General features: G+C 41.4%; 54 protein-coding genes and 6 pseudogenes (1 of these 60 cut by a window edge). 43 read left to right on the forward strand and 17 right to left on the reverse strand.

Annotated features, from left to right (window positions below; all coding sequences use genetic code 11):
* The first annotated feature begins 217 nt into the window (after nt 1-217).
* The gene (locus FD724_RS38210) at nt 218-649 is read left to right on the forward strand and encodes a hypothetical protein (RefSeq protein ID WP_179076787.1); all 432 of its coding nucleotides are present in this window, start codon (nt 218-220) and stop codon (nt 647-649) included.
* Here FD724_RS38210 and FD724_RS38215 read toward each other — a convergent pair whose 3' ends face one another.
* Both FD724_RS38215 and FD724_RS38220 read right to left on the reverse strand, forming a co-directional pair.
* Nucleotides 650-808: a hypothetical protein gene (locus tag FD724_RS38215; RefSeq protein ID WP_179076788.1), complete on the reverse strand. Its 159-nt coding sequence runs from the start codon at nt 806-808 to the stop codon at nt 650-652.
* Nucleotides 809-1904: 1096 nt separating this feature from the next.
* Nucleotides 1905-2066 carry a hypothetical protein gene (locus FD724_RS38220; RefSeq protein ID WP_179076789.1) on the reverse strand — a complete coding sequence of 54 codons (162 nt, stop codon included), beginning with the start codon at nt 2064-2066 and terminating at the stop codon, nt 1905-1907.
* A 2163-nt stretch (nt 2067-4229) separates the two neighbouring features.
* On the opposite strand from FD724_RS38220, the gene FD724_RS38225 reads away from it, so the two are divergent.
* From FD724_RS38225 to FD724_RS38325, 21 genes and pseudogenes are all read left to right on the forward strand, one after another.
* On the forward strand, nt 4230-4616 hold the full coding sequence (locus tag FD724_RS38225) for a hypothetical protein (RefSeq protein ID WP_179076790.1): 387 nt from the start codon (nt 4230-4232) through the stop codon (nt 4614-4616).
* A 2993-nt stretch (nt 4617-7609) separates the two neighbouring features.
* The gene (locus FD724_RS38230; protein WP_179076791.1) at nt 7610-8044 is read left to right on the forward strand and encodes a hypothetical protein; all 435 of its coding nucleotides are present in this window, start codon (nt 7610-7612) and stop codon (nt 8042-8044) included.
* 648 nt (nt 8045-8692) lie between these two features.
* Nucleotides 8693-8881: a hypothetical protein gene (locus FD724_RS38235; RefSeq protein WP_179076792.1), complete on the forward strand. Its 189-nt coding sequence runs from the start codon at nt 8693-8695 to the stop codon at nt 8879-8881.
* Between the two features lie 2253 nt (nt 8882-11134).
* On the forward strand, nt 11135-11410 hold the full coding sequence (locus tag FD724_RS38245) for a hypothetical protein (protein WP_179076794.1): 276 nt from the start codon (nt 11135-11137) through the stop codon (nt 11408-11410).
* 39 nt (nt 11411-11449) lie between these two features.
* Nucleotides 11450-12598, forward strand: coding sequence for a DEAD/DEAH box helicase (locus tag FD724_RS42275; protein WP_372726556.1), 1149 nt, complete (start codon nt 11450-11452; stop codon nt 12596-12598).
* A complete protein-coding gene (locus FD724_RS38250; protein WP_372726557.1) occupies nt 12543-13769 on the forward strand; it encodes a helicase-related protein in 1227 nt (408 codons plus the stop codon). Before FD724_RS42275 ends, FD724_RS38250 begins: the two co-directional genes overlap by 56 nt.
* 3 nt (nt 13770-13772) lie before the next feature.
* Nucleotides 13773-14243: a hypothetical protein gene (locus FD724_RS38255; RefSeq protein WP_179076796.1), complete on the forward strand. Its 471-nt coding sequence runs from the start codon at nt 13773-13775 to the stop codon at nt 14241-14243.
* Between the two features lie 124 nt (nt 14244-14367).
* A complete protein-coding gene (locus FD724_RS38260) occupies nt 14368-14511 on the forward strand; it encodes a hypothetical protein (protein ID WP_179076797.1) in 144 nt (47 codons plus the stop codon).
* 371 nt (nt 14512-14882) lie between these two features.
* Entirely contained in the window at nt 14883-15290 is a 408-nt protein-coding gene (locus FD724_RS38265; protein WP_179076798.1) for a hypothetical protein, read from the forward strand.
* A gap of 798 nt (nt 15291-16088) precedes the next feature.
* Complete coding sequence (locus FD724_RS38270; RefSeq protein WP_256874785.1) at nt 16089-16391, forward strand: DUF4365 domain-containing protein; 303 nt, start codon at nt 16089-16091, stop codon at nt 16389-16391.
* Nucleotides 16392-16628: 237 nt separating this feature from the next.
* Entirely contained in the window at nt 16629-16988 is a 360-nt protein-coding gene (locus tag FD724_RS38275; RefSeq protein ID WP_179076776.1) for a hypothetical protein, read from the forward strand.
* A 62-nt stretch (nt 16989-17050) separates the two neighbouring features.
* Nucleotides 17051-17350 (forward strand): hypothetical protein, encoded by a 300-nt coding sequence (locus FD724_RS38280; RefSeq protein ID WP_179076799.1) that lies wholly within the window; start codon nt 17051-17053, stop codon nt 17348-17350.
* Nucleotides 17351-17398: 48 nt separating this feature from the next.
* Nucleotides 17399-17656: a hypothetical protein gene (locus tag FD724_RS38285; RefSeq protein ID WP_179076800.1), complete on the forward strand. Its 258-nt coding sequence runs from the start codon at nt 17399-17401 to the stop codon at nt 17654-17656.
* Entirely contained in the window at nt 17653-17796 is a 144-nt protein-coding gene (locus FD724_RS38290) for a hypothetical protein (RefSeq protein WP_179076801.1), read from the forward strand. The genes FD724_RS38285 and FD724_RS38290 overlap by 4 nt, the downstream gene beginning before the upstream one ends.
* Nucleotides 17797-18151: 355 nt before the next feature.
* A complete protein-coding gene (locus tag FD724_RS38295; RefSeq protein WP_104900801.1) occupies nt 18152-18421 on the forward strand; it encodes a hypothetical protein in 270 nt (89 codons plus the stop codon).
* Nucleotides 18391-18837, forward strand: a pseudogene (locus FD724_RS38300) (HNH endonuclease). Before FD724_RS38295 ends, FD724_RS38300 begins: the two are co-directional and overlap by 31 nt.
* A 6-nt stretch (nt 18838-18843) precedes the next feature.
* Nucleotides 18844-19359 (forward strand): phospholipase D-like domain-containing protein DpdK, encoded by a 516-nt coding sequence (dpdK, locus tag FD724_RS38305; RefSeq protein ID WP_104900803.1) that lies wholly within the window; start codon nt 18844-18846, stop codon nt 19357-19359.
* Nucleotides 19360-19702: 343 nt separating this feature from the next.
* The gene (locus FD724_RS38310; protein WP_179076802.1) at nt 19703-20089 is read left to right on the forward strand and encodes a hypothetical protein; all 387 of its coding nucleotides are present in this window, start codon (nt 19703-19705) and stop codon (nt 20087-20089) included.
* Nucleotides 20090-20292: 203 nt separating this feature from the next.
* A complete protein-coding gene (locus tag FD724_RS38315) occupies nt 20293-20931 on the forward strand; it encodes a hypothetical protein (RefSeq protein ID WP_179076803.1) in 639 nt (212 codons plus the stop codon).
* Nucleotides 20932-20989: 58 nt separating this feature from the next.
* Entirely contained in the window at nt 20990-21391 is a 402-nt protein-coding gene (locus tag FD724_RS38320; protein WP_179076804.1) for a hypothetical protein, read from the forward strand.
* A gap of 107 nt (nt 21392-21498) precedes the next feature.
* Nucleotides 21499-21723 carry a hypothetical protein gene (locus FD724_RS38325; protein ID WP_179076805.1) on the forward strand — a complete coding sequence of 75 codons (225 nt, stop codon included), beginning with the start codon at nt 21499-21501 and terminating at the stop codon, nt 21721-21723.
* A 568-nt stretch (nt 21724-22291) separates the two neighbouring features.
* Here the strand turns inward: FD724_RS38325 and FD724_RS41795 are convergent.
* Nucleotides 22292-22573 carry a hypothetical protein gene (locus tag FD724_RS41795; RefSeq protein WP_179076806.1) on the reverse strand — a complete coding sequence of 94 codons (282 nt, stop codon included), beginning with the start codon at nt 22571-22573 and terminating at the stop codon, nt 22292-22294.
* 49 nt (nt 22574-22622) lie between these two features.
* Between FD724_RS41795 and FD724_RS38335 the strand changes: the two genes are divergently transcribed.
* The 5 genes from FD724_RS38335 (at nt 22623) to FD724_RS41520 (ending at nt 26086) form a co-directional block, all read left to right on the forward strand.
* Nucleotides 22623-22784 (forward strand): hypothetical protein, encoded by a 162-nt coding sequence (locus tag FD724_RS38335; RefSeq protein ID WP_179076807.1) that lies wholly within the window; start codon nt 22623-22625, stop codon nt 22782-22784.
* A gap of 1800 nt (nt 22785-24584) precedes the next feature.
* Complete coding sequence (locus FD724_RS41515) at nt 24585-24710, forward strand: hypothetical protein (RefSeq protein WP_256874774.1); 126 nt, start codon at nt 24585-24587, stop codon at nt 24708-24710.
* Between the two features lie 123 nt (nt 24711-24833).
* Nucleotides 24834-25046 carry a hypothetical protein gene (locus tag FD724_RS38340; RefSeq protein ID WP_179076808.1) on the forward strand — a complete coding sequence of 71 codons (213 nt, stop codon included), beginning with the start codon at nt 24834-24836 and terminating at the stop codon, nt 25044-25046.
* A gap of 601 nt (nt 25047-25647) precedes the next feature.
* Nucleotides 25648-25896, forward strand: coding sequence for a hypothetical protein (locus FD724_RS42280; RefSeq protein ID WP_179076809.1), 249 nt, complete (start codon nt 25648-25650; stop codon nt 25894-25896).
* Nucleotides 25823-26086 (forward strand): hypothetical protein, encoded by a 264-nt coding sequence (locus FD724_RS41520; RefSeq protein ID WP_256874775.1) that lies wholly within the window; start codon nt 25823-25825, stop codon nt 26084-26086. The genes FD724_RS42280 and FD724_RS41520 overlap by 74 nt, the downstream gene beginning before the upstream one ends.
* Nucleotides 26087-26088: 2 nt before the next feature.
* Here the strand turns inward: FD724_RS41520 and FD724_RS42285 are convergent.
* Nucleotides 26089-26139, reverse strand: a pseudogene (locus FD724_RS42285) (hypothetical protein); the annotation flags it as partial.
* An 868-nt stretch (nt 26140-27007) separates the two neighbouring features.
* Between FD724_RS42285 and FD724_RS41800 the strand changes: the two are divergent.
* The 4 genes and pseudogenes from FD724_RS41800 (at nt 27008) to FD724_RS42290 (ending at nt 30185) form a co-directional block, all read left to right on the forward strand.
* Entirely contained in the window at nt 27008-27460 is a 453-nt protein-coding gene (locus FD724_RS41800) for a transposase family protein (RefSeq protein ID WP_306297123.1), read from the forward strand.
* Nucleotides 27426-28685 (forward strand): ISL3 family transposase, encoded by a 1260-nt coding sequence (locus tag FD724_RS38355; protein WP_306297124.1) that lies wholly within the window; start codon nt 27426-27428, stop codon nt 28683-28685. Before FD724_RS41800 ends, FD724_RS38355 begins: the two co-directional genes overlap by 35 nt.
* A gap of 279 nt (nt 28686-28964) precedes the next feature.
* Nucleotides 28965-29309 (forward strand): annotated as a pseudogene (locus tag FD724_RS38360) (EAL domain-containing protein); the annotation flags it as partial.
* 693 nt (nt 29310-30002) lie between these two features.
* The gene (locus tag FD724_RS42290) at nt 30003-30185 is read left to right on the forward strand and encodes a hypothetical protein (protein ID WP_179076810.1); all 183 of its coding nucleotides are present in this window, start codon (nt 30003-30005) and stop codon (nt 30183-30185) included.
* A gap of 89 nt (nt 30186-30274) precedes the next feature.
* On the opposite strand, the gene FD724_RS38370 is transcribed toward FD724_RS42290, so the two are convergent.
* The 3 genes from FD724_RS38370 to FD724_RS38380 form a co-directional block, all read right to left on the reverse strand.
* Nucleotides 30275-30880, reverse strand: coding sequence for a calcium-binding protein (locus FD724_RS38370; protein WP_179076811.1), 606 nt, complete (start codon nt 30878-30880; stop codon nt 30275-30277).
* Between the two features lie 206 nt (nt 30881-31086).
* The gene (locus tag FD724_RS38375; RefSeq protein WP_179076812.1) at nt 31087-31512 is read right to left on the reverse strand and encodes a hypothetical protein; all 426 of its coding nucleotides are present in this window, start codon (nt 31510-31512) and stop codon (nt 31087-31089) included.
* A 24-nt stretch (nt 31513-31536) separates the two neighbouring features.
* Complete coding sequence (locus tag FD724_RS38380) at nt 31537-32388, reverse strand: ParA family protein (protein ID WP_179076813.1); 852 nt, start codon at nt 32386-32388, stop codon at nt 31537-31539.
* A 211-nt stretch (nt 32389-32599) separates the two neighbouring features.
* Between FD724_RS38380 and FD724_RS38385 the strand changes: the two genes are divergently transcribed.
* Complete coding sequence (locus FD724_RS38385; protein WP_179076868.1) at nt 32600-32917, forward strand: hypothetical protein; 318 nt, start codon at nt 32600-32602, stop codon at nt 32915-32917.
* Complete coding sequence (locus tag FD724_RS38390) at nt 32914-33282, forward strand: aspartyl protease (protein WP_179076814.1); 369 nt, start codon at nt 32914-32916, stop codon at nt 33280-33282. Before FD724_RS38385 ends, FD724_RS38390 begins: the two co-directional genes overlap by 4 nt.
* A gap of 18 nt (nt 33283-33300) precedes the next feature.
* Here FD724_RS38390 and FD724_RS38395 read toward each other — a convergent pair whose 3' ends face one another.
* A complete protein-coding gene (locus FD724_RS38395; protein WP_179076869.1) occupies nt 33301-33516 on the reverse strand; it encodes a pentapeptide repeat-containing protein in 216 nt (71 codons plus the stop codon).
* Between the two features lie 193 nt (nt 33517-33709).
* On the opposite strand from FD724_RS38395, the gene FD724_RS38400 reads away from it, so the two are divergent.
* Nucleotides 33710-34363, forward strand: a complete 654-nt coding sequence (locus FD724_RS38400) for a hypothetical protein (RefSeq protein WP_179076815.1) — start codon at nt 33710-33712, stop codon at nt 34361-34363.
* On the opposite strand, the gene FD724_RS41530 is transcribed toward FD724_RS38400, so the two are convergent.
* Nucleotides 34339-34611: a tyrosine-type recombinase/integrase gene (locus FD724_RS41530; RefSeq protein WP_256874776.1), complete on the reverse strand. Its 273-nt coding sequence runs from the start codon at nt 34609-34611 to the stop codon at nt 34339-34341. The genes FD724_RS38400 and FD724_RS41530 overlap by 25 nt on opposite strands.
* 822 nt (nt 34612-35433) lie before the next feature.
* Here FD724_RS41530 and FD724_RS38410 point away from each other — a divergent pair.
* On the forward strand, nt 35434-36282 hold the full coding sequence (locus FD724_RS38410; protein ID WP_179076816.1) for a hypothetical protein: 849 nt from the start codon (nt 35434-35436) through the stop codon (nt 36280-36282).
* A 315-nt stretch (nt 36283-36597) separates the two neighbouring features.
* A pseudogene (locus tag FD724_RS38415) lies at nt 36598-37905 on the forward strand (NF041680 family putative transposase).
* Nucleotides 37906-38308: 403 nt separating this feature from the next.
* Here the strand turns inward: FD724_RS38415 and FD724_RS38420 are convergent.
* The 5 genes from FD724_RS38420 to FD724_RS38440 form a co-directional block, all read right to left on the reverse strand.
* Nucleotides 38309-39067, reverse strand: a complete 759-nt coding sequence (locus FD724_RS38420) for a hypothetical protein (protein WP_179076817.1) — start codon at nt 39065-39067, stop codon at nt 38309-38311.
* Nucleotides 39068-40509: 1442 nt separating this feature from the next.
* The gene (locus tag FD724_RS38425) at nt 40510-40743 is read right to left on the reverse strand and encodes a hypothetical protein (RefSeq protein ID WP_179076741.1); all 234 of its coding nucleotides are present in this window, start codon (nt 40741-40743) and stop codon (nt 40510-40512) included.
* A 2-nt stretch (nt 40744-40745) separates the two neighbouring features.
* The gene (locus FD724_RS38430; protein ID WP_179076818.1) at nt 40746-41387 is read right to left on the reverse strand and encodes a ParA family protein; all 642 of its coding nucleotides are present in this window, start codon (nt 41385-41387) and stop codon (nt 40746-40748) included.
* Nucleotides 41388-41916: 529 nt separating this feature from the next.
* Complete coding sequence (locus FD724_RS38435; RefSeq protein WP_179076819.1) at nt 41917-42840, reverse strand: hypothetical protein; 924 nt, start codon at nt 42838-42840, stop codon at nt 41917-41919.
* 160 nt (nt 42841-43000) lie between these two features.
* Entirely contained in the window at nt 43001-45706 is a 2706-nt protein-coding gene (locus FD724_RS38440) for an AAA family ATPase (RefSeq protein WP_179076820.1), read from the reverse strand.
* A gap of 249 nt (nt 45707-45955) precedes the next feature.
* Here FD724_RS38440 and FD724_RS41535 point away from each other — a divergent pair, with 249 nt between their 5' ends.
* Complete coding sequence (locus tag FD724_RS41535; protein ID WP_256874777.1) at nt 45956-46084, forward strand: hypothetical protein; 129 nt, start codon at nt 45956-45958, stop codon at nt 46082-46084.
* Between the two features lie 29 nt (nt 46085-46113).
* On the opposite strand, the gene FD724_RS38445 is transcribed toward FD724_RS41535, so the two are convergent.
* Together FD724_RS38445 and FD724_RS38450 are read right to left on the reverse strand one after the other, a co-directional pair.
* Nucleotides 46114-47826 (reverse strand): site-specific integrase, encoded by a 1713-nt coding sequence (locus FD724_RS38445; RefSeq protein WP_179076821.1) that lies wholly within the window; start codon nt 47824-47826, stop codon nt 46114-46116.
* Nucleotides 47827-48496: 670 nt separating this feature from the next.
* Nucleotides 48497-48802, reverse strand: a complete 306-nt coding sequence (locus FD724_RS38450; protein WP_306297125.1) for a helix-turn-helix domain-containing protein — start codon at nt 48800-48802, stop codon at nt 48497-48499.
* A 185-nt stretch (nt 48803-48987) separates the two neighbouring features.
* Between FD724_RS38450 and FD724_RS41540 the strand changes: the two genes are divergently transcribed.
* The 5 genes and pseudogenes from FD724_RS41540 to ltrA all read left to right on the forward strand — a co-directional run bounded on the left by FD724_RS41540 (nt 48988) and on the right by ltrA (nt 56032).
* Nucleotides 48988-49950 (forward strand): endonuclease domain-containing protein, encoded by a 963-nt coding sequence (locus tag FD724_RS41540; RefSeq protein ID WP_256874778.1) that lies wholly within the window; start codon nt 48988-48990, stop codon nt 49948-49950.
* 938 nt (nt 49951-50888) lie between these two features.
* Nucleotides 50889-52172 carry a lamin tail domain-containing protein gene (locus FD724_RS38460; protein WP_179076822.1) on the forward strand — a complete coding sequence of 428 codons (1284 nt, stop codon included), beginning with the start codon at nt 50889-50891 and terminating at the stop codon, nt 52170-52172.
* Between the two features lie 206 nt (nt 52173-52378).
* A pseudogene (locus FD724_RS42295) lies at nt 52379-52972 on the forward strand (ISL3 family transposase); the annotation flags it as partial.
* A 355-nt stretch (nt 52973-53327) separates the two neighbouring features.
* A pseudogene (locus FD724_RS41545) lies at nt 53328-53513 on the forward strand (four helix bundle protein); the annotation flags it as partial.
* A gap of 746 nt (nt 53514-54259) precedes the next feature.
* Complete coding sequence (ltrA, locus tag FD724_RS38475; protein WP_256874788.1) at nt 54260-56032, forward strand: group II intron reverse transcriptase/maturase; 1773 nt, start codon at nt 54260-54262, stop codon at nt 56030-56032.
* A gap of 312 nt (nt 56033-56344) precedes the next feature.
* Here ltrA and FD724_RS38480 read toward each other — a convergent pair whose 3' ends face one another.
* The gene (locus tag FD724_RS38480; RefSeq protein ID WP_179076825.1) at nt 56345-57220 is read right to left on the reverse strand and encodes an aspartoacylase; all 876 of its coding nucleotides are present in this window, start codon (nt 57218-57220) and stop codon (nt 56345-56347) included.
* Nucleotides 57221-57337: 117 nt separating this feature from the next.
* Between FD724_RS38480 and FD724_RS38485 the strand changes: the two genes are divergently transcribed.
* Nucleotides 57338-57671: the beginning of a LysR family transcriptional regulator gene (locus FD724_RS38485; protein ID WP_179076826.1), read on the forward strand. It continues 455 nt past the right edge of the window; 334 of the gene's 789 nt are visible here — the first part of the coding sequence; its start codon is at nt 57338-57340; its stop codon lies off the right edge, out of view.

Below are 57671 nucleotides of genomic sequence, written 5' to 3' on the forward strand. Positions count from 1 at the left end.
TGCGCGTAGCTTGCTTCCACGAAGTGGTACGGCATCGCTTTCTCTAAGAAATTTTGCTGGCTGTCAAAGAATAGTCACAACCTGTTATCGCTTTCAAAACTTGTTATTACAAATGTCTAACCAATAGATGCGGTATGGAGGCGTAGCTTGCCTCTACTAGCGCGGCTACAGAAGTTATGCCCTAAAATTTTAAATAGGCATAACCACTATAACTGCCATGACAGACCGCATCGACCAAATCATAGAGAAGCTTCAACAATTAAAGGAAATCAGGCAGCATCTGGTCAATGAACCAATGTCTGAATCTGGGGTCTGGATTCATCAGTATGAGGTACGCAAAAAATATAAAAAAGATGGTGAAATCTACTGGTATGTATACGCAAAATGGCAAGCTAATGAGCCAATTTTCAAGAGAAACCCAAAAGCTAGGCTAAAAGGGATTGTCAAGCGCGGCAAGAACCCAGACTATACCTGTCACCAACACATAGGCAGGGTCAGCAGTAGCACAGGGCTAGGAACTGATTCAGAGGTCGCGATCGCATATCAAGAGTGGGAAAATCGCAAGCGGTTAGACGCGCTTGATAAAGCACTTGATGAGATAGAAAACGCGCTTATAGAAGTTATGCCAGACCAAAATAACAAAGCATAACTATTGTGGGGCATAGCAGGAGACGCGGCAAAGCCGCCGTCGCCAGTCATAACCACCCATCACGCCGCCTGAACGCCGAATACCTGATAACCGCGCTGGCAATTGGGAGAGCGATCGCAGAAGGGAGACGCGGCAACACAGTTGCCAGTCAAAAACCACCAACGTCACCACCGCGAACGCGGCAAAATCAATAACTTGTTATTATATAAAACTGTTATAATCTGTCACCCAAACCTTGTAACCTGTTAAATAACTTAAATTAATCTATAACATATTAGCTAAAGTAGTAACAGGATAATGCATATATACTGTTATAAACTCATCTACCAATCTAACCATTACCTGAAACCCTTGTCATACAATGATTGTGGATATATGCGTTATTAATAGGTTATGCAAATATGAACAGGTTATGACTAACTAGTTAACGCATACATAAACCTGTTATATAAAAGCTCATTGCAGACATGAGCATAATCTAACCTGTTACGTCTGTTAATTTAAATTAACAGACGTAACCAGACAGATAGGCCATGCTCATGTCTTTAGCTATTTAGAGATTTATGTATGCGTTAACTAGACCAGTCATAACATTTATCACGCCAACCTCACACATATCCCAATCGTAACTCAGGATTTCAGGTAACGGTAGATGAGATTTACAACGCTATATATGCATTATCCTATTACTACAGTAACAATGACCCGCTGAAATTGCCCTAGGGACCCATTTAGCACGAATTTACAGAACTAAGAGTGACAGGCCACGAACAGTTACTATAATAACAAGTTGACCGGTCGTTGGTGATTTTGACTGGCAACTGTGTTGCGCGACGTCTCGCTCTCCCGTACGTGGTGGCAACGGCGGTTTTGCAGGTCTATATACCGGCAATAATTTGCTTGTACGGTCTGTACGGCTTACTATCGCCATGTTTCTCATCAGACTGTATCACGTTGGCTTTCTGGCGCAATTTCCATGCAGACTGCCGTTTTGGCTCTCTCATTTACAGTTTTGTAGCACGTCTATGTCACTGCATCGTAGTATAATCTACTACTACTATATCCTATTATAGCTTTGGACTCTCTTGAAAATATAACCTGAGTTTATTTGCATTAGCTACTGATAGAATTTCACCATCTTTATTTTTTGCGTACCTCATGACTAGTCAGAACGACCAGTTGGGCTGCTGCCTCGCAGTGTTGGCTTCTCTATGATTTGTGCGGTCTGTCATGGCGAAGGATATAGTGGTTATGCCTATTTAAAGCGCCACCACCACCAACTGGTGAACCACCATACCCAATGCCCAAGACTTACAACTACGTTGTCGCATCTTTCACTATTTGCCACCATCTGTACTGCTTTGCTAATGCTGGGTTTTATACAGTTACAACCTAACAGCATTTTATGTAAATTCATTTCACGCCTGTATTAACTACATCATGACACAGAGTAACTAGACCATATTAAGCAATCTCAATTTAGCGTGACTACGGAAAAGCAACTTGCAAGGCGACCATCCCTGACTGCTATTTCTGCCTGCAGTGACACAGCGCATCGCGCTCACCCCTTCAACATAACCACCGCTCTTTCCCAGCTAGAAATGCCTTGGGCAGTGTCGCGACCTACGGTTCTTACAGCCGGGCCACTTAACTCCCCGTATCTTAATTCAGCCCGTCATATCCCAGTGTACTCTGGCAACTTACTGATGCTTTGCTACAATACTTGGTAGTCACCGCGAAGAAGAGCGGCGCCCAGCGAGACTGTTCTGCATTTCTAGATATTAATCATCATGACACCAGAGATTCATCATGGCTCTAGGCCATGACACCCAGGCCCCAGGCTTTGTCTCAATTCTTGGCTTGGCCCGAGCAACACTTCATTTCTGTACTAACGGCAATGCTGGTTTCATACGACAATGCGGAACAACCGACACCTCGAAATTCTGTTCTACAATCTCTATTGCATGGCGTAACACTTATTACAAGAAAGATCGCTGCTAAAGAAATCGCGTAATCCCAATCAACAAACTATTATCTGGTTAGTGCGACAGATATTATTCCTGGCAACATGGTAAATCTTGCGGCTGTACATTGCCGAATATTTGGTTTCTCAATTCTGAAATTGATGGCGACATCAAATTTATGCTACAGAAATGCAGTGTAACAATACAAAAACACTCAAGCAGCGATTTCATGTGCGGCACCGGCAGATGTCGGCCACCTGGGCACAGGTGTGGTATGTTGACTGCTGCAAGCGGTGAGAATAGTGTTAAAGCGCGTGGCATAGTGATCAAGCATAGTCTATTGAGCAGCTTGAAAACTGATTAAGCGCTAAGTGCAATAGGGATGTAAAGACAATAAACCAATCTGAAAATAGCCAGTTTATTATACAATTGTTATTAAAATCCACTAATTACATAAACTTGAGTATTGTTCTATTAACTGTGAGAAGACTGCTTTGGCAGGCAAAGAACTGAGCGGCCAGGTTCTACTTCATGTTGCAGTGCAGTATTTGACTACGCAAAAATTGGGTGATCAGCAGAGAATTTGCTCTGTGAGCACTTTGTTGGCGCCTTTGGCTGGATTACTGAGGTCTTTCTGTTGTCCATGCCAGCTGCTGTATATTTAATCATCATCCTGTGGCCTCAATCAATAGCATGCCAGCAACCCGTTGCCGGATTGTGATCGCCCTCCCGTCGCCTGTCGTTGGAGCACTGACTTTCCCAAGATTCTTCCCCATAATATTATTGGCAATGCAAAATTTGACTCTTATTTTGTTGGTAATTTATTCGCCCAAGCCCACTATCTGTTTTAGCCAGAGCTGTAACAATATGACAACGAGACTCACTGTGCATCAGTTTCCAAGAAAGTTGTAATCTAACTGCCCAGCGATCAATACTCTACTGTTTCTGTGTTTTAACAATAAATCATTGTTTATTACAGAAGCATAACTGGAAATATATACTTATCTCTGGGTGTACTACTGTAGGAGGCCTAGTGATGCAAACAACTTGTGCACCAGCTACGAAATGCCCATTTGAAGGCTTACGTGCTGACGAAACCCAGTTTGTGACACCTTGCCGCGATGACGCACAAGTATAACGTTGCCAAGTTGGAGCCATGTAGGCTCCCGCGTTGGCGGCTGTCTCTCTGACCAAGCAGCGGAAAAATAACACGCGACCTAGCCCGCTATGTGCGTACAGAAGAACAGCGTACTGGTGAAGACTCCAGATATGCTGCGGTCGTGTAGGAGATTCCCGAACAACAGCAGGCGCCAAAGGTCGTGTGCCAATGCAATGTTATTTTTTGTTCGGGAACGGCGATCTTCGGCACGTTGCTAAATACTCTGGTCGAACTTGAACTGACTCATGCTATAATCCAGTACCAGAGCTCGGGATAAATATAGTTGGTTGCTCATCTGGGATAATACAGCTCAGTGACACCAGATGCGATCACTTACTGAAACACGTTCGTTATATTACTTTAGCGAAGGCTAACTCCACATTGAACGCGCTTTGTTAAATAGCCCGCTTGCCTTGTCGGCTCATTCTGCCAGTATTAAGCGAGACTGTCCGTCATTATGCCTGTAACATTATTTATTAGCGATGAGACAGGGAAGAAAAATCGAGAAACGGTGGCAATATCGGTATGTACAGATGTGCTTCTGAACGTACTGACAGGCCGTTCTGGCATTACTCAACAGTGGCGGCGAAGTAGAAAACAGTTTTACACTCACTTTCCCAAACGACAGCAGTACTCTGTTGAGGACAATCAGCACCCAGCAGGCTTGCTAATTTTGGGTGAGCACACCACATCGGCAATGGCCAACACCAACAGCAGTGCGCCAGCTGTTTCAAATATTGCTCGCCGATCGCCTTATAGCTGCACTGTCGACACTGACAGATTTTCAACTATTCATCTGCGTCCTGCAGCGGCGATGACAACGGGTTTTCGTGAAAACAATTAAACGCCGAGATGATCACTAAAGGTACGAAACCGCGACTGAAAACTAATCTCCGTATGCAGACAATATTTACTGGGGTGGCGAACATCTAGAAAGAGCGGATTTACAAGCTAACGTGCAGATTGTCCGGGGCAATTCGCTATTCATATTAGCGATACCTGCTTCACCGCCGAATCTCGTCGCTTTCCGGCGTGCTGGTACGACGCAACCGCGAAGGCCAGTACGACAAATGACGTCATGACAATCTGGCGGAAGTGGCGGCATAATCTTCCTGATGACGCAGACAATATGCCGCATTTTTGTTTCAGTAGTCTGTTGCGCTAACAATTGGCCTGCAGGTAATTCAAGCACGTTTAAGTATTGACGTATCCCCTGCCAGCGTTTATTCGCTGATATGTTCATCTGACTGAAACAAATTTGCGAAAAATATTTTGCAAAGCCTACATATAGAACAACCGTCGAGGATGGCGATCTTAATCAGATGGTCGTCTATTTGCGAACACCCCTAGTAGTAACCTCCCTAGCAACAGCTGACCGTACCGGGCGTGATTGCTGTTCGGTTTTGTGGGCTGTGCCAGTAATCCCATGGCGTGTTTTGGTGAGGGGAGCTGTCGTCGATGCAAGTTGAACTAGATCTCAGTGAACAGATCGATTTTAAGACTCCAAATACTTATTTTTAGTTTGCCTCCTCTGGCGAAGAATAAACGGCACGGTACCTTTACATGATATGTTTTTAACTGCCTTGTCATAAATCGCCTAGGTAAGAATTATTGAGATAGACCAGTTGTCGTTATTAGTTAGTTGTATTTGCTGGCGTGGTTGACAGTCTCTATGATGTGGTCATGTGAAGAGTTTTATATCTTTGAGCAATCTATTGCCAGCACAATTATGTTGACGAGAAATTACCCTTGTTAACGAAATTTTAAATCGAGTGCAATAGTTTATTAACATGAAGTCATTCAAGAAATTCGCTGGAAACAATCTCGGCGGGCAAGCTGCCTAGATGATATGCAGATGAACGCTACCTTTTCGAAGCTTGGGTGATGTGCCCGTCAAACGAAGGTGAATTTGTGATGCATTAATTTCAGCCAATCGCAATCTAACGCGACATACTTGTTAAACTTACGGAAAGCGACAACATTGTAGTGAAATTTAGAAAAGGAATTTGGAACACACAACAGCAAGAATAACAAATCAGCAACTGAGCACGTGATGAAAAACTGGCAAGCACTATCATCTTGCTATCCATTCCCCGGGACATTAGAAGATCAGCCGTCCCAATTACGTTGACAACAAATTTAACAGTACATATATAAAACTACTGAGTGCAATAATTAATTATTCGAAAGTGTGACATTGATGCACGATATGAACAATGTGTGCGATTGGCGATGAGCGTTATATCCTGCGGCATCTATAAACCCAAGGAGCGGTAATATCGGACCTAACAGCAAAAGTGTTGTATTGTGATAATTTTATTGAGCCTAGCGAGTATTGCCATCAGGCATCTTAGAATTACTCGGTCAGCGATCCCAGGCGTATGTGAAAATAATTGCCATCCGTGCTGGAAAAGTTAGGTAGAGACTGAATCAGTAAGCTTGCGTCTCAACCATACCAATATATTTAAGGCTAGGCGCAAACTCAATAACGAAATACGGCGTTAACAAGCTAGTCGAAGAATTCATCTCTAACATTCTCTTGTTCTGACGGGCTATTATCGTTTGCAGGCGACCTCAGCTAAATACGAGGAGAGATATTTATGTTGACTCCCGCATGGAAGGAGGCCTGGCAAGGCAGGTAAAAATTTCTGAGTGGCAATGTGTCTCAGGAACTTGTCATCGGCATTGTTAATTGCACTGCATAGGGATCTTGCCAGTCTGGTGCGTCATATCAGCTGCGGCGCGGGCTATTTGAGGTGAAGTTGCTGCGGCGACTGCAGCCTCCGCACCACCAATCGCCGTGCGGTGGCTAACTGCATTGCTTTGCGCGGGCGACACTATCTTTCATCGCTGGCAACCAGAAACAACGACTAGCGACAATATCCGCCAGGCCAGAGAAGAAAACCGACAAGTTTCCGGCGACCATTTTACAGTGTGAGATTGAACAAGCCCGGCGACGGCGTAACGAACTCGTGCGGTTTTGACTTTGCTCCTGATAATTCAACTTTAATAATAAACTTACCTACGGAATGCGGAAAAATGCTTGCGCTCAACTACTACGGTGTCGGCGTGGTGTGCCAACGGCGATAACTGTGACCAGAACGGCATTAAATGATGCACTATTACGATTCAGGGTAAGAGAAGAGGAAGGATATACATAGATCACATTCGCGTCGGGACTAAAAAGTATTTTACCTCTCTAATTTAATGAATTCTCTAGCACCTATACTATATTTTAACCTGATATCGATGAAAGCACACATGTAAACAATGAGATGACTGTCCCACATTTCAGAAAATTCCCGAGACTACGAAAGAGATTACTGCGTCTTTGTCCTGCTCAGCAACATTAACGAGAATCTTGTTGCTACCGGAAAGATTTACAAGCAATATCTGCTATGCAGTGCGACCAGCGCCTGCAGCCAGTTTAACGGCTGGCGTGAAGTTAGAAAAGCGCAGGCAGTTATCATCACCGTTAATTACGGAGACTAAAGATTAAGGTAATCGGGAAACCAACGCTAGTTAAGGCGTGTTCAGGCTAAGCAACGAGGTAACAATTTGATGCCAGTTGTTGGGCGTGTCTTGTGTCCAAACCATTGACCGAACTCTATCAGAGGTGGTTGAAAGAAGATGAGCGAAGCAATCGCTAGCATCATATACGGCGAGACTTCAATGTTGCTTCGTGGTTTTAAACGAAAATCGACAACCCACAACCGGAGGACTGCGTATGTTTGCGAAGAAGACACTGCAAGCGATAAACCACCAGTGTGCTATTAATAATCCTCCTCTTTAGAAGAAGACGGTATGCAAAGTGACAAGTAGGCTGTGTGCGTTACGATGAACCCGGCAATCAGGGCTCCGAAGAACATCTCGAAGCTTTCTGGTCAGTCTGGTGAAGCATCGAAGCGGCTTGATTGCCACCGAAGATTCTCGCGTACCATCCGCAATGAATGCCGACTGGGAACATTTGAGAATCTGGTTAATTTCCAGTTCTTCATCAACGCCAAAGCTTCGGAGTTGCAAAACGCTGACTTTAAAAGCCAAACGTTTCCTTTATTTCAGTATTTGCACAAGCGTATAACTCACGTCACGCAGAACGAAATCCGTCGTAACTGTTATCTGACGCAGAAAATGAGTCACACCGGAGTAATACAGCTGGAACACCGGCAAACAATGGAACAAATCAGCACGGGTAATTCTGCCCATTTCTGTGATTCGCTGGAACTGAGCCAAATAAGTTGTCAAGAGGTCGAAAATTGTTTAAGTGGCTAACAGAACAGGGGATGAATTTTGTAATTTCTCCAGAATATAACTAATTTTGGAAAGAAAGTAGTAAAATACATAACTCATTTATTTTTCTAGCTGATAGTTATGAACCTGTGCTAACTGCCACGAATACGCACTCTGATTTTCATCCTCCAGGAATACCTTTACCAAAATATTTATCTGAAATACAGGCTACAAGCTTAGGAACGCGCATGATTTTACTTCCTATAAATACACCAGACCTAGAGAGAGAAGACCGACTATTAATTAATATTTTTTCAGGCACGATATTTTAAATTTGTTGTATTTATGTACCGAGTAAGCTAGTATATGAGTGTTTTAAAAACAGGTTTGCTCATCCCGAGCAGAATGCGGGGAATATTTAGATATTTACTCATGCTCAAGGACAAAGGGAGAAGAGAGACGTATTAGAAAATATTATCTCCTACAAATTAATGAACATTTAGCGAGGAAGAAAATCAAAAGACAAAAACCTCTCATCCTATGTTCAATGATGCTTATTAGGGAAAAGCATAAAATGCAAACTTTTAATCAAGAGAATGAAGAAGTTACAATTAATCAAACTTACCAAAAGATGCAATAAATCCTCAGCTTGAGTGACAAGCTATTACCTGATACTTTCACTTACTTTTTTTGACATCTGATAACGAAGAAAGATGTAAGAAGACTTTGGTCGGTATTTTGTGCTTTTGGTATTTAGCACAGGATATTTACGATGCACCTGGGACTTGGGTAGAAGTGGAAAAGCGTATTAGTAACCAAAAAGCAGGCGATTTTTTTGAAAATGTCAAGCAGTCGCCTCTTTTAGTGCAAAATGGATGACTGGATGCGCTACCTGGGTTTTGCATGGGGTCATACTTTGGGAGGGAAACCCTCAATAGTTCCCCGATCCGACAGCTTATATTAAACGAAATCTCAAGCTTTTGTTTAATGGACAACAAGAAATTACAATCCAAGATTTTATTAATAGATTAGCCAAACAATGTCCTTTTATTTGAAAACTGGAAAGTTTCGAGAAGAGGTAGAAGAACAAATTGGCACACGCGAAACTAATTTTCTTTCTACAAGTACAGCTTTTGCCTTATTTCGACTTCAAGATGAGGGTGAGATTCAGCTTGAGAGACAATCTGATTCAGTCTTTATGATTTTTACCAAAAGTCAATAAACAAGTTGATAATGATGGGCGAATTTCTCACATTATTTGGAAAGGAGAAAAATCATGACTTTTGAAAAAGTTTGTCTGTTGGAAACTGGATATGATTCGTCAGGTGATTAGGAACGTGGAAGCAAACTCCAAACTGCAAATCATTTGTTTTTGGCTACACATCAAATCCTATTGCAATGTATCGTCAGGACTCTATTAAAGTTTTTATCACAAAAAAGAATATGATGAAGCCACAGTTTCTCAAAGATTTTTAGAGTGAAAAACGATGTTGCCTTTTGTACCTGTTTCTTTGGGGGTGAGACGGTACGGGAAAATCTCACCTGATTCAGCTGGTTGCAAGCTAATATAAAATCAACCGATAGACGAAAAGTGCTGCTAATTCCCAGAATTGGCACAAATTTAAAAGATATAATTGAAAAGATTTCAAATATTGCAGAATTTGAGGCAGATAAATTAGATGAGTACCGCAAACGTTTAAATCAATCGTTTGACTTCACAGATATGCGTAAGAGAACAATTATTAAACAATTCTGAAGCCAAGTTAGATAATGACAACATACACGCGCTAAACTTGCTGATGAGAAATCCCAGGAATATTTAATCGAAAATTTACCTGCTTTGCTATATGATGATTTCTTTCGAGAACATTTATTAAGAGATGGAGAGATTATTCATCGTTTAGTAATTCATACACTGATATCAATATACTATTGAAGATATTAATGAACGTCGTGAGTTTTTCACGGAAGATTTGCCTCTTAATATTTTAAATATTCAAAAAGCTAAGAAAGGCACGAGAATTTTATAGTTTATTAATAAATGATGAGGATAATAAGGGAAGGGCACTGTAATTTGGGGGGCTAATGATCACTTAGATGAAGCCATCACCCAAGTTTTGAATTTTGGTCGAGAAGACGGCAGCAATTAATGCGGAATAGTTTTTTACTTATATATTAGCAGAAAATATTGAATTAGTACTTTCTAATTGAAGATTTCGGCTAAATTGCAAGGTATTGATAGAGAAGTATTGGAAGTAGTTTTAGCAAGACCTCAGCAAGCTGAAATAAGACTATTATGTGCTAAGTGCGTACAGCATTAGCTTTTTTGTACTACAGGTTATTTTAAAATTTGATTGATATCTGCAACAGCGGTTTACCTTCGAATGTCAATCTTATTATTGAACCAACGCAGGGTAGAAATCTTTAATTACTCAGGATGATATTCTAAGTATTTGTTGCTAGATATCTAAATGCTGTCTATTTTTAAAGGAACAAGACATTGAAAACTGCTAATTCCTCAAAATAGAGATGAAATAGGGGGTGCTTGTAACGAATGCGAACATTCCTTCGCTTTGTCATACAGGTTTTGGTCATGTTGAGGGGAATGGGTCTTTATCCTTTCTCACCCTAAAGCTTTAGAACAGATGCTAGTAAGAGCAATCCAGATGAATTTAACTCTGGTGAATTTAACTAGAGATGTGCTGGAAAATACACTTTGGAAAATTCTATTGATGATATTGAAATGGGCGTTTCCCTTCAGTTACTTTAGGAAAACACTTCGGGAAGATGAGATTGAGTACTGATGTGAAGTTACATATTCAAGCCAAAGATCTACTCCAGAAGTTCAGGTGGATTAATCAGCATGACTGATTCCTTAAGGAGTTCGCTTGATTTAAAATAAAGTAAGGGCAGAGCAAGAGGTGACTACCAACTGGGATAAAATAATTAGAAAATTTTTAGGATAAGTTGGAACGCCAGGAGAAAGTTACAACTTTTGACGTGGGAAATTATTGATGGTGGATTTTCTGAAGATGAAATTAAAAAGACTTGCTGACGATTTTCTAAATAATTGTGAAATTGATGAGGATGTTTGGGATTTTATAGAGCAAATCATTGATCGCAAATTGTTGTTTGAAGGTTCAAGCCTCCGGAAGGCGATCGCTTTTTCGCACCAGGATGGCGGAAGGGGTGAGATTATTTGCCCGTCTCCGCCAACTGTTCCCGAATAATAGTTGGCAAACATCTCCTACCTTAGTTGCTGATTATCGCTTACAAATCCGTCCGAGAATTTATCCCAAAAGATATATTACGCCAGAAGCAGTAATTAAACAGCTAGAGGCAGATAAACTATTAACTCCAATACGAAAAAGCTGTTGCAGCTATACTAAATTCGCCATTGCGTGGTGAGTTCAACTTGCAGATTTTCAGCTACGCGCTACAAGCCGGATGCTGCGGGATTTAAACAGCACGAAAAGTCGCGGGATGATTGTCTGTGCTGGGACAGGAACGGGGAAGACTTTATCTTTTTACTTACCAGCACTGGCGCATATTGCAGGGTTGTTGAAAAAGAATGAGTATTGGAGTAAGGGACTGGCAATTTATCCCCGTAACGAACTTCTCAAAGACCAATTTTCTGAAACCTATCAAGAAGCACGTCGTCTTGATGCTGTCCTCAAGGCAGAAGGTAAGCGTAAAATTCTTATTGGTGCATTTTTTGGCTTAACTCCCAGAAGCGCAACTTTGGATCGGGTACAGGATAAATGGGAAGCTGAAAGTGGTGGGTTTACTTGTCCTTACCTGCGGTGTCCCAGATGTGAGGGTGCGCTATCTTGGCGACGGGCTGATTTAGAAGCAGGTAAAGAACAACTTTCTTGTCTCAAGCTATCTTGCGGTGCTGTTATCCAAGAAGATGAAGTAATTTTAACACGCGATCGCATGACGAAAACTCCCCCAGACTTGGTTTTTACCAGCACAGAAATGCTCAATCGGTCTATGGGAGACTCCCGTTACGGTCATATATTCGGCATTGCAACTGCGAAAAAGCCTCAGATAGTTTTGCTTGATGAGGTACATACTTACACGGGTATTCACGGGGCACAGGTTGCTTACCTGTTGCGACGTTGGCAGAAAATAATTGCCACAAAAGTCCAATTTACGGGTCTTTCGGCAACATTAGAAAGTGCAGCAGAGTTTTTTAGCCAACTGATAGGCTTAAATCCTGGTTCTATCGAGGAAGTTTCTCCCGGCGAAAATCAAGTTGCGGAAGGCACGGAATATCAATTAGTTCTCAGAGGCGACCCCGTATCTGGAACGAGTTTACTGTCTACAACGATACTAACTTCGATGCTGCTACGGCGCATCCTTGATCCATCTGAAGACCCTCCCAGCCAAGGGTTCTATGGTTCCCGTGTTTTTGCTTTTACTGACGATTTAGATGTAACCAACCGCTTATTTCATAACCTTTTGGATGCCGAAGGATGCGACAGTTGGGGTCGTCCTCTGCGGGGAAGACAGCCATTTGCAGCATTGCGATCGCATAGTGCATCTGAGGGGGAGCGAACGCTTAGTTGCTGGGCAATCTTGGCTTTTATGTGAAGAAATTGGTCATGGGTTGGAATTGCCTTTGAGTATTAGCCGCACTAGTTCCCAAGATACTGGAGTTACCCCAAATAGCGATGTAATTGTTGCTACTGCATCCCTAGAAGTGGGATTCAACGACCCAGAGGTTGGAGGTGTAATTCAGCACAAATCACCGCGAGATATGGCTTCATTTCTCCAAAGAAAAGGACGTGCTGGACGACGGCGAATTATGCGACCTTGGACAGTGGTAGTGCTTTCTGACTACGGACGCGATCGCATTGTCTATCAAGGCTATGATATGTTATTTAACCCAGTTTTAGAAAAGCGCTCGCTCCCCATCCAAAACCGCTATGTTATTCGCACATCTGCGGTTTTCGCTTTTATGGATTGGGTAGGACACCAGTTAGCAGCAATCAAAGGAAGTGTTTGGTATGATTTTGCCAGCCCATCTGAATACGCAAAAAAACGCCAGCAATTAGAAATAGAACTAATTGAAAAGATTCTCGAAACAGAAACAAGACAACTCGAATTGGCAGCATATCTGCAATCAGCCTTGAATTTGAGCAAAGATGAGGTCGAAGCTATTCTCTGGGAAGCCCCAAGGTCATTGATGATGGTGGTACTTCCCACTTTGCTGCGGCGTTTAAAGTCTAATTGGTATCGCTTTTCAGTACATTTAAATGAATCAAATCAAGATTATCAAACCAACGACCCCTTACCCGATTTCGTTCCCCCCAGTTTATTTAGCGACTTGCTCTTACCAGAAGTAAAGATTACGACACCTCCCCAATTGCGTAATAGCCAGCCAGATATTAACCTCATGCCCATTATTCAAGCACTGAAAACCTTTACACCAGGCAGGGCTAGTCGTCGTTTTGGGGTACAACACATCCATGCAACTCACTGGATTGCTCCCCCGAATTGGCAAGAAAGAGAACAAAATTTACCAATAGAAGACTACTGTACTGAATTTGAAGAAGCGGGAATTTTTCAACTTTGGCAAAATGGAGAAATTGTAGATATTCGCTGCATTCGTCCTTGGGCAATCAATCTTACACAAGTTCCTGCCAGCATTTCCGTTCGTTCTAATGCCCAATTAGAATGGTGCAGTCAAATAATTCCTCCCGACTCCGGTATTAAACTCCGAACTACCCCAAGGTTCCTCGTGGTGCAAAATTATTACTGAAGTTTGCTGCTTTACCCACATCCAACAATCGCCCCTTTGAAGTGCGGCGGTTTGCGATCGCCTCCCATGCTAACATCCGTTTTCAAAACGGTGACGAACTCGATAACGACAATTTGCTTCACCCAAAAACACGATGGTAATTCAGCAGCTGTAGGATTTGCCCAATCTGTTGATGGTCTAGTATTTCGCTTTTTGTATTCCCCTAATTTCAGCATCAGTCCCAGCGATTCTAATCCAGAGAAGATTTGGGCGTTTCGCACGGCATATTTCCGATATCGGGTCTTGATAGATGCCAGATTGTGTGAATTAACAAATGTCTTTCAACGGGAATGGCTTTATCAAATATATATATCGATGCTCACCGCCCGCGACTTGGCAGACCAAATCTCCCTACCTGAAGCTTTGAGGCGCTTTTGGGTGAAAATATGGGTCAAGAAACGGCAAGGGTTCTGGACAATATCTTTCAAAGCTTGAACGTCGAAGAAACTCTACTGGAAGAAGGGGAATCTGCACCAGAACAAATTCAGGGACGGCAGAGGGTGTACATGATAGGTTGCTGGGCACTTGCCAAACGCAGACATCATCCAAACTACATTAAATGACTTTTGCACCGATTCTCTGGTCAGAACCTGATGAAGAGTGGCACTCTTGGGCAGCATTACGTTTTAAAGCGCGACCTTGGGAGGGGCGCTGCTGGATGTTGCTGGGCAATTGTGTCCCCACTTTGATTTGGGCGACTTGATTTTAGATATTTCGATCCTGGCCCGCGTCCACCAGATGCACCTGCTATTTCCAGAGGGAGTAGAGGAAATTTGGATAACTGAATCTACCATTGGTGGCGGTGGGGGGCGATTGAGGAAATCTTGCGGCGCTATGCGTTGCTGATCCGGTGAATTTTTTCCCGATTGGCGGGGAGTGTGTTGTCACCTGGAGATTTTGGAGATTGTGAACTCGGAACTGACGCGGTTATTGGAGCTAACCCAAACCAGCGGTAGATGTCGCCGATGCAATGGGCTGATGTGCGGTTAGCCGAAGGACAAGGTGAATTAAAACAGCGTTGATCGCCTCCGCAAAGTCCTGTCCTCTAAGGGGATTTTGGTAACGCATCCGGTGATGACTGCAATTAACGCACGGGTTTTGCGTCCTGGAAGTACCTCAGAAACCGATAAACTACTGCTGGATTTGATTCGTTTTGTGGCATCAAGAAGAAGCGCGTTTAGGGTATTTTTGAAATTGATGCGGCAGGAGTTTGCCCATGTCACCAGTAACGATGACCAGTTGGATCAGGCATTGTTGCATCTTGATTTAGTGCAGCCTAATCCCTATTGGCGGTTTCAAGTGATTTATGGGCTGTTGTGGACGAGGAAATATTATTCGTTCTCGCGCCTTATCTTCTCGCTATCCCTTGTTGTGATTGCCGATGCTGATAGAGAAATTTCACTGGATATTTTGCAAGTGGGCGATCGCACAGTTTGGCTGAATGAACCCAATTGGCGAGAACAGGTGGGAGGAAGCGTTTAAGCAAGGTGCATCGGTTTCGCTGATAGCGCCTCCTGATGCGAGGGGGAGATTTAAAGTCAGCGATTTTGAGTTTAGCAGTCGAACCGATGGAACTTGGGTTTTTGCAGGTTTATCCATTGGTGGAGGGGGCAGAGGTATCCGGGAGGGTTTGGGGTGAGGCTACAGGTGCGAGAAACGGTGCAGTAATAATCTGCTTGAAGATAAAGTCTGACCATCCAACAAAATATGGATATTACTGTGATTTGAACTAAAATTGAGATTTTAACTCATGATATGCTTCAGGAATGAGTATCCAGTTTATAGTTCACTTTTAATATTCGAGTTTTTACTAATAATGATTATCGTGTTATAGGGGATAAAAAGACTGATAAGAGAGACGTTTATATCAATCCTTCAGCTTGATTATCATTATTATTCAGCTACGGAGTTGAAAGTAGGCGATCGCCCTCTGTTGTTGGGCGATCGCTTGTTCAATGAAATATTTTATTTTTACTCAAATATCTATTAAAATAAAAGTTTTGAACCATAAAATGGGTATTTGAATCATATTTTGGATTGAAAGTTTAAGTTAGAACAATTTTGTCAGGGATTTTTTGTGCAAGTTTTGTTCAATTGTGTTTTTCAACTCATTCTCTAGTTATGATTCATAATTTCAACTCTCACTCATGATTTGATTCAAAGTTTTAATTTGTGATTAGCGCGAAAGCCTGAATTTTCGTTAACTCTTTTCTAATTTATGGATCAAAATTTTTCTCACATTATCAAAGCATAATTAACCAACAAAAAGAACAATTTAGCATTAGCTATATTAGAGCGATCGCTGCCGTTGCAGGTTATTCTTTATATAGACCAGAAGTTGATAACGATAGCGTAGATTTAGGAATAGTCAGTAGAGGTGGTACAGGTAAAATCTTTTCCCCTAGACTAGAAGTACAACTAAAATGTACATCTAGAGGTATTCTGGATGAAAACTATATTAAATATCCCCTCAATCTCACCTATCAGGAGCGTTTACCAATTCGCGGCACAGGTGATTTAGTCAAACAAGATAATCATTTTATCCTGAAAAATCCTCAAAATTTGCAAATTGAGAAAATCTAAATTCAGCCTATCAATATTTTTTAGGTTTTTCTAGATGAGTTTTGATTTTAAGAGTTGTGCAATGCCTTTTCTGTGAAACGCTACGTGAATGAAGGGCGTAATTTCGGGAGTTACAATTAGTAGCGTAAAAGATACTTTGCCATGACTAAATTCAAGTGTAATTACTGAAGTGTTCTTACTAATAGTTAAGTTAACTTTTTTGTTAGCCAACATCTACTTTTATAAGAATTAACCAGAATGTTAACTTTTTCAATTGGTGAAGTAAAAAATGCACTATCTAAAGCTCTTGAGTCTTTGCCTGATTTTCATCAAATGAATCCTTTTCAAAAAGGAAAAGTTATTGATTTAACCTTTAAATCAGTTTTGAAGGATTTAATGAATCAGTTTAAAATGAAGCCAGGTATAGATTATGTAGATAATTTGGGTGAGAATGAGCCTGCAACTGATTTTGTAGCTTTATCTCAAAAGGCAGATCAACTAATTACAGGTTTGATGGAAGGAAAGATTATTGCAATAGATGGGTATGTTGCCAAAAGTAAGTTAGGAAAAGAATATGAAGTAAAAGCGCATTTTCGCAGCAATCCGAAAGTAGCTTAAATCTTCTACTCACCGTCTCAAAATAAATACTTTAACAATAATAAAATTCGGCTATTCACAATATGGAATCAAAATTTTTTGAAACTGGTAACTATATATATGAATGCAAAACTTCTCCTACCAATATGGAAGGTGATTTTGATACAGGTTATTTAAAACAATCAATTAAAAAACTTAGACAACGTTGGGATAGAGGAAATCTTCCAAGCGGCTACCGTTATGTATTTCCAGTTAATTATATTAATGTTGAAAGTATTAACATCCTCCAAAATTTGCAAAATGATTATCCAAGTGTAGATATAAAATATTATGACTGTGAACACGTTCAAAAACTTTTTGATAAATTTAGAAAAAGTTGGTAATTTACAGTCATTGGTTGATTATATCAAGCAAGCAAGAGGTAAATAAAAGTGTCTCAAGACTTATATTTTTATAAACAAAAAATACTGACAGATAGTGCCACTAAAATTCTTTCAGAAGAAGAAATCTATGAAGCGATTAAGGCATCATTAGCAAAACGAAATTTAGATAATGAAACTTCTGTGCGAGAGCAACTATTTCAAGAAGTTGAACTAAAGTCAGTTGAAATAAGTGCTTATTCTCCAGAAATTGAGACTTTATTAGAGAAAGATATTAAGTTTATAAATCCACAATCAAGATTTTCATGATGAATGAAAATATGTGGAATGCTATTAAAGGTTATATTATTTCTCGCTATATCAAAACAGATAATAGCATAAAAATAGATCCTGAAAACAGTAATAACATTGACCAGCTAATAAAAAAAGCTGAAGCAGCTCAATCCTGAAATAAGCGATGATTATTCAAATTTAAATAAATTATATAACAAAAAAATGCTATTTGTTAATATTCAATAGTCAGGGTAACTTATATCTGTTGTTTACTTACAATGTCCTCCCACTTAAGCATCTACTAAACCCTGACTTATTGCAAACAATCTTCGTCGCTTAACTCAGCAACCGCAGTCAGTGCGTATGGCTCGGTTTTCCCTGGATATCTATTTAGTATGCTCGTTATCGATAACATCGGCAAAAGTTCCTATACGTAGAATTATCTGGAAATTATTCGATCGCACCCACCCACACCGTTATAATCATTGATTAATTGAGGCACAATAGAACCAAAGGCACTGTGAACACACAATGACTACTCAATTGATGGTTCAACCCTCATCCTTAATGTCTTCTGGTATCAGGATGAGCGAATTCGGTGATATTTATCTTTTTAAATTTACCGATGAGCTACAGTCTCGCTTTGAAGAACTGTTGCAGAAGAAAAAAGCTGATGCGCTCACTCCTGAAGAAGAAGCTGAATATGTAGGCATTTCCGAACTTGAGCGAATATTTACCTTGATTAACGCTCAACTAGCAGCCAAAAGTAAATGGTGTCCGAACAAACTCGAAGACTTGTAAGAAAACGAGCTGAATATCTCTGCGAATACTGTCACTCTCAGAATACTTGAGTCCAGACCGTTTTACCATTGACCATATCATGCCGCAGTCTTTGAGTGGCTCTGATGAATTGGATAATTTGGCATTAGCTTGTCATCGCTGTAATGAGCGTCACTATAATTTTACAGTAGGTACTGATCCCAACACTCAAAAACAAGTCCCTCTATTTCATCCCCAGTCAGCAACAATGGTCTGAGCATTTTATTTGGACAAAAGACGGGACAAAAATTGTCGGTACAACTTCTACAGGGAGAGCTACTAGCCATCGTTTTGACTTCAATGATGAACGTCGGGATGAGCCTTCGATTCAAGTTGCTCGTCGTTTTTGGGTAGAAGCGGGTTGGCATCCGCCCCAGTTGAATCCACGTCAAGAATAAGAAGAAATGTCATCCCGCTATATTCACTCACGCCTAAGTTCCCGCCAAATCCCTGACTTACTCCAAACAATCTTCGTCGCCGAACTTATCACCCCCAGCCAATGCGTGTGGCTTGTTTCTCCGTGGATATCTGACATCCCCGTTATCGATAACACCGCCAACACCTTCCTATGCTTAGAACCTTCATGGAGTCGTTCCCGCATTCGCCTCTCCCAAGTCCTCGCCACTCTAGCTGAACGGGGAACGACTGTACACATTGCTACCCGTCCCGACTCTCATAACCACAGATTTATTGAACAAATCAAAGGCAAAACTGACTATCAGGATGTTCCTGTGCGATTCCACATTACCGAAGAACTCCACGCAAAAGGTATCCTGGGAGATGGGTATTATCTTGCAGGTTCGATGAACTTCACCTACAACGGTATTACAGTCAATGAGGAAGTTGTAACTTATGAAACATCCCCAGAAGCGATCGCTGAACAACAGTTGATTTTTACTAACCGATGGGGAGGGGCGTAATGCTATTTTGGATTATTTAATTTTTATCCTGTAAAAATTTGAGTACTTTTTATTACATCCTACTATATTAACTATGTGATATTCAAAAGCGATGACTAATGCCAGCAATGCAGATATCCGCCACTTCCTAGAGCAGTTTTTGGCACTGACAACAAATTTGACCTTGGCAAGATTGAACGTGGCGAAGGAAAACAAGCCAAAATCCGTCCTTGGGTCGAGTTGTTGACCAAAGGCGAACCTCAGCCAACAATTCTTCCCTGCTGGCGTTCCGAGAGTGTAGATTGGTACGGCATCGCCCTTTCGGAACGCCAATTACGCCGTTTGAGTGAAGAATTAATGGCGTTTGTTGGCCCCCACATATTCGACATTTCGCGGACAAAGAGCGCAACTAAACCCCCAAGACCCTATAGAATTAGCAATTTACGAATTTACTGGAGGCGCTGCGGTCAAACTGTGCGGACAAGCGACGGATGTTTGGGAAGCACTAGAGCAGATGCGCCGAGTGAGTGAGAGACGGGTGAAACGGGTCGCAGATATTCCCCGTCCCACAGGTCGCGTACTGCGGGACTTTTATATGGCATTGCAAGCAGGCGATCGCATTGCTGCGGAAAACTCACTACAATACCTTGTAGACCAGCATCGTCTGGATGCGCTGAATCTGCTGTTTCTGCGGGTGCAACTCTTAGCAGAACTAGAGCAATGGAATGAGTTGCTTACCCTCCGGAACTAGGCAATCTTTTACAGGTTCGCCGCCCCTTCGCCGTTACCCAAGCTCTGCTGAAGGCAGTATACTGCACTGAACTACAACATTTTGAGGACAATAACGCCCCAGGCAGTGCTGTAGCCTATTTCCAAGAAGTAGTTTTCCCCCGTTACAACAATCTTTTTGCTGTCCGTGCAGGTAGTAAAATCCCGGAAGTATTGAAATTATTTATGCTGCTGGCGGTGGGTGGAGAACCAACGAAACCTGCACTTCGAGACGAACTGCTGGCAATTGGGGAAGTTGAAGAAACTCACCGCAGCTATTTGCAAAGGTTAGCTGCACTGCTAAAAGATTCTACCCCGAACAGCGAAGGCGACCCCCTGCAACAAGCCGAACAGCTATCCAAAAATGGAGACTTTGATCAAGCTTTTTCATTGCTTTGTAATGCTACGTCGTCGAAAGAGAAAGTTCGCTTGCTCCTTCAATGCGCCTACGAGTTGCAAACTTTGGCGGTGGAAAAAGCTGTATTGCAAGCCTTTGACGAGTTGACTGCTGACGAGCAAACAGCCTTGCTAAAGGTACGTTGGAACCAAGATTTTCTTACTCAACTGCGGGGAAGCCAAAAAGGTACAACAAAAGACACCCCAACAGCTTTATCTGTCCCAACGAATTGGTTGGAGTGGTTATCGCAACTTGATAAAAAGCCAACCTGGGAACGAGCGTTATACACTGCACGCCAGGGTTCTGCCGAGTGGGATGTCACTAGCTTGCTGATGCAACCACAGGCGGTGGCAGAATTTGACGAATTGTTAAGTAAAGTAGGCTCAACAACGAGTCTATCCTGCACGATGCGCTTCCTTACTTGCTAGGATTTTTTCAGAAAGATGAGCAATTTCCCGTAGCGAGTTCGAGAGCCTTTATTACTCATTGCTAGAACTGCTAGTCCTGAGTACAGAGGGTGGGGATGTTGATTTGGTTTTGTTCAATGATTTAGCGATCGCTATTTTAACTTTGGGAGTTAATACAGCAAAATATACAGAGATTGTAGACTATGCTTTGGAGCTTTGGGACAGGTTCGCCTCACCCAAAAAAGTTGATTGGATGCTTGACTTAATTGATGTACTAATATCATATCCTTGCCCAGTCCTAGAAAAGCGCGAACAACTTCTATTTGCTACGGCTGAAACTCTACGCCGTTTTACAGAACGTATTGATGAAGTGCAAAGGGGAATCTTTCGCGCTTTGGTAAAAGATTTACACTTAGGAGAATCGTTTCCAGATTTGCTTGACGAACCAGCGAGTTTAGTCGAGGCAAAATCTGGAAGTTGAGTGAATATTTTCCAAAAACTCAAGAGTAAATCTGTTCTTATTTACACTCTCACAGAAACCGCAGCAATCAGAGTAAAAAGTATTTTTAGAAGCAGCTTGTAAAAGAAGTGACAGTTTATCTCAGTCATGACAAGGGAGGTAATGATAGGCTGCGTCAGTGGGTGAGAAATTCTGACATTGTTGTGATGGTGACGGCTAGTGCTAAACACGCAGCCACAGGTTTTATTGAAGCGAATCGTCCATCGCATCTTGCGCCGATTCTTTTGGTTAACAGTAAAGGTAGTGCAAGTATGCTGCGTGCGATTAGCTTATATCTTGCACCAGGCGACTAGAAGTCGCACGCCAGGTGCTTCAAGTCGGCGGGAGCCGCCCAACGCACTGGCTTGGCTACACAGGCAAAACACGCCTGCGCGGGTTTTGAACCTTGATTTTCCGTTAGTCTTCACAATACCAGGCGGACTTCGTTTCTTCGTTTATATAGCCGCGATTTATAATCGCTAAGGCTAGGTGCAAGATGTGAGTTAGGGAATATTTGGCATGTTCAAGCTAATAGACTAGGGGGATCGCAAGAGCGCCGTTAACTTGCCGGATGATATAACCCCGTATTTTCGTTAAATTCCACCCCATACCTGATCTATCCTTGCCCTTGCACCATGCCACAAAAAGCGGTGGATGCAGATTAATTCGCTGTTCACGTATAGTTTCTACATTTACACCAAGTCTTGAAGCTAAACCTTCTTCCGTTAATGGTTGGATTCGCGGAGTATGCCCTTTGATAGGATGAATTGTTATAGTACGATTTCTTCTGCCGCCTTGGTTGGTTGTTGAGATGATTTTGAATTTTAATAATCGCCTCGGTAAACTGTGTCATTCGGGCTGTCATCCCCTCAATTTTTTGTTCTAAATCGGCGAGATTATGGATTGCTCCAGTTTCGTTGCGTTATTAGATTCACCGAAGTTCTGTGATTCCAGCTTATCCAGTCGTTCGCAAATAGCTAATATCGTTTGGGAAGTAGGGTTGGCGCTTCTACTGTTACTGTCCAACGCCAGTATTAATTCATCCAAAGAGTGAAGCAACTCGCTTGTTCGTCCTTGTCGGTGCAGCTGGGATAACTCCCTAACTGCTGGAATCAGGGGAGTGGGTATGCGGATCATCTCGCTGGGTTTGTTCTCGTCAGACATAGTGATATCGCAATTGATAGCAACAGCTATCGATATCAAGTAGATAGCAATGCTATCAACATATCAGGGATTGGTGATTCAAGCACAAACCCGTTCGGGAATTGTCCGCCGTGTTTTGGGGTCTTTCGCCCTAGAAGGGATCTTGCTACTTTTGTGCAGGCTTTTGGAATTATTAACGAATAGTGCCGGCATATCCACGGCGCTGTCGTAGAATATAAAAGCTTCCTGAAACTGCACTTCAGTTTTATCTACTGAGTCAAAAATATTGCACCAGTATAACTACCCGAACATCATTATTAATGACTTGCTAAAGGGCGATCGCTCTGGGGATATGTGGTCGGGTGTGGGGCGGGGTTAAGTTGACTATATTTTCTTAACTAGACATAACTAAGTATAGTTACGGTTACTAATTATACTAAAACAGGTGAGAACAGTTACATACATTACTGAAACTTATGTTTAAGCAGCTAGTTTCGCTTTCAATACTAGTGTCTTTGCCCTTGTTGGCATAGCTAGCAGGATTACTGGGTCTTTCTTGTTCTCCATACCGAATTTTCGCGTTATGACTGATTATTTCTCTCTTTGTGTTTGCTCAATCCAGTCACGCACCAGCAAGCCATTACAGCCAGATAAATCTCTCAGGGCTTGGTTAGTCACAGCTAGCTGATAGGTGCTGTTCGGATTCTATCGTGTTTCCCTATTAACCTTAGCAATACGTAACTAATTCTCTAGCAACTTACTGATGCTAGCTTTTATACAATAATTGGTAGTCAATATTGAGAATAGCCGTATTTTGTATCAAGTTCTGATACCGTAGTCACGCCCTCTATATAAATAGATATTAATCATTATGACTACCAAATTCATCGTGACTACCAAACCATGACTACCAAACCATGACTATCAAACCATGACTACCAAACCATGACTACCAAAACCCAAATCCCCAATCTCAATTCTTGACGTGACTACGGGCGATCGCACTTCTCCAATTTGGAATGCGTGAATTTGGAATTGATTTACCTTGCTTTTTCAAAAATACTTCACGTCCTTGCTCAAATTCTTTTTCGGACTCACTGAGTATTTTTACTTAAGTCAAAAACAGCCAATTTTCTCAAATCAACAATAGCGAAAATAACCGTAGTAGGTATGTTTATTTTCAGGCGGCTGATTTGAGCTTTTACCCTTGCCGTGTAGGCCGTCAACAGGGCCGTCATACTGCCGTCAATTTTACCATTAGAAGATTTACAAAATCCCAGAAAAATTTCGTTTTTGACGGCACTATCGCCGTCATACTGCCGTCATTACTGCCGTTCCCAATGGAATGTTTAAAAATATACATTTTTTCCACTTAAATAAGAATAACAGACAAATGTTTTTTGTCCATGACTTACGGGAGATTCTAACTCTGTTTGTAAACGCGATGGCGTAACCGCCCACCGGAGGTGATCTCTCCTAACAGTGGCGTGATCAGTTAGCTTTTGTGATCGGGTGACGCGATCGCTCTCTCTGTGTTACCTTGCCTCCCAATTGAGATTGGTAGTCACAGTCCGCTTACGCCTCTCGACACTCCCAATACCTTCGGTTAAGGAACTTTTGCGTTGAGGGCAGCAGAGGTAGAAGAGAAGCAGGGGGAAAAGAACTAATTGTCTATCAACTCTTTCCTCCCCTGCCTCTGCTTTAATTGGACACAAGCGTTGTAAAACCTCAGTCACTTTTGTAGTTTTATCGGACTCATTTTTGGCTGATTCTTGATTTTTACCTCAACAAACTTTCCGCCAAATAAGGCGTACTGTGCGTCAAAAAAAGATGGATTACAGCGCTTAAAAGCTTTTAAGCGAATTTCTCAATAATTGGTAAATTATTGGAACAAAATGGGAGACTTCTAACAAGTATTGGTAAGTATTGGGAATTGTTCTTCTTTATTGGGAATTTTTGAGCTAATGAGAATTCCGTTACTGGATGATGTAAAAGGTGTAAAAAGGTAAGAAATAAATTGGAGAATTGGGAGATGTTGGATAGATATTGGGAGATGTTGAATGTAGTTGGTGAGGGTGGGGAATTTGGAGATTTTGTAGAGATATTCTCTCAAATCCACGAATTTAGTCAAATCAATCAACTAGTGCCAAAACTGTAATATTTCTTGATAAATGTCTCAATAATCACAGTTTGGGCGGTTAATATTGAGAGTATTTATCAATTAAATAGACAAAAAAAGGGTCAAAAACAGGGGTAAATTTTTTTTTAGACAATGGCCGCGATGCCTGCGGTTCTTGCTAGCCGAAGCACCTTCTTCGACCTATGCTTAATTCCCGAAGCGATCGCTTCTCCCTCCTATTCCCCCACTGCTGACTCTCGCCCCTCTAGCTCGACCGCATTCGCCATTGGGCATTGGATGTTGAGGAAGAGGCGATCGCCCGTAGTCATGCTACGCTCTACTCCCCTGGTGGCCCTATTAGACATTGGAGATTAGGGATTGGGTGAATGGGCGTTGTCATTCCATCTGTGAAACTTGATCTGCTTTTGTCGTTCTTTTGTCGTTCTTTTGTAGTCAATTTTAGCTGATTGCAATCGCGTCAACCATCCCACCTAACACTGCTAAAATAATTTTTTATCCCAAATTTTCATTTTTTCGCTTCAAAAGCCATGCAAAAATGGCTGAAATTGAAGTTACCCAAAATAAGCGTAGTGGGTACGTACGGTTATTTTATTCTCTAATCGAAGAATTGTTGACAGCAAAAAATAGCGATTCCCCAAACTAGTCGTAGAGCAGTCGTAGACTAGTCGTAGAGAAATTAGCAATTGCTCCCCGTGATTCCCCAAACTAGTCATACAGCAGTTCTAGAGCAGTCGCAGACTAGTCCTAGAACAGTCGTAGAGAAATTGTGATTTGGTATACAATTTCGCCATTTAAAACCCACTAATTACATAGACTTAGTGGGGATTATGACTGAGTTTGTAAAGGAAAATATTTCGGTTAGACTTTAATTCAGTTCTGCATTTTGATTCTGCAAAGTGATATTGCTCCCGCGACGCTGCTGTGATTAATCCACACAAACTTTTGCATAACAAAAATGAAACAGAGCCAACAAGTAATTCTTTCAATTAAGCGAAGGGTAGACACTATCGACGGGCAGATAATTAGTTATCTGAAAACAGAACCTTTTGGTTTAGGCAACTTACCTCAAATAGTGATGTTGACCCTCAAACAATATTGGTTGCCTTTCAGCATCTCAGCTAATGGAGTCGATGGTGAAGAACTCAGGCAGAAGGCAATTTGGTCAATTAAACAATTTTGTTGCACAAGCAGCTTTGATTCGTGAGGTTTTTCTGGAATCTCATGTCAAAGACGAGGGTGGTGATGGCGTACCCGCACGTTACAAGAGCGATCGCTTGCCTACAATCTCTAAGTTAGGGGTATCGCTGTCACGGCTACCCCTGGTCAATTACGCCGCTACTGATTCCTTGGCTAGTATTTCTTCAATCAACTTGCCCTTTCTCATGCTGCTGTAGTTCTCTACCCCTAAACAGCTAGCCATCCGCTTTACCTCTCGGATTGTAAGCATTTCCAATGCAGGGATGGAAGCAATGAGTACAGCACAACTGCAAGTACCATCTGACTACCAAAAACAAGCACTTTACACCAAGTGATCACCCCTATCTGTAGCGAACTGCAAACATAAATCGTTAAAACTGCAAACAAGCCATTTTTGAAACCACATTATTTGCAAATAAGAGGGGTCTCAAAACCACAATAACTGCAAATGAAACCACAATAATTGCAAACAAACCGCAAACATAATTTTGAAACCACATTAACTGCAAATAGGCTGTAATCCTTAGCCAGTAAGGATTTTAGGTTTTCGGATACTTTGAAGATGAAACTGTCCAAATTAAAGAAGATTCACCATTACTCCAGTCTTAAACTTAAGAGTCTTTGCCAAATCAAAGAAATAAGTTAGTGGTACTTGCTGCTAAAAACCTAATTCATAATTAAATTGGACGGATATCGTCCAGATTAAACCACAACATTCGGGCATAAGTGTTTGGCTAATTGGATCGTTTAATTTGGACACTTATAGAGCCATAAATCCTATAACTCAATTCCCATAAGGGTTACGGCTTATTTGCAGTTAATGTGGTTTGAAAACCCTTGTTTGCAGTTTGAAAATTATGTTTGCAGTTTCATTTGCAAATAATGTGGGGTCTTGTCCACTTTTGGTGATCGTGTTTGGGGATACTCTCAATTGAGCGATGGCAAAAGATGAATTTTTTTTAGTCAATAGCGATAGAACGAACGTCTCAGTAGTTGAGAATGGTGTCAACAAATCAATAAAAGCTAGAATGGAGATGAAAAGTCTAAACTTCTTGTGTACTCTAGCTTTTAGGTAATAAAACGAAAAATAGTTGAGAATCACACACTCAGAGTCGAATATGGGTCAAAAGGCTATAGAAGTACTCTGTCACCTATTACCCGATACAAAAAATCTTCAACTTAAGAATTGGCTGATTAACGAAGCACAAGCTACCATTACGTTAATTATCGCTTCAGTACAAGCTGTTACTCAGTGCCCAATCTGCACTTCCCAAACTCACCGAATTCATAGTCGCTATGAACGGACGTTGGCTGATTTATCATGGGCTGATTACAAAATCACTTTACAGATGCGTGTGCGGAAGTTTTTTTGTCTCAATGCTAATTGTAAACGGCGCATTTTTACTGAAAGATTGACTAACGTGACTGTTCCTTGGGCGCGTCGGACTCTGCGGTTGGCTCAACAATTTACCACAATTGGTTTAGCGTTAGGCGGTGCAGCTCGGGGTGAGACTATCGCGGCGCGATGGTTTCACTGTGAGTCGCAATACACTGTTGCGACTGGTGCGTAAAATGCCTCTACCATTAATTGATTTCCTAGAAACTCTTGGGGTAGACGATTTCGCTTTTCGCAAGTGCCAAACTTATGGGACGATACTCATTGATTTAGAGCAAAGCCAACCATTGGCTTTACTAAAAGATCGTTCTGCGGAAACTTTAGCCCAATGGTTAAAAGCACATCCAGGTATTAAAGTTGTCTCACGAGACCGAGCCAAAGCTTATGCTAGTGGCATTAGCCAGGGAGCGCCCGAAGCTATCCAGGTTGCAGATCGTTTTCATCTACTACAGAATCTAGGAGAAACACTGGAACGAGTGTTTCATGGGCATAGTAAAGACTTGAAAGAAGTTGATGAAGCTTACAGTCAAATCGAAGTCATCCAAACAGATGGCACAGTAGTTGCACCAGTACCGCCACCCCCAACACCGACTAAACAGGAGCATCTTGCAGAACAACGTCGTACACGAAGACTGGCAATTTATGAACAAGTTTGGGAATTACATCGCCAGGGTTGGTCGGGACAAGCTATTGCCCGCAGACTTGGTATTGGTCATGGAACCGTGTTTCGTTACCTGAGTAGCCCCACATTTGTTGAACGTCAGGGACGCAGCGACCGTGGTCGAAGCTTGCTGAACCCTTACAAAAATTATCTTCTCAAACGCTGGAACGAGGGTTATATCGATACTAAAGGGCTGTTTGGGGAAATTCAACGGCGTGGTTACTCTGGTAGCTATGATACTGTGGCCCGCTACACCCGTCGATTGCGCTCCTCTCAAGGTTTGAAACTAAGGCAACGCCTTATAAATAAACCTCTGCCGATAGTTGCCGAACCGCAGAAGAAATCTCTTACTCCTAGTCGGGCAACTTGGCTTGTGCTGCGACGACGGGAATTGTGCAAGCGAGGCGATGAACAACTGATTGCACTGCTAGCGGCACAACACCCCGAATTAGCTGAGGCAATTGAATTAGGTCAAGGTTTTGCTCAATTGGTGCGTACTCGACAACCCGAACAACTTGATCTTTGGCTTACACAGGCGGAGAATAGCATTCTTTCTCCCTTTCGCAATTTTGCTAAAAGTTTGCGTGAAGACTACGATGCTGTCAAGGCTGGTGTAACGCTTTCAGTGAGTAATGGCCCTGTTGAAGGTCACATCAACCGATTAAAGATGTTGAAACGACAAATGTACGGTCGCGCCGGGATAGATTTACTTGAGCGACGGTTCTTGCTGGCTATATAAGGCGTGGGCAGGGGAGCGTGAATAATAAACTGTATTTTTGCGTTAGCGCAGCTTACCGTAGGTATCGCATGAAGGCGGGCACTTCGTGTCCTCGCTCAGTCTCAGTAATAGTTATTATTTCATCTTTTGTTGTTGCGATCACCTCCGGTGGGCGGGTACGCCATCGCTCAATTGAGAGTATCCCCAAACACGATCACCAAAAGTGGACAAGACCCATAATGTGGTTTCAAAAATGGCTTGTTTGCAGTTTGAAGCGTTTATGTTTGCAGTTCGCTACATGTAGCGATCGCCAATCTGCTCAAAGCCAGGCAGTTCATTCAAAAACTTCAACGGATGGGTTGTCGCTTCGCATTGGACGATTTTGGGGCAGGGATGTCGTCCTTTGCCTATCTCAAGTCTCTGCCTGTAGATTACCTCAAAATTGACGGGAGTTTTATTCGTAACATTGTCGAGAATCCTGTCGATAATGCGATCGTGACAGCAATCACGCGTATTAGCAGTGTCATGGGTATTCAGACGATTGCTGAGTTTGTGGAGAATGACGCTATTTTAGAGCGAATTACGGCACTAGGAATTGATTACGCACAGGGATATGGCATTGCAATACCTTGCCCATTGAGTTAGATATAGCCTGGGACTGTAAGCTTCAATTTCTTGACCTTTTACCTTAAAGTTTGGCTGTATCTCCTGTATTACGCATCACAATATTTTTTGTCAAGAAGACCGCCTAACCACCCCAAAACCTTAATTTGACGTGAGCGCCAGTCAGTGCTGACTCTCATATTGGGCATCACCGTGACTATCATCAGATGTTTTCAGGGACTCTAATTCTTTCAATATCTGCAAAAGCCTGGAGTCACTTTGGGGTTCAGCCGGGATACGCGCAAAATAGGACGTGTTGTAAATAAATGTTGCAGGGCGTGTTTTATTGATTTACTAACTTGCCCATAAATGATATTTGGGCAATCAAAATTTTGCACGATAAAATCAACTCTTCACCGCTTTCCATGCCTCAAGCTTGCCCATAAACAATCATTTTTGGTTATGTTTTCATCTTCCGTGAACATCAAAACCACAGTTTAAAACAACGCTAAATCAATAGTTTCGACTCTTTGGCGTTACAAAACTTTACAACGTGTCCCAATTTGCACGTATCCCGGCTGTACCCCATAAGCAGGATGAAAAATTAGTATCTGAGTTTAAAAAAAACTCGGAATTATTCTCAATTGTCTAGAGGAACATCTAGCACCAGGAAAAGGCGTTCATTACCTGTGTCAGGATGAAACTAAGGTAGGATTAAAAACTCTCACAGGAAAAGTGATTACGGCTTCTGGAGTCAAGCCAACTGTATCCGTGAAATGGCAGAGGGGAAATTTTTGGATTTATGGTGCAATTGAACCATTAACAGGACAACATTTCCAACAAGAATATCCCAAACTCAGTGGATTATTTGAAAATAGAAGAAATTCTCAGGAATTGAAGATTTTTTTAATACTGTAAATTTATCGGTATTGTGATAATGAAAGTAAATTGTATTGATAACTTAGAAGAGCTAAAACAAGTCTTCTAAGTTATCAATAGAAAAATTTTTAGTTTCTTATAAACACATCGGTTGAAACGTTGAAATTTGGACTATATGGAATAGCAGCAAATACAACTCCATGAAGAGATAATAATCCATTTTGATAAGTAACATCTGCAAGGGTAGAAGGAGGAATAGAACCACCTACCCCAAATTCATTAATCTGAATTTTATCGTAACCAGACTGAAAATCGTTGATGATGGTATATCCTTGGTTTAGAGTATAATCATACCCGTACATATTAATTTGAAATACATCGTTTCCATCACCGCCCCAGACATAGTTGTTGCCAAAAAAGGGAGTAACGTACAACGTATCATCACCATTTTCGCCATAGATGAAATCATTACCATCACCCTGGATGAAATCGTTACCATTGCCACCATAAGAAATATCATTGCCAACTTCACCCCACAAGGTATCATCGCCTTCACCACCATATAGGACATCGTTGCCGTCAGAGCCAACTAGGTAATCGTTACCGCTATCACCAAAAAGAGTATCGTTGCCAATATTTCCTATTAGATAGTCGTCTCCCTCATAACCATAAAAAGTATTATCGTTTGTATCGCCGGATAAAATATCGCTATTGTAAGTACCGTAAATATCCATTAAATTTACCCTCAATGTATTGCCAGTAGTATATAACTACTTTCATAAAGTAATTACAAAATTTATAAATTATCTGTCATAGGGCAGAGACATAATCGCCACACCACGAAAATTACTTATTAGAACACCATTTCTCTACACTTATTTTGGCTATAAGGCGCTCTATTCCTAGATATTGTGTCTGTATCTGCACTTTGGACTGATTGCTATTTTAGTTTCTTGGCCAAATTAGCTAAACGAGTAATGCTAGAGCGAATGTTACCTGCTTCTTTGCGGCTCTTCAGCCGTTTTTTGGCTTCTTTTAGTACTTGTTTCATGACTGTATCTTTTTCTTTGCAAGTAACATAAAAAGCTTCCAACAGCGTTTCAACTGTGATTTTTTCTTGGTTGCATAGATCATCGAGTTCTTGCTTTATTGCAACTTCCAAACGGACAGGTACTCTAGGCGCAATTTCAGGGAAGTTCGCTAGTTGCTCTTCTAATAAAGTGAGTTCCGAAACGGAGCTATCAGCAGTCGAGGTCACGTTAACATCACTTGTAGGTGAATCCTGCTGTTGTGGAGCTAACACATCTTCTCGTGGTGCAACTGTTGGTGCAACCGCTCTATTTCTGATTTCATCTAGAATATTCATGTTTTCACCTATTTGTAAAATTTATTACGCTGTTTCTAAGGGAATTAATTTGGCATATTCTTTTGACAAAGCTGGCCTGAGTCGTTGAGCTAAGACATGAATCGTATATTCCAGATTTGGCTGCCCCAAGTCTGTTGGCGCAACCCGTTGGTTGATGGCATTTTTGAATACATCCGATTCCAAAATATGCGGCAACATCAAATCCGACCCTATCAACTGCCGCATGGTATCGATACTGGTTTTAGTAGCGTTTGTTGGATGCAAACCAGTCCACCGTGCGCGAAATGGCACTACACCCAGTAGTTCACCATAAGGTAGGGCTGCTTTAAATTCTTTAATTAATTCCATAGTCCGCAACAGCGATTGCACTCCCTTGACGTTTGACTCTGCTGGAATCACCCATCTATCGCCAGCACCCAAGGAAGTCTGCGCTAAATGTGAACGTTCTGGGGGTGGGTCTACAATTGCCACGCCAAAATTACTCACAATTGGTTGCAGGCGATTCCTGAGAATAAACAGACTTAAGCCACTGGAGGCCAATTTATAGTTAGCACTCTCCAAGCCATCATCGGAAGGAATTAAGAACAGGTTGGTATTGTTAATGGTACGGTCGCCCAGTTTAACGTTAGGTACAGACGCAATGGCATCAAGAATTTTTGTTTTCTCTTCTGGTTGTGTCAGAACTTCCAGTAATGTTGGGGTATCAGGCTGCACTTGCACCCCTAAAAAACTGGTCAAGCTAGATTGGGGGTCGCAATCCACAAACAAAACGGGAATTCCTAAGCGCCCCAAATACCTCCCCAGCATCAAGGCTACCGTAGACTTTCCCTGACCCCCAGCCAAGCCCAAGGAGACGACTGTTGGCGGATTTGGCATAAAACAATTACATAAAAATACTAAAGTACAATGTAACCAATATACTAATTTACTTTTGTAGAATTGTACTATAGTGCAATTCTACTTTTGTACAAAAGTAGAATTGTATTTTAGTTAAACTATAATGCTCCAGACTAAACTTGCCAACGATAAACCCCAAGTAGTCTGGATTGCAGTTCAATATAGATATTGCAGTAAAGCAGAACTAACCATGACTGAAGCCAAGTCTACTCGTACAGTGCGCCGAGGAAGAATATTCCCCGAAATCCAGTGGTCTGAAGAGAAGAAAGCTCAATGGAAAGCTGAAAAAGCAGAATTTAAGCAGCGTTGCGAACAAATCTTTCAAAAATTGCAGCCTTCTTTAATTAAGACTCACTACAACTGGTATGTAGCAGTTGAACCAGAAAGCGGAGAATATTTTATTAATGAGGATGCATTAGCAGTTGCCCAGATGGCACATGAAAAATACCCGAACTTCCGGCTGCACGTCTTCCGCATCAATGAAACTGGGGTGTGCGGCACGATATGATTTCTGGCAACTTTGGTGATGAGGATGAATTATTTTTTGAGATAGAATTGATAGCTGCTGACGGATTCCAACTACCAGTAGAAGCACTTTTTGATACAGGTTTTTCTTGGTGGTTGGCAATTAATAACCAGGATTTAGAAGCACTTGATTGGATTTATGTAGAACAGCAAACAATGCTCACAGCCCAAGGAAATGCAGAATTTGACATTTATTTAGGAAAAGTACGAATTGATGGACAGGAATTTGATATTCCTGTTCATGTGGGTGAAGGAGTGTCAGAAGTTTTACTTGGTCGCCAGTGGTTAAAAACTCGACGGTTGGTGGTGGATATGCCGTCTAGGGTGTTAACACTAGAAAACAGATAACCCAAAAATTGTTAGGACTTAACGAGGACTCAGAACTGGAGGGCGATCTCCAAAAATAGCACCTCGCCGCTCTAGGTCATGCTTCATATCATCTGTAAGACCTACAGTCCCTCCAAATAAGGCCTTCACAACAATAGCACCGCTCAGGTTGGCATTAATAAGATTGACATTAATAAGGTCGGCACCACTCAGGTCGGCATCGCTCAGGTCAGCACCGCTCAGGTTGGCATTTATCTCGGCTCAATACCTGGTTGAAGCTGAAATCTAATTCCTAAGAGTGGTGAATGAAGCTGGAATCTTGGATCTAATGGAGGCATAATTTGCCTGATGGATTGAAGTTAATTAGGTTAATTATGAGTGCAATGAGCAGTAGTTCAGAAAGTTACGCTAAAGACTTGATGATCCGCTTGCTAAAGGAGAGGTACAAATGTCTGATATTATTGATGTAATAAAGTTCCTTTCAGATAAAGTTTCTAATTGGAACAACTTAAAATACGAGAAAATAGAGAAAATTTATGAAACTGTAGTTGAAGTTTCATTCAAGGAGCTTGAGGTAATACATCATAATTACTCAATTCAGCTATCAACTCTTAGAGAACACTTAATTAATCGAACTACTCCCCCAAAAGAATTAATTAATTGGTTAAGAAATACTGGTTTAGAGTATAGAGACAAGAGAGAGTCATTGCAAACAATAGAAGATGAGCTAAGGAGATTTAACAACCAACCAATTGATCCTAATAAGGATAAGAAAAGCAATTTTTATTGGCATTTTCAGAAATATGTAAAATCAGTTCTAAATTATTTTCAGTGTACGATTTCACATAAAAATCTTAGCTTTTATAGAGATTATGAGGCGCAACTCAATAGCCTTTTAAAGGCAGTAGAGAATGATAGTCAGAAACATCGAATCTTTATTAAATCAGCCACAGATGTATTTTATGGATCTGATTATGTACAGGATATGAATGATGAGTTAATTAGAATTTGTGATGAAATTTTACCAAGGCAATGGAAAGAAGTAAATTCACAATACAGGTTAGTAAGCGCAAGTTTTCAAGAGCTTAATGCTTCTAGATAAGTGACCTTTTTCATTAGTCTTTTGATATCAAGCCCAGCCTGTGCCGCCAGCCGCCCAAGCAGCTTTCGCACTGCATCAGTAGACATCACCTCACCACGCTCGGAAACGAAAATATATTTGCTATCGGGCAACATCTCTCTGAGTTCTTTGAGCAAAACTAATTCATCATCTCTCAAGGGATGCACCCCTGAGTCACTGCCCTTTTCCCTGGTGATGAAAATCTGGCGTTCGGCCCACAGAGCGTGCATCCCATCTTAAACCGCACTTAGCCCCTACAGCTTCCCCCACCCTCAGACCGTGGCGAAACATGAGCAACAGAGCGTGTATAATCACGGTGAGAATAACGAGCTTTGCGCTCAAGTGCGGCATTTAGTAGAGATCGCACTTCGCTTGGTGTAAGGTATTCTCGCTTACCTGTAATGCTTGTTGGGTAAACGGATTGGGGGTGGTAGCCTCATTTACTCTCGCTGGTAGTGTCCGGTGTACGCGTTCTTATTATGGACAGTCTACTACGCCACGATCCCTATTACTCCGTTAGATAACGCGCCACTCAAGAGTTATTGCGAACTGTTATCAATTGCTAAATACGTCCATCTTGGCGCAATGCCAAATAGAGTTTAGTTTGCACTTTGTGTTAGCTGACGCTATATCTGCCTCAACCGCCACGGGTTTACCCCAAAGCGGTTAAGTTTTGAAACAAGTGGCAAACGATGCAACGGATTTTTTTACTGTGCGTTCGCACTTAAATCGGTGCAATGTTAAAAGATGTCTGCACGTCCTAGCATTCAACAACAGCCAAAAGCTTTTGGCTGTTGTTGAATTTGGTTGGCTCGTTTTGGGGTAAAAATTGATTGCCTGTGGTTCGGGAAATATCGGTCATTTCCGGAAAAACCTCTCATTCGTTTGAAGCAAAGAAGAAGCAGTTGGACAGATCGTTTTTGAGGAGTCCTTAATACTTACTTATAGGCTATAGGTAGTATCTGACCAGAAAACGTAGGGTAAGCGCATTTAATTTTGTGAACAGCTTACTCAAACCGAATAAAACAACATTATTTATCAGGAACATTCTCATGCCATTAAGTAACAGGGCTATTTCATCTCCATCTGATAATGAAAATAATATGGGTATAGCGGCTGTATTAAAGCATATACTTGTAATTTTCAGCTTGTTATATTTAGTCTGTATTCCGTTCGGAAAGCTAGGAGGAAAACGATTTACCCCCGTAGATATGGGAGTTCTAATGATAGTTTTAATCGTGAATTCAGAGGTCAAATTCAAAGACATAGTTGAAAGGATTTCATCTGCAAAAGTGACTCCCACCTCTGTTGAGTTCACTCTCCAAGAGAAAATCGACAAACTTTCTGAAAAAGTTGATATTCAAGCTAAAAAACAAGTAGATCAAGATAAGGCAGATGCCGAAGCAAAAAGCTTGGTTGATATTCAACTGAGTGAGACTGGTCATAAAAAGGTAACGCTAAGTGAGTTACGTGAAAAGATTCATAGTGCATCGTCTTCAGCAACAGAAACTATCTATAAAATGGCTAAAGATGCGCGTCGCAATGGCTCTAACCAAAAGGGAATCATCGAGAGAACAATTCCAATTTTTCAGGCATTGATCGACTCGGAATACGAAAATGATACCTACCGCTTCTACGCCCAGCTTGGCTATGCACTGAAAGATAAAGAAAATCCTGATTGGAAAGAAGCAAAAAATAAATTAGATAGCGCAATTTCATTGTGGAAACAAAAGCATCCTACTGATGATTTTCCCTCGCTTTACTGCTTTAATTGGCTGTTCTGTGCAGCAAACTTGAAAGACAAGCTTGAACTTGAGCAAGAAGAAATTAATAAAAGAATCGAGGCCGCAACGACCTGTAATAGTTTATACGCAGTGATTAAAGACTGGAGTTTAGACTAAAAGCGATATGAGAGAACGCAAACCAAATGGAATTAGAGGTTAAAAATATTATCTTGTCAGCCTCAAAACATCCGCGACCTTGAACAATTATTGTGTAGTATGTTTGCAGAGAGAATAATACAATAATGATAATCATGAAAATGGTGGGAGAGAAACGAGCGACGCTCGTTTCTCTCCCACCCCCTCCCTATTCGATTATCATTATCAGATAGAGATTAGATGGGGAATGATTAAGAAAAAAAGGGGTGTCTGATTGAATACAGTCCCCCTTTTGGCAGAAAGTGAGAAAAGAACTACCATTACTCACCTGCCAACATGAAAAATGCCAGACTTGAAGAGTTTCGTCAAGTAGCCTACAAATATTTAGGTAGAGCCAAAGACGCGACCTTTGAATTAACAGATGCCATATTACTGACTCGCAATGTTTATTCATTAGCAGACTTATCTTTATCACCCGTATTCAGACGCAAGTGGTCAAGTATTTATGAAGCGCTACAAGATAGCAGACCGCAGCGACAGAAATTGATGCAGTTATACATCAAACAGATACCAGTAGAGGGACGACCCTTGTTAGCAGGCGACCACACAAACTGGCTCGCCCTGATGCAGTAACGCTGCAAGAGAGGACTTATGAGCATAGTGGCACATCCATAGCAGAAAATAAACCGATTAGCATTGGTCAAGGATATAGCACAATTGCCTGGATACCAGAAAAATCAGGTAGTTGGAAACCTACCCTTGAGACATGAACGGATCACAAGTGGCGAAAGCCCAATTCAGAAAGCGGTTTGGCAACTTAAACAGGTGTGTAAACATTTAGCCGTTAGACCAATTTCAGTTTGGGACAGTGAATATGGGTGTGCGCCTTTTGTGTTGAAAACTGCCAGTATTCCCGCAGATATTCTGGTAAGATTGCGCTCAAATCTTTGTTTATGGGGTGAACCTGAAGCTTATTCGGGTAAAGGACGACCCAAAAAACACGGGTCTAAATTCAAACTTAGTGAACCCGCGACATGGAGTGATGCAGAATCTGTTTTAGAATTGGATGATCCGAAACTACAACGGGTAAGAGTTAGCCTCTGGAAAAATTTACATTTCCGTAAAGCGGCAGCGTGTCCGATGCTACTCCTGCGGGTTGAACGTCTCAATGCACAAGGTAACTTGAGAGTGTTAAGACCTTTGTGGTTGGCTTGGGTAGGAGAAGAAATGCCACCTGTGGAGGAAGTTTGGCGACTTTATTTGCGTCGTTTTACAATTGACCATTGGTATCGCTTTTTAAAACAACGTCTACATTGGACTGTTCCCAAGCTAGGCACTCCTAAACAATCCGAGCGGTGGAGCGACTTAATGCCTTTTATGACTTGGGAGTTGTGGTTAGCCCGTGATATCGTTGCTGACAATCCTCTACCTTGGCAGAAATCTCAGGGTAATTTGACCCCTGGAAGAGTTGCTCAAGCTATGGGTGGAGTTTTCGCCGCCATTGGTACTCCAGCCCTTCCACCCAAACCTCGCGGAAAGTCCCCTGGTTGGGAAGCCGGAAAAAAGCGTCACCGTAAAAACCGATGCCCGATTGTTAAAAAAATCGTAACACGACCACGTAAAGAGCCATCAGTTGCGGTTTAATACTAAAGATTATTTATAATTTCGCTAAGTCTCTAATTAACTCAGCCCTGCTGGGTCGTTTTGCATAGCTTAGTCTAAACTCCAGTAAAGACGAAAAGCATAAAAACATTATGGATTGGATGTGTGAAAATTACAGAGGAGACATATCAACCCTTACCCCTAAATTTAGTAATTTGAGCGGATATTGTCGGAAAGACTCCGATGAGCAGAAAAAGCTACTTTCCCATGTATAAGACTGGACAGAAGCAAGAAGGAATTTCTGAATGTAATGGGATTAAGGGAGCAAATGGTTTCACAGCTATTGGTCTGTTTCTACGTCAACCGCTTGGGACTTTTTGGGGTTCAGTTAGGTCGAGGGGGAGATAATACTCCCCCTCGACCTAACTGAACCTCTATAACCACATCACCTAACTTCTTGGAAAAGAATGGAATTCACATCATTCGGCTCAACCAAGCCTCTTCCTGGCATCAATTTCACACTCAAATTGTGACCACTAATATTTAAAACATAAATATTTGCTTCTGAGTCAAAAAGCTTCCATGTCCCCGTGTGACCATCAGAAATTTTAAAAGTTCCATCAGGATAGAACTTTGCAACACCGCACTCATAAACGTTTTGGATGCATGACATAATTTGGTAAGTCTTCACTATCTGGTCTTGCTGCCCAGATGCTGTATTGCTGTCATATTGAACAGTGCCTAGAAGTTGCACTTCATAGTTACCTCCAGTTCTAACTAAACCTTGAGGGGGTGGCTGAATACGCATAATCACTTTAGTTTTTTGCTTTAAATCACCAGGGAAAGTTAATTGTGCAGTTGTACCCTTTGAAGTTAAATCCCTATGAATTTTCCAAGTTTGTCTTTCGTCATATAAATCAATTCCAATTGTGGCTGTATTAGCGTTACCTAACAACCCCATAGATGTGAACTTGATGTGAACATCCACTTTTCCTGGGCCGGCTAGAAAGTAGTAGAAATGGGGGCCAACAAAACTGTCTGCTACACTGGAATTGACTCCAGAATGTAATGGTGCTGGCTTATCTGGACTGAGCGATTGTGCAGTCACTGGGCTGACAAAAGTTGTGAGGATGAATAGTGTACTCACCGCTGTACCAAGCTGGTAAGTATGTTGTAAAATCTTTCGGATTTTACTGTTTGTCATTAGCGTCCTCCTGAAATTCATTTCATTCCTAAGACTACGAGCTTGTCGGAGCCAATTTCGTAACTTTTTAAGAATTAAGCAACTCGGTTGTCATCAACCAAACTATGTTAAAAAACGTAAAGAGAACTGAAACTCTTGCTAATGACGAAGGACGAACGTAAGCGCTGATCTGTCAAGAAGACCGCCTAACCGCCCCAAACCTCCATCTTGCGTAGACAATGCACTGAGTATTTAATCATGCTTACCAGTGACCGTGGCTGTAACCCTGATTCGGTCGTAAGAATATAAGTAATTTTTATTGGCTGCAACGGCTAGGAGCTAACAGAGGCAGGGAACCACGGTTGAAGAAAGTTGGGGAGAGGCTCTACAAACAGGTCAGGAACATGGGGTTTTTGGGATAAACCCTCGAAAAGGGAGATTATGAAAAGTGAGTTTTAACGCTATCACCCTATAACTCTTGCCAGATAAGATTCTTGGCTAAACCCTGTCTCAGAAAGTGTACTTTTTGAGACATACCCAAATCATGTCTCTTTTTATGTCTCAAAATGCAATTCTTAGATCCTCTAAGGACTAATGATACTCTCCCAGACCTATAGCTCTATGAAGGTTTGCGCTTTCTTTTAAGGTAAAGCACCATTCAAGATTAAATTCCTTAATCCCCCTTTTCGAGGGTTTGTACAAAAAACCCCTATTAATGGTATCCTCAGCCTTATTTTTTTGCAGCTAGGTACTCATTTCTTTGTAGGAATAAACTTTACTTTTCTTGAAATATTAGCAATTAAGTTAATTAGCTGTAATTTACTTTTAATACTTTCTCTAGGACTCTCAATGCTGTGCGAACGTATAGGGCTTGGAGCTTGTGTTCGTTAATTATACACGAAGGGCACGAAGAAAAAATGAAATCCTTGCTATGGCTAGGTGGATGCCTAAGCCAGGAAGTCACCCTCCTGACTCGGCTACAAAACCTAGGGTTAGGGGCTTGAGTAGCAGGCGAACCGAAAACCGGGATAAGCTTGAAAGCCTAATTAGATAAGGATTTTATCCAGAACTAAGGTCATTGACGCTCTGCTTATCATCAAATCACTACTCAACCAGAAAATAAGGGTTTCAGCTTTTAAACATGCTTGTATTACTCATGTAACATATTTGAACCCGGTTTTCTGCGCGAATGCTACTCATACCCCCTTCACTACGATTAATGAATTTTGGCGACCCTTTGTTTGAAGAATTACTGAAATGTAACTGGGGTTCTGTAAAAATGAGCCGCCTTGGTATTGAGACAACTTAGTTTAACTCCATTGCCCTGTTAAACCAATTCAGCTAGTTCCTGACCTAATGCTTTGTCAGTACATCTTGTGTTGAAAACTACTGAATTACAAATCGCTAAGTAACGAAAACAATAAATCGTTTTTTCGTTATTTAGCGAAAAGACGAAAGCAATATTAGCCATGATTATCTGTCCAGTATTTAAAAATCCGTTGCAATAGCTCGACTTGGGTACAACCGTAAGTAGCAGCCGCAATCTTAAAATTCTTTTTAAACTCGGCAGGTACTTTAAAATTCAGGTTGGAAATTTCACCTGGATCGGGCTTCTCCAAGTTGTCTTTTGTTTCCTTAATGCTAGGTGGTTCACCTTTGCTTGGTTTGCGAGGTGGTGGAGGTGGTTTAGTTGACATAATTAGGACTCTTGCTCACTCAACAGATCAATAATTCCTTGGGCTACTTGTTCTGCCCGTTGCTTCAAAGTAGGAAACGTGACTTCAGAAACAGCACGACCGTTATCACTTGCCTGTCGGTAAGCAGTCTTTTCTGGAATTGAGCCAGCCACTGTGACATATCCAGCTTTATGAATATATGATCGGGCATCCTCAATTTCATTCTCCCGATCGCCGACTCGACATAAAACAAAAATAATTTTATCCGTAGGGATTTTGGCGTTTACCAATTCATGCGCCAACAGTACAGACGGTTTGAGATCATCCAGTGATAAACCAGTGGGTAAGACAAGTAAATCACTTGCACGGGCAATTTCCAGTGTCCCTTGCATAGAATGTGGTGGCCCGTCCATAACCATGAGGTCATAAACCGAGGCGTGTTTAAGTGCTTGCGCTACAGTGCGGAATTGTTCAACTCCAATTTCTGGTTGGATACCATTTAGTTCCCGGCGCTGTTTCCAGTCCGTGGCTGTGCCTTGAGAAATATCAAGATCCGCGATTTTAACATCCCAGCCAGCCGCCGCGTACTCACGGGCAATCAACCTAGAAATTGTGCTTTTTGAAACGCCACCTTTCTGTGAAATGACACCCACAATTACAGTCATCGTGAAATCGTTCTTTCGCTCTATAGCGATTTATTTATATCGTGCTTTCGTTCTTTATTCAAGTATGACTTCGTTATAGCAAGAAAGAACGAGTTAAACAAAGGACGAAATCGTTATTTCGCTAAATACACTTTATGCGTGATTTGGAAGCTTTACAAATCCCGTTAACCGAAAAGTATTGAGTCCCAATGTTGGGGTTGGTAATTATTTAGCCTTGGACTAAACTCTCAATCACAGGTAGAAAAATCCCAACCTTGGGACTGATGGAACAACATTGCTAGTAGTCTGCCAACCCAAAATTGTTGGATGAGGGCTGGGGAAAGGTTAAAGGGTAAGGGATTTAAACCTTTCCCCTTTACCCCTTATCCTTTACCCAGCAAAGTTCCTTTGGCAAAGCCTTCAAATGGGGTTGACAAACTTGACATCATACTAAGTTGCCCCTGGTTGCACGAATCTTCTATTTACGCCATCTAGGTGGAATCTTAATATCAATATTAGCTTCAGCTGATTATGATCTGCACCCAGATGCTTAAGCTTGATTGTCTGTTTCTCCTTCAACTAAAGGAGGCTTTTTTTTCAAGATTGGTTTAGGCTGATGATTGCTGCCCCCTTGATTATCCTTTTTAGGTAGTCCCTGCACAAAGGGCTTATTCTTTTTAGATGCTTGCTGCACTGTAGCTTTATCCTGTTTGGAGGCTTTGAGAAATCTGGGTGCAGTTTCTTGTGGTGGAGTTAATAGCGCCATAAAACCAAAGACATCACGCCCAGGTAGAAATTTCGCTTTCAGGGTGACAAATGCTGGATGCCCTTGCTCCTCATTAGCTGCTTTGGGATTAAATCTAAAGGGTCTTATAGGTGCATCCTTCCAAAGCAAGGGTATATGGCTGGCCTTCATGAATTTCACCTTTTTAACAGCCTCAGCCTGCTTAATGTATTCCAGCCTTTCACGAGTAAAGTTGCGGAACACAGAGATGCAGGGAGTAGAGCAAACAGGAATAAACTGCCATAGTCCGCCTAATTTAAACTCCAGGTCTTCTAACTCTCCTGAGACAGTTTCTTCAAATCGTCCTCTGTCAAAACCCACTAGTTGAAAAACGATGGTATGAGGTTGCTGTTTGCGCGGAAAGTGAATTGGCTTGGGATAAACTACTAAACGTTGAGTACGGTTGCCAGTAGCTTCTATTTCTTTCTTGAGAGCATTAAATACTTTCAGTTTTCGCGGAATATACAAAAGTGGATATTGAGAACGGCCAATAGTAACGGTGCTTTGACCATCTGAGCTTAAGTTGACCTCCCCAGTAATTACGCCAACAGCTTGAAATATTGCCGATGTAACTTCAATATCATCTGTTTGTGATGACGTATCAACATTTACTTGTTCCTCAAGAGATGGGGTTTCAAGTAGAGGCGCAGCCTCAATAGATTCATTAGGGGTAGGTTCAGCAGATGGCATGATAATTGGAAAAAGTGTGCAAATCGCGGTCTGATTCAATCTTAATTGGGCCAAGGCTAGAGAAGTTGCCACGAAATGCCAAGTAGCTTAAAGCATTGTTGTGACTAACTTTGAGCCGTTGCCTTGTCAATACGTACCACTACATTGGAACGTTTGAAGTTCATATCGCCCTAACCCAGTTTTGATTCATCACCTTATATGTGCGCTTCTCCAAAACTTGAGAACGTTTGTTATAAAAATTACACTCAATTTCATAATAATTAAAGTATTGTTGCTCAAAAACTACAGATTTTACCGTACCCTTATGCCAACCATTTAAGTCCTCATGCTGGAATTGGACTTGATTGCCAACCTCAAAGAGGATGGATTTGGACTGCGTACTGTCAGCAGTGTCAGCAGATGCAACCACAGGTTCAGATTGTTCTTTTAGTTCGCACAACCCTCCCCCCCTGTTAGATTCGGGTGTTAGGTTTACTTCCTCTTGGGCTGAAAGCATTGCACTATCAGAATTATCAAAACCTAACACCTGTTTTTCAGAACCTAACACTTCTGGGGTGTTAGGTTTCATTAGATAAGTGTTAGGTTTAGTGTTAGGTTTTGGAAACTCCTGTTCTATAAGACTTTCAGGACTAAAACTAACACCACTGTGGGAAACATGAGGGGGGGGGATCTGTGCAGCTTTTTCAGTATCACCTTCAAAATTGACAAAGTAGACTTTGGCGTTTTTAGCAGTGTTAGATTTTGATTTCCGCTTACCAATAATTCCTCTTTGCACCATTCGGTTAAGAATGGTGTATACACTATCACTACCTATAGCTTCCTTTATCTCTGTACCCTCATAACCAATGTTTGGGCGTTGCTCTAACAAGTCAAGAATCTTTTGTTGTAAAGACTGATTAGCCTTTGCAACCTCTAGAGACTCTCCTACTCGCCCTTGGCTAATCCACTGCCCGGTATTAGCTTCATATTTCAGTTGCAGAGCAACAGGCTCAAATCCTCGTGTTTTAGGCATTGAGAAAATCCTGTTTGGATCTGAGTCATCTTTGGTTGCTTTTTCCAATCTCCAGTGAAAGGAAACATTTCCAGGAATAGCTGTTGACCCAGATGAACGACTGACACCACTTAGATCCTTGTTCTTATTGTCGTGGTGAACCCACAATAAAGAACCATAGCGAATGCACAAGCGCTCTACTTCCTTCATCCAATGCCCTACGATTTCGGATTTTTCTTCAATCCCCAGAGGGTAGCAAATGGTGGTACGAATAGAATCAATAATTATCAAATCTGGCTGGAACTCCTCTAACCCAGACTCAAGTAATTCCAAATCCTTAATAGTCCAAGCAGCCATATCGTGGGTTTGACCAATGACTCTCCAATTAGGGGTGTCCTCATCAAACCCGCGATCGCTTAAATAGCTAGCAGTGATGTTTAGAGGTTGGTCAGAGTTGATAATCAATACTTTGCCTTGCTTCACCTTTTCACCGAAAAATTCTCCACCTGTGGCGATTGCATAGGCTAAATCAATTGTTAACAATGATTTGCCTGCCCCCGGTAAGCCAGATACTAATCCACTGGCATAGCGAGGTAGGTAGCCAGGAACCAGAAAATTTAGGTTTTCACTCTCAAGGTTAAAAAGTTCTTTCGGTGTTAATAGTCGTGGCTTTTGGGTATTCTGCTTTTCGGCATACCTGATAGCATGGCACTGCTGTTCAAACTCTCTGTTAGTCAAATGATATCGACTTACGATCCGACTCCGCTCCGTAAATTGCTGTATGGAATCTGTCTCCCTCAAAAATGCCTGTATTTCCAGCTTTAATCGCTTGGATTGCAAGTTTCGCCGCAATGGTGGCAGTAGTTGGCGTTCCCAGAAAGAGGTACTTAAACCCGCCTCTTCCCTTAAATCTTCTAGTTCAATAGCCTCTTCAATTTCGTCAAGCCCTGATTGAAGAATTGCTCTAGCCTGTTCTATTGCTTCCCGCTTTGTAAATTTTCGCTCTGGTTTTAGCTGTTCAACCTGCGATCGCTCAACCTTGTTGCTCTTAGTTTCTTCAAGCAACCGTTCCCATTCCCTGATCCTGCCGGAGATAGAATCCATAATTTGTTCAACCGTAACACCATCATTGATCCAGTCTCCAATATCTAACCCACTCTTATCAGGTAATCTAGACCAGAAAAAATCGCTAGGGGGGGCATAAAGCCATTTGGCGTTGGGGTAGTCAACAGCCACATCAGCCATATACTGAATTCCTGGCTTATCCCGGTCAGGACAAAGTATCAAATTCACTCCTTTTAGGTCAGCACTGTAGTCCCCATACTTACTGTATCCTTTTGAACCACCCAGCGTTGTTGTTGCGGGTATACCTAATTCCCAAAGCAGGTCAGCAATTCCCTCTCCTTCTACCCAAAAAATCTGCTTGCCAGATGCGATCGCCTGTTTAATTTGCGGATAACGGTATATCGGTACTTTAGTTTTAACTTCATCTGTCAAACCATTAATCCAGCTTTTTCCGTCCCAATGGGATTGAAAAAACTTTCTGTCCCCTTTACCATCGTCGATGCGGGTTACTTTTACTAGTGGCAAGCCTTGTCTATCCACATAGACAAATTCTTTCTTGGCTTTGGGTCTTACTTCCTTTTTGGGGGTTACAGGAGCATAGTATGGGGTTTTGTCTGCATCTGTTTTGCTAGTTTTCTCCCAACCCAATGCAGGTTCAGCACTACGTTTGCAGACTGTCAAATCCCCTATCTCATAGCACCAATCAGGTTTCCCGCAGTGGACGCAGGGGTTAGATTTAGTCGCTTCTAATAGTTTAGAATTTTGGTGAACTGCACTAAAATATTTGTTGTGGTCATCTGTTAAAAGCATGATTAGCTCCTTGTTAGAGCCTGCTTTCACGCTTCACCTAAGATAGAATTTATTAGATTCTAGACAACTTCTGCAAGTTATACACTTTCTACACTATAGTGTAGTTATATATAAAATTAGTTCTTTTTAATGTCTTGTCTTGCAGCGTTGTAAGTGAACGGTGTAAAGGCCAGGCATTTTTTGATGTTTATATGTTCTTAAGTATACTACTGCAAAAGCCACCGAGCGAATCCTGATTTTCTCACTAATTTGCGATCGCTGATTGCTCAAGCACCGCCAGAAGAACAAGCAGAAGTCTTGCACTTAATTGCAGATTCATTTGCCAGAAATCAGAAAGCCGAAAGTAATCTAGACACAGTAGAGTTAGCTGTAGGATAACTACTTTCAGCACATCTCCTCCCCAGGTTTCACTTGGGAGGCTTAACAGTCAACGGTGGCGGTGGTGGTAAAGTACCCGTAGGCAATGACTGCAATGCCTGCAAAGCTGGAGCTACTTTTTGCTCTGGAGTACGGCGGTCATAAATCTGATGCTGCATCTTTTGACCGTGGGCCATCAGTTCCGCCAACGCAGCTAGCACCGAGTCCGATGTTCCAGAAAGTTTGAGATATGTCACAATCGAATCTCTTACCATGTGAGGAGTGAAAGCTTTTCCCGTCAGACGATATATTCGTTTCCGAAAATAGTTGTATAAGGAGCCATCTGTTAGCGGTTTTCCATTCAATTGCGTAAATACATAGGGGTGATTTGGATTAAAAACCTCTCGCCATTTTGATAACCACTCCGACAATAAGGGATATAAAGTTGCTGGGAGTTCTACAATTCGTTTCTGTCCATTTTTACAATAAGTATCTCCTGTTTTAAAATCCTCTGCTGTATGTTCAACAAACCATTTCTCGTCGCGATTTATTAAAGTTTTTCCTAACTCTAACTGTTGTATAGTTCTGGATCTATCTGGAAAGGCACTCAAAAGCATACAAATTAAAGCGACTTGATGACTTTGACCGATCGCCCGTAAAGAGCGTTGCTTACCGTATTTATCTTTTGGAGCGCATTCTTCTAGTAAACGCTGTACACAAGCTTTAAATGTTAACCAATCAAGCCATTTTTTGGATTCATCAGCGCAACGTGGTGTGACATTGACTCTTGCCATGATTTCGCACTCTAATTGCCGCAACTCTTCAATTATTGGTATATCCTTATATCCAACACGTTTGTTAGCTACTTGTTCACGAGATTGAGATTTAGATTCCTTGTGATACAAGTATTTAGCAACAGCAACTAATGATTCCACCACTTTTAATTCGGTATTAGGGGAAGCTCCACGAGTTTCCCTGAGCCATTGTAAATGTTCATCAACAAAATCCATAATATAATCGATAGCTTCTTCATCTCGCTGTCCATTTTCAGATAAACAGCTATCAGGAACAAGGATTTTTAAACTTAATTTGTTTAGAGGTATATCCTGATAACGGAATAACCATCCTAATAAACGTTTACAGTTGTTAACATGAGCGATAGCGCTCCGCTTTCTTAAAGGGGCATCTTGACGTTTCCGATTGCCTACAATTGCTGTCTGAAAACTTAGAAGATTATCGAATTCTTGTTTTAATTCATCAGAGGTTTCGTGTTCTTTTAATGCATAAGCATAGTTAGGGCAACTAGATGTAAGCTTTTTATCTGTAACCCGCAGATGATCGCCGACTCGACCTCTTTTTTGACGGATGGGAGGGCAATATTTTCCAGCATCTGTTTTGGCAGCTATTTTCCACCAAGATTGACTACTGCACCAAGAGAGCATCTTTTTTAGATGCATTCGGTAATTTCGGGCACTTGCACTTCCTGCTACACCTAAAGAAACAAAAACTTCACTCTGGTATCCCATTACATTAGGCATCTCCGATATCGGCACCTGTTTCATGAAATCCAATCCAGCGTTTACCTCCTCTTGAGTCAGTTTCTTCCCTTTTGCTAAGGGCAATCCCAATTTAGGCAGCATAAAACGAACTATAGCGGTACGAATTCCTGCTGTCCTGTCTTGCTTGCTGGGGATCTGGGTTAATTTAAGATATTCACAATAAGGTTGATAAACATCATACACAGTTTCTGGGATTGAGTTCATTTGAATCACTCCAACTTCAATTTTTAACTTCAATTAATTACGTCAAATAAATAGCAGTTATTTGATGCAGATGGGATAAATATTTGCTGTTATATAAATGAGCAATTATTAATTTAATCAACTGCATCTATCTCGAACCCACTAAAGCATTTTATCAAACATTTCCCCATCATTTATGACATTTTAGCATCAATCTCATGGCACGAGATTTACCATTTTTGCTATCAATTTATTGCCAATTAAAACATCTGAAATCCTCATAAATTAACGCTAAAGTAGCAGTTCTATTTTGACAAATGTCATAAATATTTGTCACAAGTATTTATGACGCTTCAACCCTCAATCAATTTGATGAAATTGAGGATTTTTGTTCACTAAAAAAACAAACCGGGGACTCATGTCCCCGGCTTCGGGTTGATATTTAATTTTGGCTTTTTTGGTTTTAATTTCTTTTTTAATTGTATCTGTATAACCAGTCGAAATGCAAGACTGACTTCAAAAAAAGCGTAAACTTTTATTAGAGATGCCTATGTTTTTTGGCGATGGCTACGCCCGCCTTTGGCATTCGCGCAGCGTGTCGCAGACAAGCCTCTCGTAGAGAAAGCATCGCACTTCATTGACTGCAATCGTGGGGTATCGAAGGTTTGTTCAATTTATTCCAACGGGGATGCTAAGACTCCTCTACATAGCGTGAAAAGAATTCCCAAATCTTTAATCCCAAGCCGTGAGCCAGTTTCTCTACATTTTCGAGTGTTGGGCTACGTTCGGCACGCTCTATAAGTGATATATATGTCCGATCAAGATTACTGATTTCAGCCAGCTGTTCTTGGGTTAAATCGAGTTCGCGCCGTCGCCGACGCACGGCTTTAGCAAATCGAGTTTTAATGTCTTGGCTGTCGTTTAATTGGATCACGACACGATCATCTGTCAGTGCTGACAAAGCGTCTACGGACAAAACGTCGCTATTTGCAGACAAAACGTCTAAAATGATAATATTCTCAATAAGCGAGTCAGTATATTACCAAATAAGTCTCTGAGGAAAGAACAAAAGGAAAACTGTCTGTGATGTCTGCACAGGATAATCAAGAAGCCAAATTACTGTGAGTAGTTACTCAGGATTTTGTGTTTTACATAGAAGTTGATGCTCTAACTGGAGAAATTATGGAAGAAAAGTATTTATCACCAAAAGAAGAATTAGAATGCAGTAGAACAATAGCTTCTCTAATTAAACGCAATAAGGAACTAGAATATTTCCTCTGGTATTTAAGGTTCAAAGTCTTTAAAACTGATAAAAGGAAGTCTCGTCAATACGGCTCTTTCTCTCAAGTATGTATTAAGTTACATCAAGATAAAAATATTTCTTTAGCTCCAAGTACCTGCTATGAAATTGCATGGGCTTATGAAGAAAAAAGGATCATTACCGAAGTAATACAAATAGATATTTCTCATGTAAAACTTTCGGTACACGCACGACTCCAGTTAAAAAAAGAGACAAATATAGAAATTAAAAGAAAAATAATTCAAACTGCCTTATCTGATTGTATTGGGAAAAAAAGTATCACCCAAAAAGATATAATAAATGCCCAAAATAAAATTGCTCAATACTTAAATCAAAAAGAAAACTTGCTGTCGATATCAAATAATCAAACAACTGAAATTGGAATTGCAAGAACGTATGCAGTTGGTGCAGATAGTGGTGTAAGCCCTTGTACGAATGAGGTTGTTAACAATCAAGGGGTTCCGTTCTATCCCAATAAACCAATTTATACTTGGCAGGGGATGCGGTTTCGCTCAAAAGCCGAAGTTCAAATAGCAAAAGCTCTTGACCGTGTTGGTGTCCTCTTCATGCCCAATTGTTTAGCCCGTCTTACTGATCCAAGAAAAACTGATAGCAGAAGGAATATGGAAGCAGATTTTTTTGTTTTTTATGAAGGCAAGTGGGGTATTCTTGAAGTAGATGGCCCTTCTCACAAACCAGAAAGCCGAGTAAATGAGCAGGAGCGAGACCGCCTTTTCCACCATAATGGAATAGCAATAATTCAACGTTTTACTAATTACAGGTGTGAGCAACATCCAGATGATGTTGTTAGGGAATTTTTGCAAATAATTAAGAAGATAGGTTAATATAGCAATCCGAATTGAAACCTAAGAAAATATGTAGGCAGAAAGTACATATTTATAAGTATTTCAGCGATTTTATTTATTTTCCCTGAACTTTCTTCTGCATTAGGTTTATTGACATTTGGTGTTTTTCTCTTAGCGATGAAAAGCAAACAGCAATTAGTGTTGCCAATACAAGGTATTGCAACCAAAAGCCTTCATATATCTTGATGACAATCGAAGTAATAAACCATTCGCTTTCAAGTGTGATCGCGGAATTCTAGGAATTAACAAAAGGTAAGTCAAGGAGTGGCATGAGCCATCCTTTTTTACTTATGAGAATTTAGTTTACCAGAGCAGCACTTCTGATAACTAAGTTCCCAGGTGTGATCGCACATTTCTTGATTGTACAACCACGAATAGCTACAACCCATATACAGTAAGGTTATTGGACTGCTTTAGCCCTGATTAGTGGTTGTTTTGTTGGGCTGCACAGCCGAAAATGCCTGTAACCCATATACAGTAGGGTTATTGGATTACTTTCTCCCTGATTGATAGCTGGTTAACTTTTGTGCAGATTTTCGCCAATGACTGATACCCCTGAAGGCTTACCCAGCAATAGTTACAGCTTGCATTAGATATGCAGATTTTCCTATAAAAGAATTCAAGAATAACTGCACAGGATGGATATGAGCCAAGAGAGTGTCAAAAGCTTCCTATGGGATGCAACGCCCTGTGCAGGGAAGAAGTGCCAAAGTGCGATCGCAGAACCTTTCTAAGAAGATAACGATTCATGACTAAATATGTACTCAATGGAAGGTCTCAAGCGAAAACGAGTTAAGGTGTCTGTAAAAATTGCAGATGTGCAAATTTTGATTGTGTTGCCAGTGAGGATGGCAATAGTTCAAGGGGTATCTAATGTCATAGTTTTTATTTTTCTATCCTTATAAGGGGAGCCATTTATGGACATTTATCAGCAAATCTGGGATGCCGACCAAACTGGTAGTGGCGTTAAACCAATTATTGATGGTCAAGATGGTGAGCCAGAGCAGGGCTACGTCAAGGTTGTAGCGGCAGCTAGAGGTGAATCAGAATTTAAGGTTTTGTCAGAAGTCAACATTCCAGAGTCAAAAATGCGGACTTACCAACTCGTCCTTGCATTGTTTGATAACTATGCTCTCGACGAAAGAGATCCTGAGATTGAAACACCTCAAGAGCGCGAGGAGGTACACAACCTTTTGTCTGCAATCGTCGATTCGGCACCAATGCAAGTAGCCCGTCGATATGTTGAAGAATCCACAAACACTGTCGTATCAAGCGAACGTTGGTATTCTACGTTACTAGAACTTTGGTTCCGGCGTTTCTCTCAAGGTGGTGATCCTGAGTTGTCAGGGTTTGAACATGTTTTTGTCGGTGAACAAGAAGGTTCTAAAGTACAAGGTTATCACTTTTGGTATAAATACTATCTAGATGATGGTCTCGCCTCAACTATAGACCGTAACCGATTACCTGGTTTCAAAGATGATCGCATCGGCTACCTACGTGGTCAATATGGTAATGGTCAGGAAAACTTCCCAGAGTCGGTCACAATTTCATTTAAATGGGATGCCCCTGATTATCCCAATGGAACCACTCGTCCTTTAACTAAACCAATAGGCGGTTTTTTTGTTGGATGTAGCGTTGAAGGACTCATGGCAATGGGTGCTGTCCGAGCGCACATTGGCGCTCGCGCCCCTAAAGAGGCTGTTATCAATGGTGCTAGATACGATCTCAAACTGTTCCGAAGTGGTAACGACCAAAATATTCGGACATTTTTCCCGATGTATTTGGGGGCAGCGGAGGACAGAATAATTTCTGACTCAGGAGGTACAACAACCCCAGATATTGGACAACCGCCCATTATTACTACTGTAGACAGCCCTGTGAGAATTATCGCGGCGCTGGTCAATCCTCTAGGAGAAGATCCAGGCAAAGAAGCGGTGACTTTGATCAACACTGGGTCGGCTAGCGTTTCCCTTGAAGGCTGGTTTCTGTTGGATGCCATGAACAATCGGTATGTATTATCAGATCAATCGAACGTCATGGCTTCTGGTGCTACAACCTCCATTACCTTGCCTAAAAACTCAATTCAATTATCTAACAAAGGCGGTGAGATTCGTTTGCTAAACCGTGACGGCAAAGTAGTGCATCGAGTAAGTTACACCAAAGCACAAGCTCAAGAGCAAGGACGTACTATTATTTTCTGAAGAAAATTTAAGGGAGCTTGTCTTACTCTTAATAGGGGGATATCTGAGGGAGCGATGCGATTTTGTGAGGTGCTTAAAATTCGGGTGCTAAATCACCTTTTTAGGGGTGCGATCGCAGCTAAATAACTGTTTTTATTGAGAATCTACCTTTGTAACTGAGAATTAAAGTCCGATCTAACAAAATCGCATCGCTCCCGTTAACAGACCTGCCCTGGGCTGATTACAGCATTACTCTACAGTTACGGGTGCGGAAGTTTTTTTGCATTAACACTTTATGTAAACGGCGCATTTTTACCGAAAGGCTGACAAGTGTAACCGCACCAAGGGCTAGAAGGACTCTGCGTTTAGCGCAACGACTGAGTACAATTGGTTTAGCTCTGGGCGGTGCAGCAGGGGTAAGACTCTCAGAACAATTGGGGGTAACAGCTTCTCGTAACACGCTATTAAAATTAGTACGCTCAATCCCACTTCCGCCAATCGTAACGCCACAGATTCTTGGGGTAGACGACTTTTGTTTTCGTAAATGTAAAACTTACGGTACAGCATTGATTGACCTGGAACGTAGCCGACCAATTGCTCTATTGAAGGATGCAAAAGCCGAAACCCTAGCAGAATGGTTGAAAGCTCACCCTGGGATCAAAATCGTCTCACGAGATCGGTCAAAAACTTATGAAAGTGGTATTCGCCAAGGAGCGCCAGAAGCGATTCACGTTGCAGATCGTTTTCACTTATTACAGAACTTAGCTGAAACTCTTAATCAAGTATTCAGTACACATCATCAAGCTCTCAAAGCCGTCGATGAAGCATACAGTCTTTCATCAGTAACTCAAACCGACGGTACTGTGGTTGTGCGAGTACCACGACCAAGCCGTGAACAACAGGCACTACAATTAGCAGAACAACGCCGTGCTAGACGACTTGCTATTCATCAGCAAGTTTGGGACTTACATCAACAAGGTTGGAGAGCAAAAGCTATAGCCCGTCAAGTTGGTATTGGTGTAACAAGTGTGTTTAACCATCTGCGTACTCCCACCTTTCCAGAACCTCAAAGACGAAAAAGCCTCGGTCGAAGTATTCTAGTTCCATATCATGAATACATCCTTCAACGCTGGAATGAAGGTTGCCACGAAGGCTTACTTTTATTTGAGGAAATTCAAAAGCAAGGTTATAAAGGTAGCTTTTTTACATATTGCATTAGGCTCATTGAGAGAACTAGATACGCAATTAATCATTGCCAAAGAAGTAGATTTAGCTGAAAGAAATCTTTTCACACCCCTATTAAATGAAGTTGAGGAAATGCAAAGTATATTAGTTGCAAGTTTAAACAAACTTAAAGCTTGAATTTACTACTTATTCCTTTCTTTCTTCTGCCTTCTGCCCTCTGCCTTCTGCCTTCCCCCAACCAAGATCACCAAAAGTTGCCAAGAGCCATAATCCTGGCTCAATACAGCGATGATTGCAGGTTTGGGCATTTATAATTGCAGGTCGCTAGTGTGATTCGTTCTGTCGAAACGAATAGAAATATTCGGGGATGACAGGCAAGGGAAATATTCGGGAGAAATTTCGACAGAACCTTGACAACTCAATTTTTCGTGATGGTGTAATTCCATCCCTCCAAGTGCAGGAGTGAAAGCAAGTCCCCCATTTCAGCAAAGTGGTTCTTTGTTGGGATGAAGCGGGGAATCATGGTGGTAACTGCAAGCCTAATGTGGAATCCCGCCTAGCATAGCTGGTCATGGATAGTAAAACGAATCTCTTGATTGAATCATCGTTATGCAAAACAAGCCAAAAGGCTGACAGGCTTGTCCCAAAAGGGAAAAGATTAGTGGTTGGCTGATTAGCGACAGACCAATAAGCACTCACAACAAACTCGGTGAAGAGAGAGAATCCTAAAACCAACGTCAAACGAAAAATTGGGAACGAAGTAACCCCCTAATGTACTCTCCAAAACTGGTCGAAGTTTGGAGTAGGTAGCCAACCGGAAGTCATCAGGGGGAGGGATTGTCTCAGAAGCCAATGCCTTCTTGTAACGAGAAGGATATGCAGACGGAGACACGGTGACTTGGATTGTAGAGGTACAAGTAGCAATGTACACATCTAAAACGAGTTTCAAGACTACGGTGGAATGGAATGCTATCCCCTGGCGAAAGCTAGAAAGGAAAGTATTTAAGTTGCAAAAGCGTATCTACAAAGCCTCTCAGCGTGGTGATGTCAAAGCAATTCGTCAACTTCAAAAAACGTTGTTGCACTCCTGGTCAGCAAAGTGTTTAGCGGTTCGTCGGGTAACACAAGACAACCGAGGTAAGAAGACGGCAGGAGTGGATGGGTTGAAAAACTTGTCCCCAAAAGCACGTCTTATCTTAGTATATTCCCTGAAACTAGGTCAAAAAGCCGCTCCCACTCGAAGGGTGTGGATACCAAAACCCGGCTCAAAGGGAGAAAAAAGACCCCTTTCTATACCCACCATATACGACCGCGCCTTGCAATCGCTAGTAAAACTAGCCCTAGAACCTGAATGGGAAGCTCTCTTCGAGCCAAACTCATTCGGTTTTCGACCAGGAAGAAGCGCCCATGATGCGATTAAGGCAATATTCAACACTATTAAGTTTAAACCTAAATATGTGTTGGATGCCGATATTGCGAAATGTTTTGACAAAATTAATCACAATGTTCTGCTGTCAAAATTAAATACATTCCCCACCATCCGCCGACAAATTCGTGCTTGGTTGAAAGCGGGAGTGATTGATTTCTCTGAATATGCTTTTAGGGAAAAATCTGACAACATAACATCAATGGGTGTTCCACAAGGGGGTACGATTTCGCCATTATTAGCGAATATAGCCCTTCATGGCATGGAAAATCGAATTAAACAAGTTGCTCTTACTTTACCCGGATGTAAATCGGAGAATCGTAAAGCAATAAGCTTAATTAGATTCGCAGATGATTTTGTGATTCTGCATAAAGACCTTGCCGTTATCCAAAGATGTCAGCAGATTATGGCAGAGTGGTTAAACGAATTGGGGCTAGAATTAAAACCAAGTAAAACCCATATTTCTCATACACAAAATATGTATGAAGGTAACGTTGGTTTCGACTTTTTGGGTTTCACTATTCGACAATTTCCGGTAGGAAAATATCACAGTGGTAAAAGCTCAAACGGAAAATTACTTGGTTACAAAACTCTTATCACTCCAAGCAAAACAAAGCTGAAGACACACACGCAGAAGATAGGTAAATTGATTGATGGGCATAAATCAGTACCACAATCTGATTTAATCGCTCATCTGAATCCCGTCATCCGTGGATGGACAAACTACTACTCAGGTGTCGTCAGTAAACGCATATTTAATCAGGCTGATACAACTTTATTTAGCCAGCTAAAAGCATGGGCAGAACATCGTCACCCTAATAAATCTTCCCGATGGAGTTGCCAAAAGTATTGGCAAACCGTAGGGTCTGATAATTGGGTTTTTAAACCCCATAACCAGAAGATTCGCTACCTCTTGCACCGGGAAACTCCTATTGTGAGACACATACAAGTGCAAGGAATCCGTAGCCCATTTGATGGTGACTGGGTGTATTGGAGTTCCAGAATGGGTAAACATCCTGAAGCGCCAACAAGGGTGGCAACACTTTTGAAGATGCAAAAAGGAAAGTGTACTCATTGTGGACTGTTTTTTCACCATGAAGACTTGATGGAAATCGACCATAAAATCCCCCGCTCCCAAGGCGGTAAGGATAGTTATGACAACCTTCAATTACTTCATGGACATTGCCATGATGCTAAAACGGCAGCCGATAAAGTTGCTGTTACAGTTCCAGAAATAGATGAGGATTATCTCAACTGTAATCCCTTTTAACTTGGAATTTATAGGTGTGTTTGTCAAGCACCAAATCATCGAGGAGCCGTGTGAAGTTAACGTTTCATGCACGGTTTTGTAGCCGAGTCAGAGAGGTGACTTTCTGGCTTAGGCATCCATCTAACAATACCGAACCACTTATACAGTAACCGGGGCATTGAATCTATGAAGCCCCATGTAAATTTCTGGCGTGAGCTAAAACTGCTCTCTTGTCAAAACTTGAGAGCAGTTTTGTATTGTCAGTCAGCAAAGCGCGATCACTGCCAACAGCTATAAGTGCCGCAAAGAAAAAAGTTGAAGTTTCACTGACTTTTAAAGAGTTACTTCTTGTTTGATAGCCAAGCTCATAGCGATATGTTTCTCGTAATATGCAGCTTCATTGATGAAGATTGGAAAAATGGAAGATTCTCCTTGATAGTCAATCACCTCACCATCAAAACCGAGAAATAACGGGTCGCCAGGATGCAAAATTTCATAGTCTTTAAATTGAAGTTGAGGGTGAATCATTGCCTGAATTCGCTGTTGTTCATCTCTGGGATAATCTACAGTTTTCACTTGTTTGTATCGGGTTAAAAATTGAGGAATTTCAGGTGTTACTCCCTGATTGCAGAGTTCAATAAAATCGAGAATTGAACTAATCAAAGCTTCAGTTGGCAAAAATAATTCGGCATTGAGAGTCCCTTGAGCTACTGGCCCGACTTCGATAGCAAAGCCTAATTCACAAAGGCTTCTTAGATAAGAATGGTCTTGATTGGGTGGGTATTGTAAAACTTTGACTAAAGGATTAATTGCACTTAGATAAGCAGCCAAACCTAACAAGTAGGGATGATTATTGTGCAAAATTATTGTCAGACCCATGTTAGATGTTGTACTATGCAAATCAATAATTAAATTTATCTTTGATTGCCCAATAGTAAAAGCGAGTTGTTTAGCCAGTAATTGCTCATAATTAATCAGCTTTGGGTTTTGTAAATCTTGAGCTTGAAAGCAGCGATTGAGGTCAGCATCTATATACCGTCGCCCTGCCTCAATAGCTTTGAGATTTGCTAATAAAGTCAATGTTTCAAAGCTATCACGTCTAATTAAATTAGGATATTGTTCATACTTCCTGACTAGGAACACTCCTGTAATCTCATTTCCATGAGTTCCGCCTACAATAGCAACTTTTTTGATTAATGGATGAGACATAAATTTTTCTCCTTTAGGATGTTAAAAACAGCTTAAAGGAAAGCTAAATTCACCGCTACTATATGATTTGGATAATACTATATAAAAAATCATATATCGTCGGGAATTTAATGCTCAATGGCACTTGGACGCGAACATAACTTTGAATTACAACACTTGCGTTATTTTATCGCTGTAGCTGAGAAAGAAAACTGTAGCATTAGTGAGGTAGCCGAAGAATTACACATGGCCCAGTCTAACCTCAGCCAGCAAATCAAAGATTTGGAAAAAAAGTTAGGTAATGTCACTCTGTTTGAGCGCAAGAAACACCCACTACGGCTAACTGTTGCAGGACTTGAGTTTCTTAAAGAAGCCCGTTTAATCCTGGCTCAAGTTGACCGTGCTATTGAGACAGCGACACTCGCTAGTCAGGGTCAGATTGGACGATTAATAGTTGGATTCAATAGCTCAG

This window comes from Nostoc sp. C057 (genome assembly GCF_013393925.1).
GTDB lineage: Bacteria > Cyanobacteriota > Cyanobacteriia > Cyanobacteriales > Nostocaceae > Nostoc > Nostoc muscorum_A.

What these genes read in the sequence shown, in the direction of transcription:
- FD724_RS38210 (WP_179076787.1), top strand. Translation starts at nt 218, where the DNA reads ATGACAGACCGCATCGACCAAATCATAGAGAAGCTTCAACAATTAAAG.
- FD724_RS38220 (WP_179076789.1), bottom strand. Translation starts at nt 2,066, where the DNA reads ATGAATTTACATAAAATGCTGTTAGGTTGTAACTGTATAAAACCCAGC.
- FD724_RS38225 (WP_179076790.1), top strand. Translation starts at nt 4,230, where the DNA reads ATGCCTGTAACATTATTTATTAGCGATGAGACAGGGAAGAAAAATCGA.
- FD724_RS38230 (WP_179076791.1), top strand. Translation starts at nt 7,610, where the DNA reads ATGAACCCGGCAATCAGGGCTCCGAAGAACATCTCGAAGCTTTCTGGT.
- FD724_RS42275 (WP_372726556.1), top strand. Translation starts at nt 11,450, where the DNA reads ATGCTGCGGGATTTAAACAGCACGAAAAGTCGCGGGATGATTGTCTGT.
- FD724_RS38260 (WP_179076797.1), top strand. Translation starts at nt 14,368, where the DNA reads ATGACTTTTGCACCGATTCTCTGGTCAGAACCTGATGAAGAGTGGCAC.
- FD724_RS38265 (WP_179076798.1), top strand. Translation starts at nt 14,883, where the DNA reads ATGACTGCAATTAACGCACGGGTTTTGCGTCCTGGAAGTACCTCAGAA.
- FD724_RS38275 (WP_179076776.1), top strand. Translation starts at nt 16,629, where the DNA reads ATGTTAACTTTTTCAATTGGTGAAGTAAAAAATGCACTATCTAAAGCT.
- FD724_RS38280 (WP_179076799.1), top strand. Translation starts at nt 17,051, where the DNA reads ATGGAATCAAAATTTTTTGAAACTGGTAACTATATATATGAATGCAAA.
- FD724_RS38290 (WP_179076801.1), top strand. Translation starts at nt 17,653, where the DNA reads ATGATGAATGAAAATATGTGGAATGCTATTAAAGGTTATATTATTTCT.
- FD724_RS38295 (WP_104900801.1), top strand. Translation starts at nt 18,152, where the DNA reads ATGACTACTCAATTGATGGTTCAACCCTCATCCTTAATGTCTTCTGGT.
- dpdK (WP_104900803.1), top strand. Translation starts at nt 18,844, where the DNA reads ATGTCATCCCGCTATATTCACTCACGCCTAAGTTCCCGCCAAATCCCT.
- FD724_RS38315 (WP_179076803.1), top strand. Translation starts at nt 20,293, where the DNA reads ATGCTGCTGGCGGTGGGTGGAGAACCAACGAAACCTGCACTTCGAGAC.
- FD724_RS41795 (WP_179076806.1), bottom strand. Translation starts at nt 22,573, where the DNA reads ATGTCTGACGAGAACAAACCCAGCGAGATGATCCGCATACCCACTCCC.
- FD724_RS38335 (WP_179076807.1), top strand. Translation starts at nt 22,623, where the DNA reads ATGCTATCAACATATCAGGGATTGGTGATTCAAGCACAAACCCGTTCG.
- FD724_RS41515 (WP_256874774.1), top strand. Translation starts at nt 24,585, where the DNA reads ATGTTGGATAGATATTGGGAGATGTTGAATGTAGTTGGTGAGGGTGGG.
- FD724_RS38340 (WP_179076808.1), top strand. Translation starts at nt 24,834, where the DNA reads ATGCCTGCGGTTCTTGCTAGCCGAAGCACCTTCTTCGACCTATGCTTA.
- FD724_RS42280 (WP_179076809.1), top strand. Translation starts at nt 25,648, where the DNA reads ATGAAACAGAGCCAACAAGTAATTCTTTCAATTAAGCGAAGGGTAGAC.
- FD724_RS41520 (WP_256874775.1), top strand. Translation starts at nt 25,823, where the DNA reads ATGGTGAAGAACTCAGGCAGAAGGCAATTTGGTCAATTAAACAATTTT.
- FD724_RS41800 (WP_306297123.1), top strand. Translation starts at nt 27,008, where the DNA reads ATGGGTCAAAAGGCTATAGAAGTACTCTGTCACCTATTACCCGATACA.
- FD724_RS38370 (WP_179076811.1), bottom strand. Translation starts at nt 30,880, where the DNA reads ATGGATATTTACGGTACTTACAATAGCGATATTTTATCCGGCGATACA.
- FD724_RS38375 (WP_179076812.1), bottom strand. Translation starts at nt 31,512, where the DNA reads ATGAATATTCTAGATGAAATCAGAAATAGAGCGGTTGCACCAACAGTT.
- FD724_RS38380 (WP_179076813.1), bottom strand. Translation starts at nt 32,388, where the DNA reads ATGCCAAATCCGCCAACAGTCGTCTCCTTGGGCTTGGCTGGGGGTCAG.
- FD724_RS38385 (WP_179076868.1), top strand. Translation starts at nt 32,600, where the DNA reads ATGACTGAAGCCAAGTCTACTCGTACAGTGCGCCGAGGAAGAATATTC.
- FD724_RS38390 (WP_179076814.1), top strand. Translation starts at nt 32,914, where the DNA reads ATGATTTCTGGCAACTTTGGTGATGAGGATGAATTATTTTTTGAGATA.
- FD724_RS38400 (WP_179076815.1), top strand. Translation starts at nt 33,710, where the DNA reads ATGTCTGATATTATTGATGTAATAAAGTTCCTTTCAGATAAAGTTTCT.
- FD724_RS41530 (WP_256874776.1), bottom strand. Translation starts at nt 34,611, where the DNA reads ATGCACGCTCTGTGGGCCGAACGCCAGATTTTCATCACCAGGGAAAAG.
- FD724_RS38410 (WP_179076816.1), top strand. Translation starts at nt 35,434, where the DNA reads ATGCCATTAAGTAACAGGGCTATTTCATCTCCATCTGATAATGAAAAT.
- FD724_RS38420 (WP_179076817.1), bottom strand. Translation starts at nt 39,067, where the DNA reads ATGACAAACAGTAAAATCCGAAAGATTTTACAACATACTTACCAGCTT.
- FD724_RS38425 (WP_179076741.1), bottom strand. Translation starts at nt 40,743, where the DNA reads ATGTCAACTAAACCACCTCCACCACCTCGCAAACCAAGCAAAGGTGAA.
- FD724_RS38430 (WP_179076818.1), bottom strand. Translation starts at nt 41,387, where the DNA reads ATGACTGTAATTGTGGGTGTCATTTCACAGAAAGGTGGCGTTTCAAAA.
- FD724_RS38435 (WP_179076819.1), bottom strand. Translation starts at nt 42,840, where the DNA reads ATGCCATCTGCTGAACCTACCCCTAATGAATCTATTGAGGCTGCGCCT.
- FD724_RS38440 (WP_179076820.1), bottom strand. Translation starts at nt 45,706, where the DNA reads ATGCTTTTAACAGATGACCACAACAAATATTTTAGTGCAGTTCACCAA.
- FD724_RS38445 (WP_179076821.1), bottom strand. Translation starts at nt 47,826, where the DNA reads ATGAACTCAATCCCAGAAACTGTGTATGATGTTTATCAACCTTATTGT.
- FD724_RS41540 (WP_256874778.1), top strand. Translation starts at nt 48,988, where the DNA reads ATGGAAGAAAAGTATTTATCACCAAAAGAAGAATTAGAATGCAGTAGA.
- FD724_RS38460 (WP_179076822.1), top strand. Translation starts at nt 50,889, where the DNA reads ATGGACATTTATCAGCAAATCTGGGATGCCGACCAAACTGGTAGTGGC.
- ltrA (WP_256874788.1), top strand. Translation starts at nt 54,260, where the DNA reads ATGTACACATCTAAAACGAGTTTCAAGACTACGGTGGAATGGAATGCT.
- FD724_RS38480 (WP_179076825.1), bottom strand. Translation starts at nt 57,220, where the DNA reads ATGTCTCATCCATTAATCAAAAAAGTTGCTATTGTAGGCGGAACTCAT.